This window comes from Pseudomonas sp. MS19 (assembly GCF_013277615.1).
Taxonomy (GTDB): domain Bacteria; phylum Pseudomonadota; class Gammaproteobacteria; order Pseudomonadales; family Pseudomonadaceae; genus Aquipseudomonas; species Aquipseudomonas marincola.
On the sequence record NZ_VBTO01000004.1, the window covers coordinates 112,194 to 167,979 of the forward strand.

General features: G+C 57.5%; 55 protein-coding genes and 1 pseudogene (1 of these 56 running past the window's edge). 31 read left to right on the forward strand and 25 right to left on the reverse strand.

Translation table 11 applies throughout. The annotated features are described in order from the left end of the window. Positions 1–155 precede the first annotated feature (155 nt). Both FEZ62_RS01725 and FEZ62_RS01730 read right to left on the reverse strand, forming a co-directional pair. The gene (locus FEZ62_RS01725) at positions 156–1,880 is read right to left on the reverse strand and encodes a cobalamin biosynthesis protein CobT (protein WP_172926616.1); all 1,725 of its coding nucleotides are present in this window, start codon (positions 1,878–1,880) and stop codon (positions 156–158) included. 8 nt (positions 1,881–1,888) lie between these two features. Next, on the reverse strand, positions 1,889–2,869 hold the full coding sequence (locus FEZ62_RS01730; RefSeq protein WP_172926617.1) for a MoxR family ATPase: 981 nt from the start codon (positions 2,867–2,869) through the stop codon (positions 1,889–1,891). A 217-nt stretch (positions 2,870–3,086) separates the two neighbouring features. On the opposite strand from FEZ62_RS01730, the gene FEZ62_RS01735 reads away from it, so the two are divergent. After that, on the forward strand, positions 3,087–3,326 hold the full coding sequence (locus FEZ62_RS01735) for a hypothetical protein (protein WP_172926618.1): 240 nt from the start codon (positions 3,087–3,089) through the stop codon (positions 3,324–3,326). A 9-nt stretch (positions 3,327–3,335) separates the two neighbouring features. Here FEZ62_RS01735 and FEZ62_RS01740 read toward each other — a convergent pair whose 3' ends face one another. The 3 genes from FEZ62_RS01740 to FEZ62_RS01750 form a co-directional block, all read right to left on the reverse strand. After that, a complete protein-coding gene (locus tag FEZ62_RS01740; protein WP_069901279.1) occupies positions 3,336–3,725 on the reverse strand; it encodes a DUF3461 family protein in 390 nt (129 codons plus the stop codon). 328 nt (positions 3,726–4,053) lie between these two features. Beyond that, positions 4,054–5,376 carry an MFS transporter gene (locus FEZ62_RS01745; protein ID WP_069901095.1) on the reverse strand — a complete coding sequence of 441 codons (1,323 nt, stop codon included), beginning with the start codon at positions 5,374–5,376 and terminating at the stop codon, positions 4,054–4,056. A gap of 84 nt (positions 5,377–5,460) precedes the next feature. Next, positions 5,461–7,125, reverse strand: a complete 1,665-nt coding sequence (locus FEZ62_RS01750; protein WP_172926619.1) for a choline dehydrogenase — start codon at positions 7,123–7,125, stop codon at positions 5,461–5,463. Between the two features lie 190 nt (positions 7,126–7,315). On the opposite strand from FEZ62_RS01750, the gene FEZ62_RS01755 reads away from it, so the two are divergent. Then, positions 7,316–8,122 carry an IclR family transcriptional regulator gene (locus FEZ62_RS01755; protein ID WP_172926620.1) on the forward strand — a complete coding sequence of 269 codons (807 nt, stop codon included), beginning with the start codon at positions 7,316–7,318 and terminating at the stop codon, positions 8,120–8,122. Positions 8,123–8,148: 26 nt separating this feature from the next. Here FEZ62_RS01755 and FEZ62_RS01760 read toward each other — a convergent pair whose 3' ends face one another. Continuing rightward, complete coding sequence (locus FEZ62_RS01760) at positions 8,149–8,946, reverse strand: thiazole synthase (protein WP_172926621.1); 798 nt, start codon at positions 8,944–8,946, stop codon at positions 8,149–8,151. A 56-nt stretch (positions 8,947–9,002) separates the two neighbouring features. Then, entirely contained in the window at positions 9,003–9,203 is a 201-nt protein-coding gene (gene thiS, locus FEZ62_RS01765) for a sulfur carrier protein ThiS (RefSeq protein WP_069901280.1), read from the reverse strand. A gap of 303 nt (positions 9,204–9,506) precedes the next feature. Here thiS and FEZ62_RS01770 point away from each other — a divergent pair, with 303 nt between their 5' ends. From FEZ62_RS01770 to FEZ62_RS01790, 5 genes are all read left to right on the forward strand, one after another. Further along, a complete protein-coding gene (locus FEZ62_RS01770; RefSeq protein WP_172926622.1) occupies positions 9,507–10,895 on the forward strand; it encodes an aminotransferase class III-fold pyridoxal phosphate-dependent enzyme in 1,389 nt (462 codons plus the stop codon). A gap of 231 nt (positions 10,896–11,126) precedes the next feature. Continuing rightward, positions 11,127–12,593, forward strand: a complete 1,467-nt coding sequence (locus FEZ62_RS01775; protein ID WP_172926623.1) for a PLP-dependent aminotransferase family protein — start codon at positions 11,127–11,129, stop codon at positions 12,591–12,593. A 499-nt stretch (positions 12,594–13,092) separates the two neighbouring features. Continuing rightward, on the forward strand, positions 13,093–14,853 hold the full coding sequence (xsc, locus tag FEZ62_RS01780; protein WP_172926624.1) for a sulfoacetaldehyde acetyltransferase: 1,761 nt from the start codon (positions 13,093–13,095) through the stop codon (positions 14,851–14,853). Between the two features lie 84 nt (positions 14,854–14,937). Further along, positions 14,938–15,888 carry a bifunctional enoyl-CoA hydratase/phosphate acetyltransferase gene (locus FEZ62_RS01785; protein WP_172926625.1) on the forward strand — a complete coding sequence of 317 codons (951 nt, stop codon included), beginning with the start codon at positions 14,938–14,940 and terminating at the stop codon, positions 15,886–15,888. 23 nt (positions 15,889–15,911) lie between these two features. After that, positions 15,912–16,211, forward strand: a complete 300-nt coding sequence (locus tag FEZ62_RS01790; RefSeq protein ID WP_069901113.1) for a DUF6506 family protein — start codon at positions 15,912–15,914, stop codon at positions 16,209–16,211. Positions 16,212–16,220: 9 nt separating this feature from the next. Here the strand turns inward: FEZ62_RS01790 and FEZ62_RS01795 are convergent, their stop codons facing one another. Further along, on the reverse strand, positions 16,221–16,874 hold the full coding sequence (locus tag FEZ62_RS01795) for a hypothetical protein (RefSeq protein WP_172926626.1): 654 nt from the start codon (positions 16,872–16,874) through the stop codon (positions 16,221–16,223). Between the two features lie 337 nt (positions 16,875–17,211). Between FEZ62_RS01795 and FEZ62_RS01800 the strand changes: the two genes are divergently transcribed. Together FEZ62_RS01800 and FEZ62_RS01805 are read left to right on the forward strand one after the other, a co-directional pair. Next, positions 17,212–18,168 (forward strand): putative sulfate exporter family transporter, encoded by a 957-nt coding sequence (locus FEZ62_RS01800; RefSeq protein ID WP_069901117.1) that lies wholly within the window; start codon positions 17,212–17,214, stop codon positions 18,166–18,168. 22 nt (positions 18,169–18,190) lie between these two features. Next, complete coding sequence (locus FEZ62_RS01805) at positions 18,191–18,988, forward strand: sulfite exporter TauE/SafE family protein (RefSeq protein WP_172926627.1); 798 nt, start codon at positions 18,191–18,193, stop codon at positions 18,986–18,988. Between the two features lie 32 nt (positions 18,989–19,020). Here the strand turns inward: FEZ62_RS01805 and FEZ62_RS01810 are convergent, their stop codons facing one another. Further along, complete coding sequence (locus tag FEZ62_RS01810; RefSeq protein ID WP_069901121.1) at positions 19,021–19,287, reverse strand: YebG family protein; 267 nt, start codon at positions 19,285–19,287, stop codon at positions 19,021–19,023. A 479-nt stretch (positions 19,288–19,766) separates the two neighbouring features. On the opposite strand from FEZ62_RS01810, the gene FEZ62_RS01815 reads away from it, so the two are divergent. Beyond that, complete coding sequence (locus tag FEZ62_RS01815; RefSeq protein WP_069901123.1) at positions 19,767–20,240, forward strand: phosphate-starvation-inducible PsiE family protein; 474 nt, start codon at positions 19,767–19,769, stop codon at positions 20,238–20,240. Between the two features lie 55 nt (positions 20,241–20,295). Here the strand turns inward: FEZ62_RS01815 and FEZ62_RS01820 are convergent. Beyond that, positions 20,296–22,521, reverse strand: a pseudogene (locus FEZ62_RS01820) (DEAD/DEAH box helicase); the annotation flags it as partial. A 258-nt stretch (positions 22,522–22,779) separates the two neighbouring features. Further along, positions 22,780–23,670, reverse strand: coding sequence for a helix-turn-helix domain-containing protein (locus tag FEZ62_RS01825; protein WP_172926628.1), 891 nt, complete (start codon positions 23,668–23,670; stop codon positions 22,780–22,782). Positions 23,671–23,908: 238 nt separating this feature from the next. Between FEZ62_RS01825 and FEZ62_RS01830 the strand changes: the two genes are divergently transcribed. Next, positions 23,909–24,814, forward strand: a complete 906-nt coding sequence (locus FEZ62_RS01830; protein ID WP_172926629.1) for a DMT family transporter — start codon at positions 23,909–23,911, stop codon at positions 24,812–24,814. Positions 24,815–24,863: 49 nt separating this feature from the next. Here FEZ62_RS01830 and FEZ62_RS01835 read toward each other — a convergent pair whose 3' ends face one another. The 4 genes from FEZ62_RS01835 to yaaA form a co-directional block, all read right to left on the reverse strand. Then, on the reverse strand, positions 24,864–25,277 hold the full coding sequence (locus FEZ62_RS01835) for a hypothetical protein (RefSeq protein WP_069901129.1): 414 nt from the start codon (positions 25,275–25,277) through the stop codon (positions 24,864–24,866). Beyond that, positions 25,274–26,107 (reverse strand): SDR family oxidoreductase, encoded by an 834-nt coding sequence (locus FEZ62_RS01840; RefSeq protein ID WP_172926630.1) that lies wholly within the window; start codon positions 26,105–26,107, stop codon positions 25,274–25,276. The genes FEZ62_RS01835 and FEZ62_RS01840 overlap by 4 nt, the downstream gene beginning before the upstream one ends. 126 nt (positions 26,108–26,233) lie before the next feature. Beyond that, positions 26,234–26,698 carry a multidrug transporter gene (locus FEZ62_RS01845; RefSeq protein WP_172926631.1) on the reverse strand — a complete coding sequence of 155 codons (465 nt, stop codon included), beginning with the start codon at positions 26,696–26,698 and terminating at the stop codon, positions 26,234–26,236. Between the two features lie 93 nt (positions 26,699–26,791). Further along, positions 26,792–27,571 carry a peroxide stress protein YaaA gene (gene yaaA / locus FEZ62_RS01850; protein ID WP_172926632.1) on the reverse strand — a complete coding sequence of 260 codons (780 nt, stop codon included), beginning with the start codon at positions 27,569–27,571 and terminating at the stop codon, positions 26,792–26,794. Positions 27,572–27,709: 138 nt separating this feature from the next. Here yaaA and dmeF point away from each other — a divergent pair, with 138 nt between their 5' ends. From dmeF to moaE, 5 genes are all read left to right on the forward strand, one after another. Continuing rightward, the gene (dmeF, locus tag FEZ62_RS01855; protein ID WP_172926633.1) at positions 27,710–28,663 is read left to right on the forward strand and encodes a CDF family Co(II)/Ni(II) efflux transporter DmeF; all 954 of its coding nucleotides are present in this window, start codon (positions 27,710–27,712) and stop codon (positions 28,661–28,663) included. Between the two features lie 357 nt (positions 28,664–29,020). Next, positions 29,021–30,412, forward strand: a complete 1,392-nt coding sequence (locus FEZ62_RS01860; RefSeq protein ID WP_069901139.1) for a PhoH family protein — start codon at positions 29,021–29,023, stop codon at positions 30,410–30,412. A 131-nt stretch (positions 30,413–30,543) separates the two neighbouring features. Next, entirely contained in the window at positions 30,544–31,029 is a 486-nt protein-coding gene (gene moaC, locus FEZ62_RS01865) for a cyclic pyranopterin monophosphate synthase MoaC (RefSeq protein ID WP_090514109.1), read from the forward strand. Beyond that, complete coding sequence (locus FEZ62_RS01870; protein ID WP_069901143.1) at positions 31,026–31,274, forward strand: MoaD/ThiS family protein; 249 nt, start codon at positions 31,026–31,028, stop codon at positions 31,272–31,274. Before moaC ends, FEZ62_RS01870 begins: the two co-directional genes overlap by 4 nt. A 2-nt stretch (positions 31,275–31,276) precedes the next feature. Continuing rightward, positions 31,277–31,732, forward strand: coding sequence for a molybdopterin synthase catalytic subunit MoaE (gene moaE / locus FEZ62_RS01875; RefSeq protein WP_172926634.1), 456 nt, complete (start codon positions 31,277–31,279; stop codon positions 31,730–31,732). 143 nt (positions 31,733–31,875) lie between these two features. Here moaE and FEZ62_RS01880 read toward each other — a convergent pair whose 3' ends face one another. Together FEZ62_RS01880 and FEZ62_RS01885 are read right to left on the reverse strand one after the other, a co-directional pair. Further along, entirely contained in the window at positions 31,876–32,553 is a 678-nt protein-coding gene (locus FEZ62_RS01880; RefSeq protein WP_069901146.1) for a TrkA family potassium uptake protein, read from the reverse strand. Beyond that, positions 32,543–33,877, reverse strand: a complete 1,335-nt coding sequence (locus FEZ62_RS01885) for a TrkH family potassium uptake protein (RefSeq protein ID WP_090514220.1) — start codon at positions 33,875–33,877, stop codon at positions 32,543–32,545. Before FEZ62_RS01885 ends, FEZ62_RS01880 begins: the two co-directional genes overlap by 11 nt. Before the next feature lie 221 nt (positions 33,878–34,098). Here FEZ62_RS01885 and FEZ62_RS01890 point away from each other — a divergent pair, with 221 nt between their 5' ends. After that, a complete protein-coding gene (locus tag FEZ62_RS01890) occupies positions 34,099–34,332 on the forward strand; it encodes a DUF3079 domain-containing protein (RefSeq protein WP_172926635.1) in 234 nt (77 codons plus the stop codon). Between the two features lie 79 nt (positions 34,333–34,411). On the opposite strand, the gene aspT is transcribed toward FEZ62_RS01890, so the two are convergent. From aspT to FEZ62_RS01910, 4 genes are all read right to left on the reverse strand, one after another. Next, on the reverse strand, positions 34,412–36,103 hold the full coding sequence (gene aspT / locus FEZ62_RS01895) for an aspartate-alanine antiporter (protein ID WP_069901148.1): 1,692 nt from the start codon (positions 36,101–36,103) through the stop codon (positions 34,412–34,414). 297 nt (positions 36,104–36,400) lie between these two features. Beyond that, positions 36,401–37,855, reverse strand: coding sequence for an ATP-dependent RNA helicase RhlB (rhlB, locus tag FEZ62_RS01900; protein WP_069901281.1), 1,455 nt, complete (start codon positions 37,853–37,855; stop codon positions 36,401–36,403). 169 nt (positions 37,856–38,024) lie between these two features. Further along, positions 38,025–38,963, reverse strand: coding sequence for a GGDEF domain-containing protein (locus FEZ62_RS01905; protein WP_172926636.1), 939 nt, complete (start codon positions 38,961–38,963; stop codon positions 38,025–38,027). Between the two features lie 322 nt (positions 38,964–39,285). Beyond that, the gene (locus FEZ62_RS01910; RefSeq protein WP_172926637.1) at positions 39,286–39,945 is read right to left on the reverse strand and encodes an alpha/beta fold hydrolase; all 660 of its coding nucleotides are present in this window, start codon (positions 39,943–39,945) and stop codon (positions 39,286–39,288) included. Between the two features lie 486 nt (positions 39,946–40,431). Between FEZ62_RS01910 and FEZ62_RS01915 the strand changes: the two genes are divergently transcribed. From FEZ62_RS01915 to FEZ62_RS01945, 7 genes are all read left to right on the forward strand, one after another. Beyond that, positions 40,432–41,460 carry an amino acid ABC transporter substrate-binding protein gene (locus FEZ62_RS01915; RefSeq protein WP_069901153.1) on the forward strand — a complete coding sequence of 343 codons (1,029 nt, stop codon included), beginning with the start codon at positions 40,432–40,434 and terminating at the stop codon, positions 41,458–41,460. A gap of 98 nt (positions 41,461–41,558) precedes the next feature. Next, positions 41,559–42,743, forward strand: a complete 1,185-nt coding sequence (locus FEZ62_RS01920) for an amino acid ABC transporter permease (RefSeq protein ID WP_069901155.1) — start codon at positions 41,559–41,561, stop codon at positions 42,741–42,743. A gap of 10 nt (positions 42,744–42,753) precedes the next feature. Further along, positions 42,754–43,851 (forward strand): amino acid ABC transporter permease, encoded by a 1,098-nt coding sequence (locus tag FEZ62_RS01925; RefSeq protein WP_069901157.1) that lies wholly within the window; start codon positions 42,754–42,756, stop codon positions 43,849–43,851. A 10-nt stretch (positions 43,852–43,861) separates the two neighbouring features. Next, positions 43,862–44,626 carry an amino acid ABC transporter ATP-binding protein gene (locus FEZ62_RS01930; RefSeq protein WP_069901159.1) on the forward strand — a complete coding sequence of 255 codons (765 nt, stop codon included), beginning with the start codon at positions 43,862–43,864 and terminating at the stop codon, positions 44,624–44,626. A 162-nt stretch (positions 44,627–44,788) separates the two neighbouring features. After that, positions 44,789–45,265 carry a nuclear transport factor 2 family protein gene (locus FEZ62_RS01935; RefSeq protein WP_172926638.1) on the forward strand — a complete coding sequence of 159 codons (477 nt, stop codon included), beginning with the start codon at positions 44,789–44,791 and terminating at the stop codon, positions 45,263–45,265. Then, positions 45,258–45,593 (forward strand): GIY-YIG nuclease family protein, encoded by a 336-nt coding sequence (locus tag FEZ62_RS01940; protein WP_172926689.1) that lies wholly within the window; start codon positions 45,258–45,260, stop codon positions 45,591–45,593. The genes FEZ62_RS01935 and FEZ62_RS01940 overlap by 8 nt, the downstream gene beginning before the upstream one ends. 66 nt (positions 45,594–45,659) lie before the next feature. Beyond that, positions 45,660–46,595 carry a glutathione S-transferase family protein gene (locus FEZ62_RS01945; RefSeq protein ID WP_172926639.1) on the forward strand — a complete coding sequence of 312 codons (936 nt, stop codon included), beginning with the start codon at positions 45,660–45,662 and terminating at the stop codon, positions 46,593–46,595. 232 nt (positions 46,596–46,827) lie between these two features. Here FEZ62_RS01945 and yejK read toward each other — a convergent pair whose 3' ends face one another. Together yejK and FEZ62_RS01955 are read right to left on the reverse strand one after the other, a co-directional pair. Further along, on the reverse strand, positions 46,828–47,835 hold the full coding sequence (yejK, locus tag FEZ62_RS01950) for a nucleoid-associated protein YejK (RefSeq protein WP_069901167.1): 1,008 nt from the start codon (positions 47,833–47,835) through the stop codon (positions 46,828–46,830). 79 nt (positions 47,836–47,914) lie between these two features. Then, entirely contained in the window at positions 47,915–49,258 is a 1,344-nt protein-coding gene (locus FEZ62_RS01955; protein ID WP_172926640.1) for a TAXI family TRAP transporter solute-binding subunit, read from the reverse strand. A 220-nt stretch (positions 49,259–49,478) separates the two neighbouring features. On the opposite strand from FEZ62_RS01955, the gene FEZ62_RS01960 reads away from it, so the two are divergent. Continuing rightward, positions 49,479–49,763 (forward strand): encapsulin-associated ferritin-like protein, encoded by a 285-nt coding sequence (locus FEZ62_RS01960; RefSeq protein WP_069901171.1) that lies wholly within the window; start codon positions 49,479–49,481, stop codon positions 49,761–49,763. A gap of 75 nt (positions 49,764–49,838) precedes the next feature. Here FEZ62_RS01960 and FEZ62_RS01965 read toward each other — a convergent pair whose 3' ends face one another. Together FEZ62_RS01965 and yjeH are read right to left on the reverse strand one after the other, a co-directional pair. Continuing rightward, positions 49,839–50,318 (reverse strand): GNAT family N-acetyltransferase, encoded by a 480-nt coding sequence (locus tag FEZ62_RS01965; protein WP_172926641.1) that lies wholly within the window; start codon positions 50,316–50,318, stop codon positions 49,839–49,841. After that, the gene (gene yjeH / locus FEZ62_RS01970) at positions 50,315–51,592 is read right to left on the reverse strand and encodes an L-methionine/branched-chain amino acid transporter (protein ID WP_090514083.1); all 1,278 of its coding nucleotides are present in this window, start codon (positions 51,590–51,592) and stop codon (positions 50,315–50,317) included. Before yjeH ends, FEZ62_RS01965 begins: the two co-directional genes overlap by 4 nt. 171 nt (positions 51,593–51,763) lie before the next feature. Here yjeH and FEZ62_RS01975 point away from each other — a divergent pair, with 171 nt between their 5' ends. From FEZ62_RS01975 to FEZ62_RS02000, 6 genes are all read left to right on the forward strand, one after another. After that, positions 51,764–52,180 (forward strand): AsnC family transcriptional regulator, encoded by a 417-nt coding sequence (locus FEZ62_RS01975; RefSeq protein WP_172926642.1) that lies wholly within the window; start codon positions 51,764–51,766, stop codon positions 52,178–52,180. Positions 52,181–52,188: 8 nt separating this feature from the next. Continuing rightward, complete coding sequence (sbcD, locus tag FEZ62_RS01980; RefSeq protein WP_172926690.1) at positions 52,189–53,409, forward strand: exonuclease subunit SbcD; 1,221 nt, start codon at positions 52,189–52,191, stop codon at positions 53,407–53,409. A gap of 92 nt (positions 53,410–53,501) precedes the next feature. Further along, positions 53,502–53,999 carry a DinB family protein gene (locus tag FEZ62_RS01985; protein WP_172926643.1) on the forward strand — a complete coding sequence of 166 codons (498 nt, stop codon included), beginning with the start codon at positions 53,502–53,504 and terminating at the stop codon, positions 53,997–53,999. Between the two features lie 117 nt (positions 54,000–54,116). Further along, positions 54,117–54,371 (forward strand): type II toxin-antitoxin system ParD family antitoxin, encoded by a 255-nt coding sequence (locus tag FEZ62_RS01990; protein WP_172926644.1) that lies wholly within the window; start codon positions 54,117–54,119, stop codon positions 54,369–54,371. Beyond that, on the forward strand, positions 54,371–54,667 hold the full coding sequence (locus FEZ62_RS01995) for a type II toxin-antitoxin system RelE/ParE family toxin (protein ID WP_172926645.1): 297 nt from the start codon (positions 54,371–54,373) through the stop codon (positions 54,665–54,667). Before FEZ62_RS01990 ends, FEZ62_RS01995 begins: the two co-directional genes overlap by 1 nt. Before the next feature lie 90 nt (positions 54,668–54,757). After that, on the forward strand, positions 54,758–55,786 hold the beginning of the coding sequence (locus FEZ62_RS02000; RefSeq protein ID WP_172926646.1) for an AAA family ATPase. Its footprint extends 2,406 nt past the window's final position; 1,029 of the gene's 3,435 nt are visible here — the first part of the coding sequence; its start codon is at positions 54,758–54,760; the stop codon falls past the right edge of the window.

The following is a 55,786-nucleotide window of genomic DNA, read 5'->3' on the forward strand; positions in this document are numbered from 1 at the left end:
TAGGGCCACATCAAGCGCCTGTCTGGGGCCAGTTTTAAGTGCGCGGTTTAGGGGCAATAAATCGCTCTAAATCAGCTGTTTGCACCAAAAAATGACTCATTTTTATGAGTGTAAAAGGGGCGCTGAAGGGGCCAGTTGGCAGCGATGGTGCACGCCTACTGGCGTGTGTGCAAGAGCTGTAAAATCTCGTCGAAAACCCGGTTGTCGAAGCTCTGTGACAAGTCCAGCTCGAGGCTGTTCTGGTAGTAGTTGCTAAGATCCAGGCCCACGCCCAATGCGTATAATTCCACACCCGGCTGCTGCTCGATCTGCCGTGCGACCTGTTTCAGGTGCAGGTCGAGAATGTCCTGATCATTGGTTTGATGGGTGGCGCTGTCCATTGGGCAGCCGTCGCTGATGATGATCAGGATGCGCCGTTTAGCATCACAGCGGCGCAATCGCTGATGCGCCCAGAGCAAGGCTTCACTGTCGACGCTCTCGCGGAACAGATCCGATTTCAGCAGCGCCGAAATGCTTGGCCGGGCTTTGCGCCAAGAGGTGCTGGCGTCTTTGTATACGCGGTGCTCAAGCTCATTTAAACGGCCAGGATTGGCCGGTTGGCCTGCCGCGCGCCAACGTTTAAGCGGTCGTCCGCCATTCCACTGGCCAGTGGTAAAGCCAAGGATCTCACTCTTGGCGCCGGCTAACTCAAGGGCGCGACTCAAGGTGTCGACCAGTAACGCAATCGACTCAATGTGATTACGCATTGAACCTGAGTTGTCGACCAGCAGGGTCACGCAGCAATCGCTGTGCGGCCGCTCGCGTTCATGGCGGAATATCTCGCGCTGCTCGGGGCTTATGATCAGGCGGCTGAGTCTTCCGGCGTCTATTTGACCGTCCGCCTGAGCAAATGCCCAGCCATCACGTTGCGGTTCGGCCAGCAGGTTACGCAGGCGTCTGGCCAGTCTCGGCAGATTCAGGCCTTGTTCGGCAGCGCGCTGGTCGAGGCGTTGGCGAAGCTGCTTTAACAGGTCGCTGCGCACCAGATTCGCAGCGTTCAACTCGCGATCATAGTCGCGGCTGAAAACCGGGTAGGTGAACGCGTTGTGGCCGTTGCGTGTGCTGCCTGCGCCAGCCGTCGTGGCGTGTTCATCGCCCGTTGCATCGCTCTCACTGTCGAGCAGCAAGGCAAAAGCCAGGTGTGATTTTTCAGCAATTTCCGAGACTTTGCGTTCATCGTTATTGAGCAGTTCTGCATCAAGCTGATCCAGCAGTTCGACCACTTTATCGGCAATCCAAAGCGCGTGTTCACCGAAGCGCAGTTGCTCATTACGCGTTCGCCTTAGCAGTCCGAAGTGCGCGCCGAAGTGACCGAGCAGGCTCAGGCGCGGCGCTTCAATGAGCATTTCAGTTTGCTCGCTGGCGCGCCCGCCGCAGAGCAGGAACCAACTCATCTGCGCCACAGTGAAGAGCATCAGGCCGACGTGCCCTTCGGTTTGCCCTGAGTCCAGAAACTGCTGACTCCAGTTGCCGTAGCGCTGCATAAGATTACGTTTCATGCCCGGATGGCAGTCGCTCACCAGTGACTCAACGCGCAGTTGCTCAAGCAGTTCGAATACCAGCCGGGCAATCGGATGCGCAGGTAATTGCGTGTGCAAAAGCGCGCGGTCGCTGTGCTTGAGTTTCAGCGCCAGGCTGTCGGCGACGGCGCGGTAGGCCGCAAAGTTATCCTGTTGTGGATCCGGGTGCAGATGCGGTGCGCGCACCGCAACGCGCTGGCCGTCGACTTCCAGCCGGGCGCCTCGATAGCGCACGCGACGCTCTCCGGAAAACGCCCGTAGAGACGCAGCGCACAGCTCTTCGAGTTGCTGTTGGCGCTTCTCGCGTCGTGGGTGTTGCATGTCACTGCTCACGCCAGCGCCAAGTGCGGCAACGCCGATTCTTGCAGTTCATCATCGAAGCAGCGCTGGTAGTATTCCGCGACAATGCTGCGCTCGGCTTCGTCGCACTTGTTGAGAAATGACAGGCGAAATGCCAGCGCCGGATCACCGAATATCTCAGTGTTTTCGGCCCATGCAATTACACCGCGTGGCGACATCAGTGTTGATAGGTCGCCACAGGCAAAGCCCTCACGGGTCAGGCCGGCCACCGCCACCATCGACTCAAGCAGTTGTGCAGGGTAGAGGGCAAGCAGTTGCGGAACCTGCGCGGCTACAATTGCCTGCTCCTCAGCCGGGGGCAGGTAGTTCAGGCAGGCGACGATATTCCAGCGGTCGAGCTGCGCCTGATTGAGCACTTGTGTGCCGCTGTACAAACCATTGAGGTTGCCCAAACCGACCGTGTTAGACGTGGCGAACAGGCGAAACTGCGGGTGCGGGGTGATCAGCTGATTCTGGTCGAGCAAGTTGAGTTTGCCGTCACGCTCAAGAATGCGCTGAATAACGAACATCACGTCCGGGCGCCCGGCATCGTATTCATCGAATATCAGCGCCACTGGCCGGCGCAGCGCCCACGGCAGAATGCCTTCCTGAAATTCGGTGACCTGTTTGCCGTCCCGCAACACAATGCCGTCCTTGCCGATCAAGTCCAGGCGGCTTATGTGGCCGTCCAGATTAACCCGAACGCAAGGCCAGTTGAGCCGCGCCGCTATCTGCTCGATATGGGTTGATTTGCCCGTGCCGTGCAAGCCCTGAAGCATCACCCGACGGTTGCGGGTAAAACCTGCCAACACCGCTTGCGTGACTTCCGGATTAAACCGGTAGGCGCTGTCGATTTCCGGCACCTGGTGATCGTGCTTGAGCAGGACTGGTACGCGCATGTTGCTGTCGATACCGAACAGTTCACGGGCAGAGACCAGCCGGCTGGCAGATTCAAGGGTCAGATCAGTCATGCGCAGTGCCTCTGAAACGGAATGAGTTCAACCGATTCTATGGGCGCTATTGATCAGGGGCAGGGGCCAGTTGGCATTCAACGATGGGCCAGGAACGGGCTTAAACAGTGGAGCTTTGCTGGGGCTGGAGCCAAAACTGCAGTGCAACTGGCTCTATGGAAGGCGCGCGTGCGCGCTAAGGATGGGGCCAGACAGAAACAATAAAGAGGCTTCCCGCATGTCGAACACGACTCTGACCCTTGCCCTCAACAGCCAGCTGAGTGATTTGTTTCAGCGCTATGAGGCGCATACACAGGTAACACCGGAGCAGTATGTCGAGGCCTTGCTGGCCAAGACCTTGCCTACCTTGCAGGCTGTAGTTGAGGCGCTGGATGAAGCCGGTGGTGACTCCGAGGCGATGGCTCAGCTGTTCGCCAGCAAAATGGCGCAGATGGCTCAACCCGCTGCGCCCGCATAGGCCTGATACTCAGGCCAGGCATTCGATTTTCTGGCGAATCTCGGCAAGTTTGCCTTCCATAACACGTTCCAGATGCTGGAGATCCTGCAATACCTCGGCCTTGGGCGAGAGTTGCGGGACTTCAGCTGTGGTCAGTTGTTTGAGTTCTGCCAGTGCGCTGCATAATACCGGGCTGCTGTTGCTCAACTCTGCGTAAGCCTGGCTGTGCCGACTCTGGCCCGGGATGGCTGTGCGCGGATGAGCGAAGGTGAACTTCTGGCTGTGTGCTCGCAATGAGCTGGCCGGACGCTCAAAGTAGATCTTCAGTACATCGCGGTCACGCTCCTGGCGCAAACTGAAGCGTTTGATTGATTCTACAGCGCTAATGCCCATCTCTTTCAGGGTTGGGTAGTCGGTCATGGCAGTTACCTCAGAAATCAGTGATCGATAATTCGGCTCCATTGCAAGCGCACGGCAATCAACCCGGCTGATGATTCCTCAGCTGAGCAAATTGGGGCGGATTGTTATTGTTTTCAGCGATTCTCGATCTGCATGTTCAGGTGCAAGGCGCAGTTCGGAAGGGGGTGCCGCTCTCCTGCGGAGAGGTGTGCACAGTTTAGTCGGCAAGCTCGATTGGCCAAGAGCCAGCATTGGCCCTGCGATGGTGCCAGCGTTGTTCGGGCAAGCAAAAGCCCCGCAGCGGATTAACGCAGCGGGGCTTGTATCAGCCAACTTTCAGGTGTGTGGCTTAGCTGTTGGTGACCGGCGCCGTAGACATTCGCGGCGCTGCCGTTGTTGATTTCTTGCGATTACCAATCCACCAGGCCGAGTAGGCACTTACCGCGCCGGCGAACAACACATACAGGCACGTCGTCCACGGTTGCCCGTCACTGCTGCGCATCAGCGCGGTGGCAATCATCGGAGTCAGGCCGCTGGCGAATATCCCTGAGAATTGATAGACGAACGAGATGCCGGTGTAGCGCACCTTGGCGTCAAACAACTCGCAAAACAGAGCCGCTTCCGGGCCATAAACGGCGGCATAGAAAATCCCGAAGGGGATTACGATCGCCATCCAGATGAGGAACATATTGCCCTCGCTGGTCATCATCAACCAGAAGGCCGGGAATGCCGCCAGTGCGGTAATCAGCGAACCCCAGAAGTACACGCGGGTGCGGCCGATGCGGTCACTCAATGCGCCAAACATGGGGATCGTAAAGCACATCACCACCGCCGCAACCATGACCCCGATAAGTGCTTCGGAGCGCGGTAAATTGAGGGTCTGGGTCAGGTAACTAAGGGAGAACACGCCGAATACGTTGAAGAACACCCCGTCGATATACCGCGCTCCCATACCGGCGAGAACGTTCTTCGGGTAGCGCTTCATCATGTCGACAAATGGAATGGCGGCTTCGGCGTTGTCGGCTTTGACCTTGGCGAACTCCGGGCTTTCCATGACGTTCAGGCGAATCCAGGTGCCGACAAATACCAGACCGGCGCTGAGCAGGAAGGCGATCCGCCAGCCCCACTCGAGAAACTGTGTCTCGGTGAGGAAGTACGACAGCGCACCGACTACGCCCGAGGCCAGACAAAGGCCGATGGCAAGGCCGATTTGCGGCAGGCTGGCATAGAATCCGCGCTTATGCTTCGGCGCATATTCGAAGGCCATTAGCACCGCGCCTCCCCACTCACCGCCCAGGCCGATGCCCTGGAAAACACGCAGCAGTAACAGAAGCAGAGGCGCCCAGATGCCGATACTGTCATAGCTGGGCACCAGGCCAATCAAGAAGGTCGCCACGCCCATGATCATCATGGTCATGACCAACATACTTTTTCGACCGATCTTGTCGCCAAAGTGGCCGAAGATAACCCCGCCAATCGGCCGGCTCAAAAAGCCGACAGCGAAGGTGCCGTAAGCCAGCATGGTTGAAATCAGTGGGTCATCACTGGGGAAGTAGAGCTGGTTGAAAACGATGCCGGCGACGACGCCGTAAAGGAAAAAATCGTACCACTCGATGGTGGCGCCTATGACACTTGCGATTACGACTTTGCGCACGGGATTTGGCGTGGACATGTCAGTATTCCTTTGTGTTTGGCTCGGCAATCAAGCCGCTTGCGCACAGCTCGCGCGCCACGGCGGCTCTATTGCTGCAGTGACTCAAGAGGCGTGGGCACACAACTCTGAGGTTTTTGTCGGGTTGACGTTGACCGTGGCCAGCGACGGCTTGAGCGCATCTTCGAGAATCATCGTCGAGGCCTTCTCGGCAATCATCACCACCGGCACGTTGGTGTTGCCGGAAACCAGCGTCGGCATGATCGAGCAGTCGACCACGCGCAAGCCCTGGAGGCCGTGAACACGTAAACGTGAATCGACCACCGCCAATGGGTCTGAACCCATTTTGCAGGTGCCGGACGGGTGGAAGATGGTCGCGCCGTATTGCCGGCAGAACTCGAGGATTTGCTCGTCACTCTGCGCTTCAATGCCGGGCAGGTGTTCGCGTTTGATCAAGTCCTTGAGCGGGCCGGTGGCCGCCAGTTTGCGGGTGTAACGAACCCCGGCAATTACCGTCTGGCGATCAAGCTCGGTCGACAGGTAGTTGGGCTGCATCGACGGCGGCTGATTGGGATCGGCCGAGACAATGCGCACGTACCCGCGACTCTCCGGCCGCAACTGGCACACCGACATGGTGAAGCCTGAGAACGGATGCACTTTGCCGCCAGCCGAATCGGCGCTGAGCGTGCCGAAATGGTACTGAATATCCGGCGTCTTGCTTTGCTCAATAACCTTGGTAAACAAGCCACCCTGGTTAATGCCGATTGCCAGCGGACCGCTGCGGGTAAACAGCCACTGCAGGCCCATGCGCAGTTTGCGCCACGGCGAGCGCAGTTCATCGTTGGTGGTAATCGGGCGGGTGCATTCGTACATCATGCGAATTTGCAGATGGTCCTGCAGATTCTCGCCCACGCCAGGGAGGTCTTTTACCAGCGGGATCGAGAACTTCTGTAAAAGCTCGCTCGGGCCAACGCCGGAGAGTTGCAGCAGTTGTGGCGATTGCAGGGCGCCGGCGCTGAGGATCACTTCACGTTTGGCTTTTACCGTGAGTTGCTGGCCGTTTTGCTCATACACCACCGCATTGGCCCGTGTGTCTTCAAACAGCACGCGCTGGGCTTTAGCCTGCGAGATGATGGTCAGGTTGCTGCGTTTCTGTGCAGGTTTCAGGTACGCGACTGCGGTGCTGCAACGCAAGCCATTGCGGGTGGTCAGCTGGTAGTAGCCAACACCTTCCTGATCGCCGCTGTTGAAATCCTTGCTGCGCGGAACGCCCAGCTCAACGGCAGCGTTGATGAAACCTTCTGTGAGTGGATGGCGGGCCTTGATGCTGGAGGCGCTGAGTGGCCCGTCTGTGCCGCGGGTAGGGCCGGGGCCGAGGTCGTTATTTTCGCTGCGACGAAAATACGGCAGTACATCCTTCCAGGCCCAGCCTTCGTTGCCCGCGTCGGCCCAGGCATCGTAGTCGGCCTGTTGACCGCGAATGTAGATGAGCCCGTTAATGGAGCTGCATCCACCCCACACCTTGCCGCGCGGCCAATAGATGCGGCGGTTGTTCATGCCAGGATCGGGGTCGGTGTAGAACCCCCAGTTATAGACAGGGTGGAACATGGTTTTGGCATAGCCGATAGGGATGTGGATCCACGGATACCGATCCGGTGGGCCGGCTTCGAGCAAGCAGACGCTGTAGCGCCCGTTCTCGCTGAGCCGGTTAGCCAGCACACAGCCAGCAGATCCAGCACCCACTACGACGAAGTCATAGATGAGCGACATTCGAAATCCTCTTTGTTTTTATTAGTGCGAAACCGAACTTCGAGATCAAATTAGAACAAAACGGTTCATTGTTGTTGGGCCAGAAATGACTTGTGATTGAGTCCACGGCCTTGTATTTACTGGCCTGTAAGATATTTTGTTTATAATCATGGAGTTATTTTCATGCCACAATTAACAGGCGGTATGACAAATGGAACAAAACGTATCAAAAGCAGATGAAGCGCTGGACACTGCCACGCCAGATCGCAGCTTGCGGGCTTTGTTGCTGCTCGACGCCATCGCTCAGTCCGATTCGCCCTTGTCGCTGGCGCAGCTGAGTCATCGTCTGGATACGCCCAAGGCCACACTGCTAAGGATGGTGCAGGCGATGGAGCGGCTGGGGTTCTTGCTGCGCGAAGAGGACGAAAAGTCCTATTTGCTCGGCCCGCGTTCGGGGCAGCTGGGTTTGCACCTGTTGCGCAATGGCGTGGTTATGCAGCGCCATCGGCTGATTCTTGAATCGCTGGTTCGCAAGCTGGGGGAAACCTGCAATCTGACTGCGCTGGATGGCTCGCAAGTGATCTATATCGATCGGGTCGAGACCACAGAACCGCTGCGCTTGCATGTCGAGCCTGGCACACATGTTCCACTGCACTGTACGGCGAGCGGCAAGCTGTTTCTGGCTGAAATGCCGGTTGTAGATCGTGAGCAACTATTAACCTGCATTCCATTGCTGGCGCAGACCTCGCGCACCATCACCGACACGGGTTTGCTGCAAGCCGAGCTTGAGCGCATACGCAGCCGGGGCGTGGGTATCGACAGTGAGGAATTTGTGGCGGGGATGGTCGCCGTGGCTGTGCCCATTCGCGATGCGCAGGGTCGTTGTGTGGCCGCGTTGGCGTGTCACGCGCCGACTGCGCGCAAGAGCCTGAATGACTTGATTGATGGAATTGAAGACATGCAGGCGGCAGCAGCGCAGCTGGCGTTGATGTTTGTCTCGCAAACAACCGGCGCCTGAAACAGCGGGGCACCGGTGCCCAGGCTTCAGATAAACAAGCCGCTCAACGGGGACGATGCATCAGCGCTCAAACGACGCGGCATGCGTCCGGCCTGATACGCTTCTCGTCCGGCGCTAACGGCCTGACGCATAGCTGATGCCATGCGAATCGGTTCGCGTGCGCGGGCAATTGCGGTATTCATCAGGACGCCATCGCAGCCCAGCTCCATGGCAATTGCCGCGTCAGATGCCGTGCCCACGCCGGCGTCAACGATTACCGGTACGTGAGCATTTTCGACAATCAGGCGAATGTTGTAGGGGTTGCGAATTCCCAGTCCCGAGCCGATTGGCGCACCCAATGGCATCACTGCCACGCAGCCCAGTTCTTCCAAGCGCCGCGCTACCAACGGGTCATCGCTGGTGTAAACCATCACCTTGAAACCCAGTTCAACCAGTTGGCGCGCAGCAATCAGGGTTTCGCCGATATCGGGGTAGAGTGTTTGCGCATCACCGAGAACTTCGAGTTTGACCAAGTCATGGCCATCAAGCAGTTCGCGGGCCAGCAAGCAGGTGCGTACGGCATCCTTGGCGGTGTAGCAGCCTGCGGTGTTGGGCAGGAGCGTGAATTTTTCGGGCGCAATGGCATCGAGCAGATTCGGTTCCTGAGCATTCTGGCCAAGGTTGCTGCGGCGCACAGCAAAGGTGACGATCTGCGCGCCGCTGGCATTCACGGCGGCTTGTGTCTCAGCCAAGTCTGCATAGTGGCCAGTACCAACCAGTAAGCGCGACTGAAAGGCCTGGCCGGCAATTATCAGCGGGTCGGCTATTGCTGCTGCGTGGGTCATAAACACTCCTGATCAACAGAATTAAATCCTTGCTTGCGGCTATCGCAAAGCCCGAATCAGCCGCCGCCGATGGCGTGGACTATTTCGAGGCGATCGCCGCTTTGCAGGCGCCGTGTGGCCAGCTCACTGCGCGCAATAACCTGCAGGTTGTGTTCAACAGCCAGACGTCGTTCAACCAGACCGTTCAACTCCAGCAGTTCGAGCAGGCTCAGGTTTTCCGGCACTTGCTGCGCGGTGCCGTTAAGGATGATTTCAATCATGCGTGTATCGCACCGTGGTGGTTCGCTTTGGCTGCATGGTTGATTGATTCTGTGCGCCTCAGAAGGGCCAATGGTGCCAGTCATATTGGTCCAGTACGGCGCGGTGAAATGCCCCTGTGCGGCGCTGGCACCTCAGTTGGGTAAAAACTGGTTCTATGTGCGCTGGCGCCATGCTCCTAGTTTCATTACCAGAGGCTGAGCCTGCATTTACAGAACGCAGCCTGACGCTGGATAACCGCGGCCGCATGAATCTCCACCCCCGGCCGCCGACAATTACAAAGTCCCACGCTGGAGGTTGGCATGAACACCATGACGAATGAAATTGATGCAGCTGAAGTGCTGGCCAGTGACCGCAGTCACGTATGGCACCACATTACCCAACACAAGCCGCTTGAACAGAATGATCCGATGATCATTGTGGAAGGCAAAGGCATGCGCGTGTGGGACATCAAGGGCAATGAATACCTGGATGCGGTGTCGGGCGGCGTGTGGACTGTCAACGTTGGCTATGGCCGTGAAAAGATTGCCGATGCGGTGCGCGATCAACTGGTTAAGCTCAATTACTTTGCAGGCTCGGCCGGAAACATTCCAGGCGCATTGTTCGCCAAAAAACTGATCGAGAAAATGCCCGGCATGAGCCGCGTGTATTACTCGAACTCAGGCTCTGAGGCCAACGAGAAGGCCTACAAAATTGTTCGCCAGATTGCCCATAAGAAGTACGGCGGCAAGAAGCACAAGATTCTCTTCCGTGAACGTGATTATCACGGCACCACCATCACTGCACTGAGCTCGACCGGTCAGTTTGAGCGCAAGAGCCAGTACGGCCCGTTCACTCCAGGGTTCGTCGAGTTCCCGCATTGCTGCGAATACCGCTCACAGTTCGGTGATGTCTCGGACTACGGCGTACGCGCGGCACTGGAAATGGAAAAAGTGATCCTGGCCGAGGGCCCGGACACCGTTGGCGCGGTGGTGCTTGAGCCCATTACGGCGGGTGGCGGGGTGATCACACCGCCGGCCGGCTACTGGGAAACCATTCAGGCCATTTGCAAGAAATACGACATTCTTCTGCACATTGATGAGGTGGTGTGCGGCCTCGGACGCACCGGTAAGTGGTTCGGTTATCAGCACTACGGCATCAAGCCGGATATCGTCACCATGGCCAAAGGGGTTGCCAGTGGCTATGCAGCGATCTCTTGCACCGTGACCACCGAAGAGGTTTTCGAGTCGTTTAAGGGTGAAGCCGACGACCGCATGGGCTACTTCCGTGATATCAGCACCTTCGGCGGCTGCACTGCAGGCCCGGCAGCGGCGCTGGCCAATATGCAGATTATCGAAGAGGAGGGCTTGCTGGAGAATGTCACGCAAATGGGTGAGTACTTCATGGCCCGTTTGCGTGAGCTGCAAGACAAACACCCGCTGATTGGTGATGTGCGTGGCAAGGGGCTGTTCTGTGGCTTGGAACTGGTCAAGGACCGGCAGACCAAAGAGCCGGTGGCAGAGAGCGTGGCCATTGCCGTCGCCGCAGATTGCATGCGCCAAGGCGTCATTATCGGGCGTACCAATCGCAGCTTTGAGCAGTTCAATAACACCTTGTGCTTCAGCCCGGCGCTGATTGCCACCCAGGCTGAACTGGATCAGATCATCATCGCCGTGGACAACGCCCTGGCCCGAGTGGGCGGCGGCGCTTAACTTCAGTAAAGGCGTTTAATCAGCCGGGATGACCTGTGTGAACGGGTCTCCCGGCTTTGGCGTTTTGTCCATAAATGCGGCTGATGCCGAGGTGGCTGACCAATAGTCTTGAGTGGCGGTTGGTGCTAGTCTGCGGCGCAGTCATCGCACCGTGGTGCATGGGCAAAGTGGAGTTGCTGGGCTGACGATGTGGGTTCCAGCATGTGCAGTTCTTACAGCTGAGGCCGCGATATGTTTCATCTATTTCATTTGTCCGCAGACAAGCCGACCGGCTTGCAGCAGCAGTTACGTGAACAAATTGCCCAGGTCATTCTTAACGGCAATATTCCGCTCGATAGCCCCCTGCCTTCCAGCCGTAAACTCGCCAAGCAGTTGAATATCGCTCGCAATACTGTGGTGCTGGCGTACGAGCACTTGCTTGATGACGGTTATCTGGTCGCCCGTGAGCGCAGCGGTTATTACGTCAACCCGGATATTCTGGCGCGCAAAGTCGAGCCGGCGAGGGTGCCGGTCGAGTCGACATTTGATGGTGCGCCAGACTGGTCCACGCGGCTGGTGGTAAAACCGACCGAACAGCGCAACATGAGCAAGCCGCGTGACTGGCAGAAGTACCAGTATCCATTTATCTACGGGCAGTTTGACCCGGTGCTGTTCCCGACTGCGAACTGGCGGGAGTGCTGTCGCGATGCCGTAAGTATTCCGGCGATTCGTGATTGGGCATCGGACCGTTTTGATGACGATGATCCGCTGCTGATGGAGCAAATTCGCACGCGCTTACTGCCGCGTCGTGGCGTTTGGGCCTCACCCGAACAAATTCTGGTCACTGTCGGCGCGCAGCACGCGTTGTATATGCTGGCGCGTTTATTGTTGCGCCCCGATAGCCTGATGGGCGTCGAAGATCCTGGCTACATGGATATTCGCAATATCGCCATGCTCAACCCGTCGCGGCTGCAGCCACTGGCTGTGGATGCGCAGGGTTTGGTACTCAGTGATCAGCTCAATGATTGCGACCTGGTTTACACCACGCCCAGCCATCAATGCCCGAGCACTGTGACCATGCCGCTGGACCGGCGTTATGAGTTGTTGCGCCGGGCCAACGAGCATGACTTTTTAATCATCGAGGATGATTACGAAAGCGAAACCAACTTCAAGGCCAATCCGATTCCGGCGCTCAAGAGTCTGGATAAGAACGATCGGGTTTTGTATGTCGGCAGCCTTTCAAAGACCCTCGCGCCAGGCTTGCGCGTCGGTTATCTGGTGGGCCCGGAGCCGCTTATTCGTCAGGCGCGTGCGTTGCGCCGGCTGATGGTTCGCCACCCAGCGGCAAACAATCAGCGTTCGGTGGCGTTGTTCCTTGAGCGTGGTTATCACGATGCGTTGATCATGAGCCTGATGCGCGCCTATCAGGATCGTCATCAGCAAATGGGCGATGCATTGCGTGAGTATTTGCCGGATTCGTCGCGCGAGCCGAGCTTTGGTGGCTCCTGCTATTGGGTCAAAGGCCCTGATGGATTGGACGCCCGCGAGTTGCAGAAACAGGCTGCCAAACAGGGTGTGTTAATTGAGCCAGGCGATATTCATTTCTATGGCGAACGCCCGCCGCTGAATTATTTCCGACTTGGCTATTCCTCGATTGCCGCTGAGCGAATCCGACCGGGTATCAAAATCCTCGCCGAGCTGATTGAGCAACTGAGCTAAAGCACTCTTCCGGGCCCATAGGAGTGGGCCATCTTGCCGACACCGCAGGCAAATGCCTGCGGTGCGATTTCCTGCGCGCGTTAAAAAGTCGTACGGCCACTGGCGCAACAACTGGCCCGCAACTGGTTCTATCGGCTGCGTCTCTCAGGCTCCTACTCTAGGTCCAGTCCAGTTGGAACTGCATAGGCTCGACAGCGCAGGTTCTTACTGGGTTGCCGGTGCTCCATCACAAAAACAACGGGAGAGATCGACATGCAGAAAGTCTGTTCGACTGCGTCCAGTCACACCGCCCAAGGTGCCTCCGTGGTGCCAGTTAGTGGTCCAGCTGCCGTTTCGGATTCGGTGTTGGAGCACCTGAATATTCAAGCAGGGCAGCGTGGCTGCCCTGAACCTGCCGAGGCTCTCGGCTATCCCTGTGCGCCGATGCCGCTCTGCGGCTAAGCCCGGATCAACCGGCGGCTTGGCCGTCGTACACCTAAGTTCTGAGAGGAAAGTCGATATGGCACGCATGACACCTAGCGAGGCTTTAGTTGAAACCATGGTCGCCAATGGCGTAACCGATATTTTCGGCATCATGGGTTCGGCCTTCATGGACGCAATGGATATTTTTGCCCCAGCCGGCATCCGTTTTATCCCGGTTGTGCACGAGCAAGGCGCCGGTCACATGGCCGACGGTTATTCGCGAGTGAGTGGTCGCCACGGTGTGTGTATCGCCCAGAACGGCCCGGGTATCACCAACTTTGTCACGGCCATTGCCGCCGCCTACTGGGCGCACAGCCCGGTTGTGGTCATCACTCCGGAAACCGGTTCAATGAGCCAGGGGCTTGGCGGTTTTCAGGAAGCTCAACAGCTGCCGTTCTTTGAAACCATCACCAAGTACCAAGGCCACGTTGCCAACCCGGCGCGCATGGCTGAACTGACAGCGCGCTGCTTTGACCGCGCCATGCAGGAAAACGGCCCGACCCAGCTGAACATTCCGCGCGACTTCTTCTACGGCGACATTAACGTTGATATCCCAACGCCAATTCGCATTGAGCGCAGCGCCGGCGGTGAAAACAGCCTCGCAGAAGCGGCTGCGCTGCTCGCATCGGCGAAAAATCCGGTGATCATTTCCGGTGGCGGTGTGGTCATGGGCGACGCCGTTGAAGAGTGCAAGGCGCTGGCCGAATACCTGGGCGCGCCGGTAGTGAACAGCTACCTGCACAACGACTCATTCCCGGCCAGCCATCAACTGTGGTGCGGCCCGCTGGGCTATCAAGGCTCGAAAGCCGGCATGAAGTTGCTGTCCCGTGCGGACGTGGTACTGGCTCTGGGCACACGCCTTGGACCATTCGGTACGCTGCCGCAGCACGGCATGGATTACTGGCCGAAGCAGGCCAAGGTGATTCAGATCGATTGCGATCCGAAGATGCTCGGTCTGGTCAAGAAGATCTCGGTAGGGATCTGCGGGGATGCCAAGGCTGCTGCGGTAAACCTGCTGGGTCGTCTGCAGAATCTGGAAGTACTGTGCCTTGAGAACAAGGGCGCACGCGCAGAAGAAATCGCCATGGAGAAGGCGAACTGGGAAGCCGAACTGACTGCCTGGGTTCACGAGAAGGATGAATATTCGCTCGACATGATCAACGAGCAGAACGGCGAAGACGGCAACTATCTGCACCCGCGTCAGGTCCTGCGTGAGCTGGAAAAAGCCATGCCGGCGGATGCCATGGTCTCGACCGATATCGGCAACATCAACTCGGTATCCAACAGCTACCTGCGCTTTGAGCAGCCACGTTCGTTCTTTGCTGCCATGAGCTTTGGTAACTGTGGTTACGCGCTGCCAACCATCATCGGCGCCAAGGTTGCCGCACCGCATCGTACCGCTATTTCCTACGCCGGTGACGGCGCGTGGGGCATGTCGATGATGGAAATCATGACCTGTGTTCGCGAGAACATTCCGGTGACTTCTATCGTCTTCCATAACCGCCAGTGGGGCGCCGAGAAGAAGAACCAGGTCGACTTCTACAACCGTCGTTTTGTTGCTGGCGATCTGGAGAACCAGAGCTTTGCCGGCATCGCCCGTTCGATGGGCGCAGAGGGTGTCACTGTTGACCGTCTGGAAGATATCGGGCCGGCGTTGAAGGCTGCTTGTGAGGCACAGAAGGCAGGCAAAACCACGGTTATTGAAATCATGTGTACCCGCGAACTCGGTGACCCGTTCCGCCGTGATGCGTTGTCCAAACCGGTGCGTTTCCTTGAGAAATACAAGGATTACGTATAAGCCCTGGCGGCCTGTACAAGCACCCTGCAGCGGCGCCTTTGGGCGCCGTTGCAGTATCGCCAGCGAGCAAATGGGAGGTGAATGATGTTGAGCACGACAGCACGCGAGTGCCCGGCTTTTTTGCTCAATCGGGCCAAGGCTTTGCCCCAGGTGGTAACAGCGGTGGTCAACCCGGTCAATCTGCTGACGTTGGGCAGCGCCAAGCAAGCCTTTGATGAGGGCTTGATCGATCCGGTTCTGGTGGGCGATATCCAACAGATGCGTGGGTTGGCCGAGCAACTCGATTGGGACCTTAATGGCATACGGCTGATGGCCGCGGCGGATGAGGCCGAGAGTGCCGCGATTAGTTGCGCACTGGCCGGCAAAGGTGAAGCGAGTGCGTTGATGAAAGGTCATCTGCACACCGACACTTTGTTACGCGCGGTGCTTAAACGCGATGCCGGACTGCGCACCGCCAGCCGTCTCAGTCATGTTTTCCACATGACTTTACCGGGCAGTGACAAGGCTCTGTCGATTACCGATGCGGTGATTAACGTGCAGCCTTCGATCATCGACAAGGTGCACATCGCCCGCAATGCAATCCAGCTGATGCATGCGCTGGGGTATGAGTCGCCGCGGATGGCAATCCTCTCCGGAACCGAAGAGGTGAGCAGCAGCATGCCGTCGAGTCAGGATGCCGCCGAGTTGACCAAGTTGGCGGCTATTGGCGCGATCAGCGGCGCGCGGATTGAGGGCCCGTTGGGCTTTGATAATGCAATATCGGCCGAGGCCGCGAAGATCAAGGGCATTGCCGGGCAAGTCTGTGGCAACGCCGATATTCTGCTGGTGCCAAATCTTGAATCAGGTAACTTTCTGTTCAAGCAGATGGTTTATTTCATGAGCGCTACGGCCGCAGGCCTGGTGCTGGGCGCCAAGGTGCCGATTATTCTGACATCGCGCGCTGATCCTCTGGAGGCACGACTTGCCTCGTGTGCGTTGTCATCCATTTTTATTGATTACTGTGCGCAAACGCCTGAGCGGGCGCTGGCGGTTTAGTCACACTTCAACGGAGAGTTGCTATGGCAGTGCAACGTTACGCATTCATTTTCAAGGCCCCGGGTATGGATTTCATGACCCATAACGGCAAGCTTGAGTCGGACGCTTTCTCGGCGACCCTGTGTGGGGTGGCCGATGTTGAGCAGGCTGTGATGGTAGCGCTCGAACTGCTGACGCATCACGTGCAATTGATCGAGTTGTGCGGCGCATTCAGCGAGGCGGAAACCGAGCAGATCCGTCAGGCGTTGGACGGCAGAATTCCGCTGGGCGCAGTTCAGTACAGCGCTGAGGACCGTGCGCGACTGCTGCAGCCCGGCGCTTAATCGCAGAACTCAGGCGGGCATTGGGGCTGTTTGTGCATGCACATGCCAGGCGCTTAATACCCGCCGCGGCCACCAGTCACTGCTTTCTATCAACTGACGAATAAGCACTTGCTGTTGCGTATCACCGGCAAAACATTGTGGGCGTGCGAATATCGGCAGCTCGCGCAATTGGTCGGCCTGTGCCACAGGTTGCGGGTGATTGGGCAGTATCGGCAGTCTCGGGCACAGATAGAAGAGAATCTGGCCGCTCGCACGGCACTCATCGCTGCCATCAAACAAGGCATCACTGGCGCTCACAAGTAGCTGCTGCGCCAGTTCAGGTCCTTTCTCGGCAGCGCTTTGGCTCAGCGTTGCCCAGCGTGGGGCGATTTCCCGGCGAATAAAACCATCGAGCCGAGCGGCAAGTTCATCGGCGCTTAAGCCCTGCATATCCAGTTGCGTGCACTGCGCGAGGATTCGCAAGTAGGTTTTGTCGATGAGGGTGCGTCCGGCATTTTGCCAGCCATAACCTGCTGCTTTATGCAGGCTTCCATAAAGCAGCAACAGCAGCATGTTGTCACTGCTACGCGGATCGTTGCCGGTTGCGAAGCGCGGATTGGCGCGTTGCCAATGGTTGCGCAGGCACTCGCTCATGCGCGTCAACTCAAGGTTGCTCAGGGCCATTTTTCCCTCCTGCTGTGAACCGCTCCGCGTGCTTTAGTGGGGCCAGTGTGAAACTCGCCAACGCACAGGATATGCGGCTTGTACGGAATCACTTAGCGCCAGCTGCGAGGGGCTATGGGGCCAGTCGGGTTGGCCCCTAACAAGGCGGCTCAGTGGCCCTAATGAGTCGGCCCGGGTTTCACTAGCATCGGTGGCACGTGATGAAACAAAGGTGTAGGTGCCAACCATGACAATAAAACAACACCACACGATTCCACCGGTTGCGGTCCCGGCAGAGTCGCAACCCAGCAATACCGATTCGTGGCTGGTACGGCGGGTACAGAAGTGCAAAGTGGTTATGCCCGGCCTGATTATTTCGGCAGTAGTCGGTGTCAGTGCCTCGTTCCTCTCCGAACACTACGGTGCACCTGTGATGCTCATGGCGTTGCTGTTGGGCATGGCGCTGGGGTTTCTTTCGGAGGAGGGCCGCGCTGTTGCCGGAATCCGTTTCACCTCCAGCACGATCTTGCGCATTGGCGTTGCGCTGTTGGGGATGCGCATAACCCTGGAGCAGATCATGTCGCTGGGCGGCACCTTGCTGGCAGTGGTAGTCGGTGGGGTGTTTTTGACCATGACCTTTGGCGTGGTATTGGCCCGTATGCTCGGCCAGTCGCGTGACTTCGGTATTTTGAGTGGCGGCAGCGTGGGCATTTGCGGGGCTTCCGCTGCGCTGGCGATTTCGGCGGTGTTGCCGCAGGACAAAAACAGCGAGCGCAACATCATCTTCACGGTGATCAGCGTGACGGCGCTGAGCACCATCGCCATGATCATTTATCCGCCCATCGCACAATGGCTCGGACTGGATGCACGGCAGGCCGGGGTGTTCCTTGGCGCGACGATTCACGATGTTGCGCAAGTCGTCGGGGCTGGCTACAGCATGTCGGATGAAACGGGCGATACCGCAACGGTGGTCAAGCTGCTGCGTGTGGCCATGCTGGTGCCGATTGTGTTCAGCCTCTCGCTGATGTTGCGCAAACGCAGCGATGGCCCAAGAGCGGCTTTACCGCTGCCGTTATTCATTATCTTTTTCGTGATCTTTGTAGCCATCAACAGCAGTGGCGTGGCTACACCGGCCATCCGTGAGTTCGCTGTGAGTGTTTCAAGCTGGTGCCTGGTCACTGCGATTGCTGCGCTGGGCATGAAAACATCGTTGAAGTCGTTGCTTGAGGTAGGCTGGCGCCCAGCTACGTTGCTGGTCAGTGAAACCGTGTTTCTGGCGACTCTGATACTGTTGGCTGTTCATTGGATGGGGTGAGGTTGAACGTGGGCGTAAAGCCATGAGTGTGCAAGTGCACCTGATGTTTCTGGGCTGTGTGTTACTTGCCACGCTGGCACAGAACCTCACAGGGTTTGCCTTCGGCTTGATCCTGCTGGGGATGGTTGCCACCCTCAATATTATTTCACTCGCCGATGTGGCCGTGGTCATCAGTTTTCTCACCGTTGCCAATGCGCTGGCGACGTTGGGCGGGCCTAAACCTGCACTTGATCGCAGCGTCCTGATGCCGGTCCTGCTGAGCAGTTTGTTGGGTGTGAGTGTGGGGATGTGGGGCTTGGGTGCGCTGGATGAGGCGCAAATGGCCTGGCTGCGGCTCTTGCTGGGCTGCGTAATTATCATCGCCAGTTTGCTGTTGGTGGTGCAGAGCAAGCCCCGTGAACGTCTTTCCGGACAACCCGCTTTCTGGGTTTCGGGCGCTCTATGCGGGCTGCTTAACGGCCTGTTCTCGAGTGGCGGGCCGCCGCTGGTGTATCACCTCTATCGCCAGCCACTGGCTTATGAAGTCATCCGCAACACGCTGATCACCGTGTTTGCGGCCAACTCGGCAACGCGTCTGGGCTTGGTGATTGCCCAAGGGCAGTTGCACATGCAAGTGATCTGGCTGAGCCTTGAGGCGCTACCGCTGGTGCTGCTGGTAAGTGTACTGATGCGGCGCTACCCGCCGCGCCTGTCACTGCGCACGGTTCGCTGGCTGGTGTTTGCTTTGCTGGTGTTGGCGGGTGCCAGCCTTATCGTCGAGTCACTTGGGCAGGTGCTGGCAATGGCCGCAAAACCGATCACGCTACCCCATGGCGCATGACTGCAACCACGAGGTAATCAGCGTGGTGAAGCTTACTCGGCGGCTTGCGGTTCCTTGTCCAGATCGTTGAGGGCATCCGGTTGGTTCTTGAAGGCTTTGGCGAAAATGTCGCGATTCTTGGCCATGAAAATGCCCAGTTCTTCGCCCTGCTGTTCATTCAGGGTCGGAACGGCCTTTTGCAGCACGTCTGTCAGCAGCTCTGCCAGTTCAAGCATTTTGTCATGACGGTCAGCTTCTGCTTTATCCATGAATAAACGCTCCAGATCTCGACTGCTGCGGTACACCACTTCGACGGCCATTCATCACCTCTACCTTCACGCTGATTAATTACATTCAGGAGCTCTGCAAAAGCGCGCGGCTGGCGCGGTGTGTTTTGCAGGCTCTTTAGCTGTTTATATATACAGTATTTGTAGCTTAAAGAATTCCAGCAGTTTTGAACAGCAGCAATCATGCTGTGCTGCACAAAACCGTGAGCGCTGATTACTTATCGGTGCGAATCGGGCCAAACTTGATGTCAGAGCGAAATGTTAAGTGTGGCTGCCGATTACTGGCATTTCAGTGAAGCACGAATTGCCCGGATGGTCTTGCTCAAAGCGGCTAAATATTAAGTCGTCAGGGGCCGCGCTGCGTAGTAAATGTAATGCTTTCACGGCATTATGCGCGCATTAATTCAGTAGTATTTTCGCGCCCCGGGGTCGCCGGTTCGCCCCGAAAATGCGGGTGTGCTGAGCTGTATTTTGGCCTGCGCGCGGGTCGGTTCAACGTTAAGGAAGTGGCTATGAAATGGGTGGATAACACCAGGCAGCAAATGCACAAAGGCGCAAACTCGATCGGTAATCTGCTGGTCGAAGGGTTCCACTACATTGGGCTGTTTGCCATCGGCGGCGTCACGGCGTGGGCGTCGATCATTGCCTTTATGGAGATGCTCGAAAAAGGCCACGCCAGTGTCGATGGCGTGCTGCTGCTGTTTATCTACCTGGAACTGGGGGCGATGGTCGGGATTTACTTCAAGACCAATCACTTGCCAATCCGCTTTCTGCTGTACGTGGCGATCACCGCGCTGACGCGTTATCTGATTGGTGATGTATCGCATCACAAGGCGCCGGACGTGGGTTTGGTTTATGCCTGCGGTGGCATATTCCTGCTGGCCTTGTCAGTGCTTGCTGTGCGCTATGCGTCTTACCGCTACCCGTCAAGCAAGCCGATCGACGCCACTGGTGATGTGGTCAAGGATAAAGCCGAGAGCCATTAATCATCGGCTGTTTAGCAGCACTCAGTTGCCGAGTGCTGCCAGCGGCCAACAGCGCTTATTTGTCGAGTGGGGCGAACAATGCCGCCAGATCCTCTTCGCTGATCTGCCACTGCTCCAGGCTGCCGCCTTCAAGTACGCCACGGGCCAGATTGGCCTTGGTGTGCTGCAACAACTGGATTTTCTCTTCGACGGTGCCGCGGCTGATCATCTTGTAGACGAACACCGGCTTTTCTTGGCCGATCCGGTAGGCGCGGTCGCTGGCTTGTGCTTCGGCTGCCGGATTCCACCACGGATCGAAGTGGATAACGGTATCGGCGGCCGTCAGGTTGAGGCCAACGCCACCGGCCTTGAGGCTGATCAGAAACACCGAGAACTCACCAGCCTGAAAGTCATGCACCGGCGAGCGCCGGTCTTGGGTGGCGCCGGTCAGTTTGCCGTAGCTGATGCCGCGCTCTTTCAGCTCAGAGGCGATCAGGTCGAGCATTGAGGTGAATTGCGAGAACAGCAGCACGCGGCGACCTTCCTGCGTCAGCTCCTCAAGCATGTTCAGCAATGACGTCAGTTTGCCTGAGTCCGAGGCTTTCAACGTGCTGGACTCATCGCCCAGCAAACGCAGATCGCAACAGGCCTGACGCAAGCGCAGCAGCGCTTCGAGAATGACTATCTGGCTGCGCGCCAGACCCAGTCGGGCGATCTCGTCGCGGACCTTTTTATCCATCACCAGACGCAGGGTTTCGTAGCGATCGCGCTGAGTCGGCGTCAGGTCGACCCATTGGGTGATTTCGGTTTTTGCGGGCAACTCGGTGGCGACTTGTTCTTTCTTGCGGCGCAGCACGAACGGTTTGATGCGTCCATGTAAATGCGCCAAACGCTGGCTGTTGGCGTTCTTTTCAATCGGCGTGCGGTAGTCGTGATTGAAGCTTTTGCTGTCGCCCAGCCAGCCTGGCATCAGAAAGTTGAACAGCGACCAAAGCTCGCCAAGGTGATTTTCCAGCGGCGTGCCGGTCAGGCACAGACGGCGTGCGGTTTTCAGTTGGGAGGCGGCTTGAGCGGCTTTGCTGCGCGGGTTCTTGATGTTCTGCGCTTCATCCAGAATCACCAGATGATAACTGTGTGCTCCGAGCATTTTGAGGTCGCGCGGGAGCAGGGCATAGGTGCTCAGAATAATGTCGTACTCGCCGATGTGCTTGAACTGATTGCGCCGCTTGATGCCATGCAAGGCCAGCACTTTCAGTTGCGGAGTGAAGCGTTCGGCTTCGTCCTGCCAGTTGGGAATCAGGCTGGTCGGCATGATGATCAGCGCGGGCTGCTGCAAACGCCCGGCCTGCTTTTCACAGAGGATATGCGCTAGCGTCTGCACGGTCTTGCCCAGACCCATGTCATCGGCCAGTACGCCGCCTACCTCTAATTCGGCAAGCGCCTGCATCCAGGCCAAGCCATGCACTTGATAGGGCCGTAGTTGCGCCTGCAAGCCTTCGGGCGGGCTTACGGTTTTGTCGCTGTAGGCCTGCAAGCGCTGGGCAAAGCCGCGCAGTTGCTCGCCGCCTTGCCAGTGAATTGCCGGGCCTTGTTCGAGTGCAATCAGGCGCGCCGCGTCGGCTCGCGGCAGGCGCAAGGATTGGCTGGTTTCGCCCGGTTCGCGAAAGAACAATTCGCCGAGCGTCGCCAGCAGAGGCTTTAGCCGTGAAAAGGGCAGCGCCACGCGTTGCTTGTTCTGGGGCAGGGTCACCAGCAGCATTTCGTCGTCGCGGCGCAGGGCCAGTGCTTCGCCATTGAGCAAGTTGGGATTCTTGCGAATTGCCTGCAACAGAATTGGCAGCAAGCTGATGCGCTGGCCTTCAACCTCGATGCCCAACTCCAGATCGAACCAGTCATGTTCGGGTGCCTGCTCGATGTCGGCGTACCAATCTTCAATCTCGCTGAGGTTGAAGTAGAAGTCGTCGTCCATTTCGATCAGCCAGCCGGCCTCGCGCAGTTCGGGCAGATGCTGTTTGGTGAATGTCAGCCAGGCGCCTTCATTGCCCAGCTCGAAGTGTTCGCCGGGATGGTCGCCCAGCGCTTCGCTCTGGCGCAGCGATATTTTCAAACCGCAGTCGAGCAGGTGTTGGCGCATTGCGGCTTCCGCTTGCGGGTTGCGGATTATGCGCAGCGGGATTTCACCAGGGCGTTTTACGATCAGGTCTTTAGGGGCTTTGCCGAAGGCCAGATGGCCCTGATAGTCGAATGCCAGCGCAGCACGGTGCTGGGTCTGTTCCTGCATACGGGCCTTGCGCGCATCGAAGTGCACGCGCACGTGGCTGCCAAGCGACAGCACCGCGCGAGGGGAGACGCCTTCAAGGCGCTCCTCCAACAGTCCGGCAGTATCCAGGGACGGCGCATTCTGGCTCATCGTGCTGTTAACCCTAGTCAGCATTCACTGTCGACATGCCAACACTTAAACAAGAGGAAAGCAGACGATTTTGACACAGCTGGGAAGGCTTGCGGCGATCAGCAGACGAAATCGCTGCAATCGGTGCCGATGCCTGTTGTTTGCAGGTAATTAACGCGCCAGCGAGTTGCCGGCGACGCTTTGGCGGTATTGGCTCGGCGTGGCATTGAATGCCTGACGAAAGCGATTGCTGAAATGACTGGCACTGGAAAAACCACACGCGAGGGCTATTTCAGCAAACTCCAGAGCGCTGCTGCGCAGCAGGAATTGCGCATGTTGCAGGCGTTGGTTGAGCACATAACGATGCGGCGGTAAACCAAAGCTCAAGTTGAACATGCGCGCAAAGTGGTACTCGGAAAGCGCGCATAATCCCGCCAGATGGCCCAGTGTCAGCGGTTGATCCAGATTGGCCTGGATATAGTCGCGCAGACGCTTGCGGTGCGCAGGTGCCAGACCGCCGCGAAATTGCAGGCCTTCACGGCGGCCGACTTGTGACAGCAATGCATGGCTGAGCATGCTGTGGGCGAGGCTGCTGGTGAGCAATCGCTCGGCTGGCTCATCCCAGTTGAGTTGGGTCAGTTGGCGAAAGCGTTCGGCCTGATCCGGATCATCGACAAAGGTGGATTCACGCAATTGCAGCTCGCGCGGTTCGCGGTCGAGCGTGCGCACGGCAGCAAGGGCGAATTGCTCCTGGCTGATGTACAGGTGCGCCAGTTGAATCTCGCCGTTGATTACCCAGGACGATTGGTGCTCGGCGGGCATCACGCAAAGCTTGCCCGGCGCGCCTTTTTGGTCCGGCCGCTCGGCGCGGAAAGTGCCAGTGCCACCGGCCAGATAGCACGACAGCGTGTGATGGCTCGGCGCGAGATAGCTGCGGGTGTCGTGATGGTTACTCCAGATCGCAGCCGACAGCCCGTCACCCAGTTCTGCAGTGTGATGCAGGCGGGCATTGGGTGAGCTGTTCATGCTCTGAAATACGTGGAGTTGTTCTATGGGTGGCATACGCTTTCCTGGGAGGCGGCCCGAAACGGCGGCGGCAATGACGTGCTGGCCGCTTATTCGGGGTGCCCAATCGCCACTATGCTACGCCGCCAATGCGCGCCTGCCAGCCCCCAGCGGCTAAAAAGCGCAAGATTGTGCTAGTTGCAAGGCCCGATGATCTGCTCACAAGTGCGCAAGTTTGTGCAAGCGCAGCCACCGCTCTCAGCGCAGAATTGGCGCATTGAATGGGAGCTGGGTAATGAATATTTCGCTGTACCTGATGACTGTGCTGATTTGGGGCACAACCTGGATCGCCCTGAAGCTGCAACTTGGCGTGGTGGCTATCCCTGCCTCCATCGCCTATCGCTTCGGCCTGGCTGCCGCCGTGTTGTTTGCGATTTTGCTGTTAAGCCGCCGCCTGCAAAAAATGCATGGCCGCGCCCATCTGGTGTGCGCTGCACAGGGTTTGTGCTTGTTCTGCATCAATTTCATGTGTTTCTACACCGCCAGCCAATGGATTCCCAGTGGGCTGGTGTCAGTGATTTTCTCCACCGCCACGCTGTGGAATGCGCTGAATGCGCGGGTGTTCTTCAAGCAGAAGATTGCCAGTAACGTGCTGCTCGGAGGTGCGCTGGGTTTGAGCGGGTTGGCGTTGCTGTTCTGGCCCGAACTATCCGGCCACGAAGCCAGCCGCGAAACACTGCTGGGGATTGGCCTGGCTGTGATTGGCACGCTGTGTTTTTCGGCGGGCAACATGCTCTCGAGTTTGCAGCAGAAAGCTGGCTTGCGACCGATGACCACCAATGCGTGGGGCATGTTCTACGGCGCGCTGTTTTTAGTGGCCATTTGCGTGGTGAGCGGTACGCCGTTCGCTTTCGAGTGGAACACCCGCTATATCGGCACACTGCTGTATCTGGCGATTCCCGGTTCGGTGATCGGCTTTACCGCCTACCTGACATTGGTCGGGCGCATGGGCCCTGAACGCGCCGCGTATTGCACGGTGCTGTTCCCCGTGGTCGCGTTGAATATTTCGGTGTTCGTCGAGGGCTATCAATGGACAGTGCCGGCGCTATGCGGGCTGGTGCTGGTCATGCTCGGTAATATTCTGGTGTTCCGCAAACCGCGAGCAGCGCCTGCCTTGCAAGCCGCTGGCGGACAGCAGTAGGGCGCCTAATCAGTTGGGCGATCAGCGAATTGATCGCCCAAGTCGATGGTTATTTAGCCGGTGTGGTCTTCTTGCGGCGAAACAGGCGTGACCAGTGCGGCGAGATGCAGATAATCAGCGCAATTGGGTAAATCAGGTAATGCGCGACAAACAGCACCTGACCGCCAAGGCCCGGTGACTCCTTGAGCATCATCATGGCGAACAGGCCGATATACAGGCCGCCTAAAATCCCCGCGTAGCACAGCACCAAACGCAGGCGCTCTTTCCAGTTCATCGGCCGGCGATGCATCCAGCGAAACGCGATGAGCAGCAGTAAACCGGTCAGGAACGCCGCCACCAGAGTGGCCGGAAAACCGCCGAGCTTGAGCAACAGGCGCGCCATCAGGTTGAAGCCGAATGCCGCGATCACACCGCCCACGGCGTAGTGGATCATCGAGGGTACGCGCTCGATAGAAGTCTTCATGATAATTGCCTATTGAGACCGAAGCGTTTCTTCAAAGCATGCTCCAGCAGGTTCTTGGGTAATAGCGCGGCCAGCAGCGGCAGAGCCCGGCTGCCATTGCCGAGGCGCAGCAGGCGTGGCGGATTGGGGCGTTGGCTGGCAGCCAGAATATCCCGGGCTACGTCTGTGGCCGGTGTCGGATTGTCTTGTGAGGCGTTAGCGCGGGCACGTATCCCCTCGCGCAGCGGCCACCACGGCGAGCCTTCGCTGATCAGTTGTTCAGCCTCGCGGCTGGCATTGGCGCCGAAGCTTGAAGCAATCGCCCCCGGCTGCACTTCCATGACGTTAACCGAGAAGGGCGCAAGCTCAAGGCGCAGGGCGTCGGACAGCGCGTGCACTGCCGCTTTCGAGGCGCAGTAGGTTCCTGCAAACGGGGTTACCAACACGCCAGAAACGCTGCCGATATTGATCACCAAGCCTTTGCTTTGGCGCAACAGCGGGAACAACGCGCGAGTGATTTCGATCAGCGAGAATACGTTGGTTTCAAATTGCCGGCGCATGGCCTCAGCGCCGCCATCGAGCAGCGGGCCCATGGCGCCGTAGCCGGCGTTGTTGATCAATACATCGAGGCCGCCCGCCTGCGTTTCGAGGCGCGCCGCTAATTGGGCGATGGCGCTGGCGTCATTTACATCCAGTTCGACGGCGTTGAATCCGGCTGCGCTGAGAGCCTCCAGATCCGCCGCTTTGCGAGCCGTTGCCCAGACGCTATAGCCGGCGTTGCCATAGGCATCCGCCAAAGCACGACCAATACCACTGGAACATCCGGTTATCAGGGCTACTGGCTGGGTCATGCGGCATCCTTATCATTGTTATGGCAGGTGTTGAATATGCCAGTTCAGCTTCCCTGTGCCCAGCGTACCGTTTGCAAATGGCTGGATAAACCCTGATTGCCTGCTTGTTCGAAGATGTTTGCGGCCTTACTGCACGAAACTGCCTTGAACACGTTGCGCCCTGAACTCGAGGCTGCTGGGCCGATACCCACTGCGCAAGCTCGGCAGTGGCATGCAGTGTTGCCAGCTGGCCCCCGGCTGCAAGTCGCCTGGCCCGCTGTAGCGCGGCGCTTCGTACAGGCCCTGAGCCAGATCGACGCTGTCGCCTGGGCGATAAGCCGCCACCTGCCATTGCAGTTCGGTGAGCACGGCGCTGCTTGAGTTTGTCAGGTCTATAGCCAGCGGGCGATCGGCAGGGCAGCGCTGAGGATCGTAGTTGAGGCGTAATTCGAGATTGGCCAGGTGGCGGTTTTCGCGGCTTTCTTGCCACACCACAACGCCGGCAACGATGCCCAGGCCGATCAGGGCGATCAACGTAATGGGCAACGCTTTGCTGGGGTAGCGGATCAGCAGGATTAACCAGCTGAGCACCAGAATCGAGCCGTAAAGCATGGTCTTTCGCCTTGTGAGAGAGCGTGTATTTATCCTACTACACAAGGCGTGAGACTAACGGCGCTTTTGCGGCGCCGTAACATTGTCTGACGTTTACTCGGGCGCCTGATCGCGCAGGAACACCAAGTTGTCCGGCGTGGAGCGCTCTGACGAATAAGCGTAGCCCTGATAATTGAAATCCTTGAGGCCTTGCGGGTCGCGCAGACGCTCTTTGATTACGTAGCGCGCCATCAGGCCACGGGCTTTCTTGGCGTAGAAGCTGATGATCTTGTACTGATCATTTTTCAAGTCGCGGAATTCGGTATTGATGATGCGGGCATTCAGCGCCTTACGCTTCACCGCGCCGAAGTACTCATTGGAAGCCAGGTTCAGCAACACGTCATCGCCTTGCTCGGCCAGCGCCTGATTCAACCAGCCGCTGATGCGCTCGCCCCAGAATGCGTAGAGATCCTTGCCGCGCGGATTGGCCAGTTTGGTGCCCATTTCCAGGCGATAGGGCTGCATCAAGTCGAGCGGACGCAGCACTCCATACAGGCCGGAAAGCATACGCAGGTGCTGTTGTGCGAAGTCGAAATCGGCTTCGGCAAAATCTTCGGCATTGAGGCCGGTGTAAACATCACCCTTGAACGCGAGCAGGGCTTGCTTGGCGTTTTCAGTAGTGAAATTTGGCGTCCAGCTGCCAAAGCGTGCGGCATTGAGGCCGGCGAGCTTGTCGGAAAGGTGCATCAACTCGGCGATCTGCTGGGGCGAGAAGTCGCGCAGCTGGGTGATCAGGTCTTGAGCATGGTCGAGGTGCTCTGGCAGGGTAAAACGCTCGGTTACCGAAGGCGTCTCGTAATCGAGGGTTTTAGCCGGGGAAATCACCAACAACATAAAATCTGCTCCTAATCTGTCTTGGCCGCGATTTTAGGCCGAGTCGGGGGTTGGGCTCCACCTATAACGCCGATGGTTTAATCTTATCGGTCTCGAAGCACCGACTTTTCGCGGCTTCAACCATCGAAGCGAGCAGCTATGAACGACTGTGATCACGCGCGCTGGGAACCCGACCATAACTACCGCCCGCTGGAAACCCATGCAGAGCAACAGGCGTGGCGTGTTGCTGCGCTTACAGGCATCACCATGCTGGTGGAGATTGTCGCGGGTTACCTGTTCAACTCCATGGCGCTGCTGGCCGACGGATGGCACATGGCGTCGCACATGGTGGCGCTGGGCATGACGGCGCTGGCTTATTTTCTGGCGCGCAAATACGCCCACGACCCGCGCTTCGCCTTCGGCACGTTCAAGGTTGAGGTACTCGCGGGGTTTGCCAGTGCGGTGTTGCTGGTTGTAGTGGTGGCCATGCTGGCATTTGAGTCACTGTTGCGGCTCTGGCACCCGCAGCAGATTGCCTTCGACATGGCCTTGCTGGTGGCGGTGATTGGCCTTTTGGTGAACCTGCTGTCGGCCTGGATGCTGCGCGATCAGGACCATGCGCACGGCCACGGCCATGCTCATCACGATCACGATCACGATCACGATCACGATCACGGCGAGCGTGGGCGTGACCTCAATCGGCATGCCGCATTTATTCACGTGCTGGCCGATGCACTGACCTCCATCGCGGCGATTGCGGCACTGGCTGGCGGCTTGTTGTTTGGCTGGAACTGGCTCGATCCGCTGATGGGCGTTATCGGCTCGGTGATCATCGCCATCTGGGCCAAGGGGCTGCTGATCGAAACCGCCAAAGTGCTGCTCGATCGTGAGATGGACAGCCCTGTTGTGGCGCGAATTCGCACCATTGTGGCGCAGCAACCGGACACCCAGATCAGCGATTTGCACCTTTGGCGGGTCGGCCGTGCGCAATACGCCTGCATCATCAGTGTGGTTACCCATGGCGAGGCTTCAGCCGACGACTACAAGGCTCAGTTGGCGGGGATCAGGGAGTTGGTGCACGTGACGTTGGAGGTCAACCGCTGTGAAGCGTGACGGGAGAAGATCGGCGAAATTGAGAAGCTGTGAACTGGCGCAACGAACAGCGTAAAAATGATGATTTTTGAGCTGTTTTTGCAGAGGGTGGACTATCGACTTTACCCATGCTTTAACGTATCGCCAAGCGCTATTCGTCGAGTCGACAAATAAACTTAAAAAAAGTGAAATGTCGTTTAACTGTCATGTTTTTTGGAGTATCAAGAAAGTGACGCCGAACCCTGCAGACAGGTGGCGACTTTTGGCCCTCACCTTGCTTGCAGTCTTCTCAGCCGCCCCCTGAGAAGTTTGGCGGCCCTGTGCAACGCAGCGCAAACCCAGCGCCGTTGCTTGGCTTCTACCAGAAGGTGAACGAGTATGGATGACCACGGACGCATCAAGCCCACCGCTCCAACCCTCTACGCTCTCGACACCAATGTGCTGATTCACGACCCCAACGCGCTGCTCAATTTTGAAGAGCACCACGTTGCAATTCCCATGACTGTTCTGGAGGAGTTGGACAAGCTTAAAACTGGCAAGCAGGGTGTGGCGGCCGAGTGCCGTCAGGCGATTCGTTTGATCGACAAAATTCTCGGTAGTGCTTCACCTGAACAGATAGAACACGGCGTTCCGATCGAACGCGAAAAGAGTGGCGCCTGCGGTTTCCTGTCGATTCTCATGAGCAAGAGCGCGACGCCGGTTACCTGGCTGCCGGAAGACCTAAACGACAACAAAATCATCAACCAACTGGTCGAGCTGAAAACGCGTCGGCCCGGCTTCAATGTGGTGCTGGTCACCAAAGACATCAACATGCGCCTCAAGGCTCGCGGCTGCGGCCTTGAATCCGAGGACTATCACACCGACCAACTGGTTGATGACATCTCGCTGCTACCCAAGGGTTATCACAGCGTTGAAGGCTCGTTCTGGGATGGCGTGAGCAAGGTTGAGACGCGTCAGGATCATGGTCGCACCTGGCACCGTGTGCAACTCACCGACAGTTTGCCGTTTGTGCATATCAATGAGTTCATTGTTGATGAGCAAGGCTTCGTCGGCTGGATCAAGGGTGTCGAAGACGGCGAGATGCTGATTCTCGACCTGCATCAGGAACCGCTGATGCATCAGGAAGCATGGGGCCTGCGCCCGCGTGATATTCATCAGGCGCTGGCGCTTTACGCACTGCTTGATCCGGATATTCATCTGGTCAACCTGACCGGTGCAGCCGGTTCCGGTAAAACCATCCTGGCGCTGGCGGCGGCAATTGAGCAGACCATGGTCAGCAAGCGTTACCGGCGCATTATCGCCACCCGTAGCGTGCAGGGGCTGGATCAGGAAATCGGCTTCCTGCCCGGCACCGAGGCCGAAAAAATGGAGCCTTGGCTGGGCGCCATCACCGACAACCTCGAAGCCCTGCACATGGACGATGAGAACACCCACGGCAGCGTCGACTACATCCTGCAAAAAGTCCCGCTGCAGTTCAAATCACTCAACTATATTCGCGGGCGCAGCTTCCAGCAAAGCCTGATCCTGATCGACGAATGCCAGAACCTCACCCCGCACCAGATGAAAACCATCATCACCCGTGCCGGTGCAGGTTCCAAGGTGATCTGCCTGGGTAACCTGGCGCAGATTGATACCCCTTATCTGTCCGCCCCGAGTTCGGGCCTGACTTACCTCACGGAGCGCTTCAAAGACTTCTCCCACGGCGTGCACATCACCTTGCAAGGCGTGCCGCGTTCGCTGTTGGCGGAATACGCCGAAGGCAATATGTAACGCTGCACCCCGCTGTTTCATCTGCATTAACCATCAGCCCGACGCAATGTCGGGCTGTTTGCGTGCAGAGGAGGATGCTTAAACCTGACTCGCGGGTTTACAATCGGGCTACACCCGTATGGAGCAAGACCGTGCTAACCCATCTCGACTCCCAAGGCCGCGCCAACATGGTTGATGTCAGCGACAAGTCGCAAACCGTGCGCGAAGCCGTTGCCGAAGCGCGTGTGCGTATGCGCCCGCAAACCCTGCAGATGATCGTTGAAGGCGATCATCCCAAAGGTGATGTATTCGCTGTCGCCCGGATTGCGGGTATTCAGGCGGCCAAGAAAACCTCTGATCTGATTCCGCTGTGCCACCCGTTGATGCTCACCAGCGTAAAGGTGGAGCTGACGGCGGAAGGCGCCGACACCGTGCGCATTCAGGCGCGCTGCAAGCTCACTGGGCAGACCGGCGTCGAGATGGAAGCACTGACCGCAGCCAGCGTTGCCGCGCTGACCATCTACGACATGTGCAAGGCAGTTGATCGTGGCATGACCATCGAGAATGTGCGGTTGCTGGAGAAACTTGGCGGCAAGAGCGGCCATTTCAAGGCAGACGAAGAAGGAGCTTCGGCATGATTCGGGTGCAGTATTTTGCTCGCTACCGTGAGGCCCTCGGTTTGGATGGTGAGCAGTTGCGTGACAGCGGCGAGTTCACCACGGTTGATCAATTGCGTCTGTTCTTGCTGGCCCGTGGCGGCGTTTGGGACGTGCTTGGCGAGCAGAATCTGATGTGCGCACGCAATCAGGAATTGTGCAGCCTGGACGAGCCACTGGAGGAGGGCGACGAAGTTGCGTTCTTCCCGACCGTAACCGGAGGTTAAGCATGGCGATTCGAGTTCAGCAGGCGACATTTGATCCGGGCGTGGAACTCAATGCCCTGCACGCCAGCAACGTCGGCATCGGTGGGGTGGTGAGCTTTGTTGGTTACGTGCGTGACTTCAATGAAGGCCGTGAAGTGGTGGGGATGTTCCTTGAACATTTCCCCGGCATGACTGAAAAGTCGCTGGGCAAAATAGCCGATGAAGCCAGTCAGCGCTGGCCGCTGATCAACATCGAAATTATCCACCGCATTGGTCGTCTGGAACCGGGCGAGCCCATTGTGTTTGTCGGCACCACCAGCGCCCACCGTCAGGCCGCTTTTGATGCCTGCGCGTTCATCATGGATTACCTGAAAACCCGCGCGCCGTTCTGGAAGAAAGAAGACACCAGCGAAGGCCCGCGCTGGGTCGAAGGCCGTTGCAGCGACCAGGATGCCGCTGAGCGCTGGAAGCAAAGCTGAACGCCGAATCGCCTGAGCGCTGAGCCTGCGCTCTACTGCAACCCTGTAAGTGCCTGTGTGATGCCGCGCGATTCATAAAGTCAGCGCGGCGGCTCTAACCATTAGCTCTTTCCTGCAAACTGCTCCTGGCGCTCAAACCTGATTCAGGTCAGGCCGGCAAAGTGCTCAAGCAGCGGCGTTGCGCCAGCTATCACCAGTTGATCGCCCTGATTGACCACGGTTTCAGGCACGGCGTAGACGAAATCACTGCGCGGGCGCTTGATGCCGATGACCGTCACGTCGTACTTGGCGCGAATGTCGGACTCGGCCAGCGTCTTGCCAATCGTCTCCGGCGGCGCGCCAGTGGTGGCCAAGGCAAAACCATCGTCGAACTCGATGAACTCGAACATCTTGCCAGTCACCAAATGCGCCACGCGTGAGCCCATGGCCGCCTCCGGGTAGACCACATGATCGGCGCCAGTACGCTCGAGAATGTGGCCGTGGCGATTGCTCATGGCCTTGGCCCAGATGTCTTTGACGCCAAGCTCATGCAACGCCAGAACCGTCAGCACGCTGGCTTCAAGATCGCTGCCAATCCCGACAACCACATGCTGGAAGTCACCCAGCCCGAGTTGGCGCAGAGCGTCGATATTGGTGCTGTCGGTTTGCACCACATGCGTCAGCCGGTCGGACCAACGCTGCACGTGCTCTTCATCCTGATCGATACCCAGCACATCATGGCCGAGGGCAATCAGGGATTCAGCCACGGCGGAACCAAAACGGCCGAGGCCGATGACGGCAAAGCTGTCGCTGTGTTTGGTCGAGAACAGTTTATCCAACAAGGGGACGTTCCTCCGGGTAGCGGTAAGGTGTGGTGCTTGAGCGCAACGCCAGCGCTGCCGCCACGGTGATGGTGCCAACGCGGCCGATGAACATCAGCACGATAATCACCAACTGGCCAGAGGGCGGCAAGTCTGGGGTGATGCCGGTGGTCATGCCGACCGTGGCGAAGGCCGAAATGGTTTCAAACAACACGTCCTGCAATTGGAAAGACGTGACGCTGAGCAAAATGATCGTCGCAACTGACACCACTGCGGCGCTCAGCAGCACAATCGCCAGCGCCTGACGCTGGGTTTCATAAGCAATGCGGCGATTGAATGCAGTGGTGTCGGCGTTGCCGCGAATCTCGGCCCAGACCACGAACAGCAGCAAGAAGAAGGTGGTGACCTTGATCCCGCCCGCCGTGCCTGCGCTGCCGCCGCCGATGAACATCAGCACATAATTGACCACCAGCGTCACGGCGTGCATTTCGCCAATGTCCAGAGTGTTGAAGCCTGCGGTGCGCGCGGTTGCCGAGTGAAAGAACGCGCCGAGAAATTTGTCCCACCAACTCAGCGGGCCGAGAGTGTTCGGGTTGCTCCATTCATAGGCCAGAATCGCCACGGTGCCGCCGATCAAAAGAATAGCGGTGCCGATCAGGGTGATGCGCGTATGGATCGACCATGTTTTGGTCTGGCTGCCCTGACGGAATATTTCCAGCAATACCGGAAAACCCAGGCCGCCAATCAGCAGCGAGGAGGTAATGCTCAGCACCACAACGGGGCTGGACTCGAAGCGCATGAGGCTGTCTGAGTAGGTCGAGAAACCTGCGTTGTTGAACGCCGAAACGGAGTGGAAAACCCCGTTCCACAGCGCGGTAAGCCAGGGTTCGTTGTAGCTGAAGTGCAGGTCTATGGTGAGTATCACGGCGACCACCAACTCGACGCTGACGGTGACGATCAGGATCATCTTCAGCACATCGACCACATCGCCAAGACCGAGTGAGCGGATTTCACTTTGCGCGATCAGGCGTTGGCTGAGTTGCATGCGGTTGCTCACCAGCATGCCCAGCAATGTAGCGCCGGTCATGATGCCCAAGCCGCCAATCTGGAACAGAATCAGGATCACGGCCTGACCAAAGCCAGACCAGTACACAGCTGTATCCACCACGCTCAGCCCGGTCACGCACACCGCTGAAACGGCAGTGAACAAGGCCGTGAGCAGCGGCACGCTGAGGTTGTCGGTATGCGAGACCGGCAGCATCAATACCAGTGTGCCCAGCGCGATTGCGGCGAGAAAAGTCAGCGGTACCAGCCGTGTCGGGTGCTGCAGTGTATTGCGCCGCAAAGTCTTCAATCCTTTAAAAATGTGGCCTGAACGGCTCAGCATCACCAAGCCTGGCCCGCAACAATGTGGCAATCCTGCGCATCAATATAGCCTATGTATCCAGGGCATCGGCAGGGCAATTTCGGTCTGTGTAGGCGATTAACTGCGGTTGATCTGCATCAAGGGTCAAGTGCCAGGATCGGATTAAACTGAATTTCAATGACCCTTTCAGGTATTGGCACATGGCCAAGTCTTTCCCCTTGCATCCCAAGCATCCTGAACGCATCTGCTGGGGATGTGACCGCTATTGCTCAAGTCAGTCACTCGATTGTGGCAACGGCTCTGATCGCACCATGCACCCGGCGGAGATGCTCGGGGATGACTGGTATGAGCATGGCGACTGGGGCATCTCAGTATCGGAGCCGCCCACGCCTGCCGTGCGCAAGATAGTCGTGGTCGAATTGCCAGCCGTTTAGCCGGTATGACGCTCATGCAATGAAAAACGCCCGATGCTTGGCTGCATCGGGCGTTTTTGTTTTTAGCGGTTAGGGCGATTCAGCCTGCCGCGATAAAGATGATGATTGGCCCGCACACGGCCAGCAGCACGTTGGAAATGGCGTAACACACGGTGAAACCGATTACCGGCGTATTGCTGCCGGACGCGTCGATGATCTTGTTCATCGACGCCGCTTCGGTTTGCGCGCCAGCCAGTGCGCCAAACAGAATCATAGGATGCAGGCGCAATATGTAACGGCCGAAGTACAGGGCCACAATCGGCGGAACCAGCGTTACCACAACACCGGACAACAACAGCGAAACGCCATGTTCCTGCATAGCGGTAATGGCTTGCGGGCCAGCCAGCAGACCAACTACAGCGCCGAAAGCAGTGAGGCCGAACTCAGAGAAGGCCCACTGCGCAGCGGGCGGTAGCGCGCCGATTTCAGGGTGGCGTGAGTTATACCAGCCAATAGCCAATGCTGTGACCAGCACGCCGCCGCCGACGCCCAGCTCGACCGGAATCATACCGACGTGCGCAGACAGCATGCCCAGCAGCGAGCCGATCACCATGCCCAGTGCGTGCACGGCGATGTCACTCTTGTAATTGCTCTCGCGGATGCGCCCCAAGCGTTTGGCCAGCGCCTCTACGCTGCTGGTGCGGCCGGTAATCGAGATCACATCACCGCGACGAATCTGCGTGTTGGGCAGTTGTGGCAGGGGATAACCCTGACGCGTGATGTCATTTAGAAAGCAGCCCAGACGATCCGCCGCCGTCAGCTTCGAGCGAATTTCATGCAGGGTTTTACCGGCGAATTCGGCGGAGGTCAGAATGATATCGACCGAGCGTGTCGGGAACGACATCGACTCTTCATGATCGACCTCGGGTCCGACCCATTCGGTGAGCGAACTCACCGCTTCACGCAGGCTGTAAACGCCGACAATATCGCCGCCTTTGAGCACGAAGCGGCTGTCACGTTCGATGATCTTGCCATCGCGAACCACCCGCTCGACGCTGAGCGCAGTGTGCAGTTTTTCGATATCTGCAATGCTCTTGCCGTCCGCATTGCCGCCTGCCAACACCTGATGCGCACGCACCACAATGCGCGTGTAGGGAATGGTGATGGCGTCTTCATCCTTGGCGATGCCCAGCTCCAGTTCCAGTTCGCGAGCAGAGGCCTTGAGGTCTACCCCGAGTAGTTTGGGCGCCACACTGCCGACAAACACAATCAGGCCGATGGTGCCGAACAGGTAGGTAATCGCGTAGGCAACGGCCATGTGGCTGTTGAGTTTGGCCACCTCGGCCGGATCAAGCCCGAGCTGGTTAATCGCGCTGCTCGCCGTACCCATGATCGCTGTGTCCGTCAGGGCGCCAGCGCCCAGACCTGCGGTAAAGCCTGCATCGAATTTGTACACGTAGAACATCAGCAAAATCATCGCCAATGCGGTTGCGCAGAGCACTACCGAGAGAATCACCAGCTTCAGGGTGCCGCTGTTCAAGCTGCCAAAGAATTCCGGGCCGCTCTTAAAACCCACGGCGTAGATGAACATCACGAAAAACACTGACTTCAGGACATGCGGAACTTCGAGGCCTATCTGGCCCACCAGCAAACCCACCAGCAGGGCGCCGGCGACCGAGCCGAGGTGGAAGCTGCCGATATGAATCCGGCCCAACAACACCCCCAGAGCAATCGTCAGGAAAACCGCCGTCTCGGGAGCAGAACGCAATGCGTTGAGGAGAAAGTCGAGCATTCAATAAGTCTCACAGGAAAGGAATCGATGCAGTTACGTTCCCCAAGCATAGATGCGCTTGGTTGCAGCGGCAGGGCAATTTATAGCTTTATTGCGTAACGGAGAGGTTGCCAGTGTTTATTGCTTAGCGCCTGAGCATCCTTGGCGAATAGCAATGGCAAGCTGGGTATTGAGGGTTCGCAGGCATCTTTAACCCGCCAATTTTGTATATTCGCTGGGCCTAGTTTCCGCTGTGCGCAATTAACAGGCATAAAAAAGGCGAAACCTTGAGGTTTCGCCTTGGTTGTTACTGCGCAATCAGTGCTTGCGCGGTACCGGCTTGAGCAGTTCTTCAGGCGGCATTTCGCAGGCGATTTTGCGGCCCAGCAACTCCTCGATTGGCGGCAGGGCGTAGGCGTCGTCCTCACCAGCAAAGCTGATCGAAGTACCATTGGTTCCTGCGCGGCCCGTACGGCCAATGCGGTGTACGTAGTCGTCCGGATCTTCCGGCAGGGTGAAGTTGATCACGTGGCTGATGGCATCGACGTGGATACCGCGACCGGCTACGTCGGTTGCAACCAGTACGCGAATTCTGCCTTCGCGAAAGCCTTCGAGAACCTTGATGCGTTTGTGCTGCGGCACGTCGCCGGACATTTGCGCGGCGCTGATGCCGTCGCGGGTCAGGCGTTCCTCGATACGGCGTACTTCGTCTTTGCGGTTGGCAAAGACCATCACGCGAATCCAGTCGTTCTGGGCGATCAGGTTGTACAGCAGCTTGTACTTGTCGCTGCCGGCGACGGCGTAAACGTGTTGCTCCACGGTGTCGCTGGCGACGTTTTCCGGCTCGATTTCAACGATGGCCGGGTTGGTCGTCCATTGTTTGGCGAGGTTCATTACGTCGTCGGTGAACGTCGCAGAGAACAACAGTGTCTGGCGCTCGGACTTCATCGGGGTCTGGCGGATAATCTGGCGGACCTGCGGAATGAAGCCCATGTCGAGCATGCGGTCGGCTTCATCGAGCACCATCACCTCAACCATGTCGAGGTGCACTTCGCCGCGCTGGTTGAAGTCGAGCAAGCGGCCTGGGGTCGCGACCAGAATGTCGCAGAAACGCGATTCCAGCAGCTTCAGTTGTTTGTCGAAGTCCATACCGCCCACAAAACTCATGACATTGAGGTTGGCGTATTTGGTCAGGTCGGCGGCATCCTTGGCGATCTGCACCACCAGCTCACGCGTCGGCGCGATGATCAGTGCGCGTGGCTCACCCATGTAGCGGTCTTTCGGCGGCGGCGTTTGCAGCAACTGGGTGATGATCGAAATCAGGAAGGCGGCGGTTTTACCGGTACCGGTTTGCGCGCGACCGATTGCATCCTGCCCATTGAGGGTAAAACCCAGCACTTCAGCCTGAATCGGTGTGCAATACGGGAAGCCAAGGTCATGGATCGCGTGCATCAGCTCGGGAGCAAGTTTGAAGTCATGAAAGCGGGTCTTGCCTTCGGCAGGCTCGACCACGAAGTCTTCAAGCTTCCAGTTATCAACCGGCTTGGGTGCGCGCTGGCGGCGAGGTTTTGCGGATTTGGCTGGGTCTTTGCGTGCAGCAGTTTTGGCCTGGGCAGCAGGTGCAGGCGCATTGGCAGCAGCAGAGGATGAGTCGAACGTGCTGCGCTGGGATTTTTCTTCAGTCTGGGGCGCTACAGATTGTGCAGGCTGACTGGCTGGGCTGTTGGACTGGCCCTCGGCTTTGCCGAACATCTTTTTAAGTGCTTTGAGCACGGTCATCTCGTCAATTGGTTAAGTAATGAACCGTACCAGTGTAAAGCAAGAAGCTTGCGCGGCGAAGTGTTCCAGCTTGCAAGTTTGCTTTTCGGGTGTTATGCGCTGGCTTAGCGGGTGCCGTCGGGCGATAAACCGGCGCTCTTCATGGCCTGCAGAGGCTGCGGTTTCAGGCACTGATGCAATTACGGCCCGCTTGTTTGGCGCGGTAGAGCGCACTGTCCGCCCGCGCCAGCATGCTTTGCACTGTGTCGTCCGCAGCGCCGAGCGTCATCCCGATTGAGACTGTAATGCCAGGCAGCATGCCAACCGGCGAGTAAAAGGCTGGAATTCGTTCAAGGCTTTCGCGCAAGCGCTCACCAATCACGCTGGCATCCTGCAGTTCCAACTCGGGAAGCAGGATCACAAATTCTTCGCCGCCATAACGCACGAGGCAATCACGCGTGCGTAATTGGTTGCGCAACGTATGTGAGAGCAAACACAGGGCATAGTCGCCGGCCAGATGACCGTGCTGATCGTTGTATTCCTTGAAATAGTCGACATCCAGCATCAGCAAACTAAGCGGTTTTTTGTCGAAGGCGCAGCGGGTGATTTCGCGCTGGAAATTGCGGTTTAGCCAGCGTCGGTTAAAGGCGCCCGTGAGGCTGTCGATATTGGCGTGCAGTTCACTGTCGACAAGGCGGCGGTTGCCATCGCGCAGGCGTTTGGCGAGTTGCTGGAGCAGGTTCTGCATCAGCGCCGGCGATTGTTGGCAAAGTATCAGCACCGCGTCTCGATGCAGGCGCAGCACGCGGCTGGTTTTTTTACTGACCACATAAGCGCTCGGGCAGGCGCTATCAATAAAGCTGACCTCGCCCGCACAGTCGCCGACATTCAGCGTGCACACCGGCAGGTTGTCCACCGAGTCGATATGCACATCAAGCTTGCCCTCCAGCACCACGTATAAATAGGGATTGCTCTTGGCGGGCGACAGCAATACTTCACCTTTGTTGAGGTCGTAGGCGTGAAACTCATCCAACACTGCCGAAAGGCTGTGGCTGGCGATACTGCTGAACAACTGCAACTGCTGGAGGGTTTGCAGGCTTGCCTGCCAGTTCGCCGTTTTCATGGTTTCAAATACGATTGGGTGGGATCGCCAGCATCGACCTGTAACCTCGACCGCCAGATGTTTGCCTTGAATGGCTTTGAGCAATGCTAGCCGAGCGAATTGATCTGACAACCACGGCAAACCTGCGGCTCGCTGAGCGGTATTTGGGCGAATGTGCGCTGCTTCACAGGTCATCGCAGAGCAATTAACGCCAGCGTCGAAAGTGGCGGGGGAGAAAGCGTCTAGCGCGGTGGTGGGGGAATTTTCAACGCACTCCGGGTGGTAAGAGCGCGTTGAAATCCTTTAGTGGCTATTTGGTATCACTTTTACGACGAGCGGTTACTTAAGCACTCAATTGGTTGCTCAACCAACGGCCGATATCGGCTATCTCCGCCGGGATCACTTCGTGGCTCATCGGGTATTCCTGCCAGGTCGCTTGCACCCCGCGCTCGGTCAGCCAGTCGTAAGCTGCGCGGCCCATGGCGGGCAGCACGACGTCGTCCTGTGCGCCATGCAGGCAGCAGGTGGCGAGGTTTTTCTTGTCCGGCGTAATGTTCAGATCGCCTGCCAGTGTTGGGCCGTATGTGGACAACGCCAACACGCCACCCAAGGGGCCGGCCCAGCGTAAAAATGCGGTGTGCAGTACCACTGCGCCGCCCTGGGAAAAGCCCGCCAGAAAGATCCGCGCCGGATTGATTCCGCTGTCACGCTGGGCCTCAATCAGGCCGATGAGCATCTGTGCAGACGCTTCGAGTTGCTCGTGATTGATCGCCCGCGAAGGGCTCATTGCCAGAATGTCGTACCAACTGGGCATGGCCCAACCGCCATTCACGGTCACCGCCTGAGTCGGCGCTTGCGGCAAGACAAACCGGGTGCTGGGCAGTTGGCCTTGCAGTGCTTCAGCAACGGGCAAGAAGTCGTACTTGTCTGCCCCCAAACCGTGCAGCCAAATAACGCAGGCGTCAGCGTCGTTGGCTGGGTGAAGTATCAATGGGTCGTGCATATGTGGCTCCAATTTGGTGCGGTGGTGCTTTAATGGTGCATATTGTTTTGCGAGGCATGTCAAATCTATAAAAAATATGTCGCACGCATGCAAGTATTACGCTTGACCTACCCGTATTGTGCAACAGGCACAGCGCTGGTACGGGCCTTGCTATAACTATCTGGACTGGTAACGCATCCCGGTAGTGCCAAGGCTGTAATGCTACTGGGATCGGAACAGACGGGAAGCTGATTGATGGGGTTTCCAACGGTTCGCCGAGCACAAGCGATAAATCGTTTGATGTTGGGCAAAAGGCTATCCGTCTCTCGTCCATTCGACCAATGGACGGAGCTTGAAGTTTTGGCTGATGAGGGCATCGGCAACTAAACTCAGGCTGAGGTCCGACTCCCGGTTGATCACGTTGCTGCCTGCGTGATTTTCCTGCCCCATAAGGGTACGGTGATAGGGCCGAGACTCCAAACACAACAAAAGCAACTGGAGGTTTTAATGAAGATGGTGAAATCCACCCTGGCAATTCTGACAACTGCAGCCGTTTTGGGCGTAAGCAGCTTCGCACATGCGGGCGCTACCCTTGATGCAGTACAGAAGAAAGGCTTCGTTCAGTGCGGTATCAGCGACGGGTTGCCTGGCTTCTCCTACGCCGATGCCAAGGGTAACTACCTGGGCCTGGACGTTGATGTGTGCCGTGCTGTGGCAGCCGCTGTATTTGGCGATGCCAGCAAAGTTAAGTACAGCCCATTGACCGCCAAAGAGCGCTTCACCGCGCTGCAGTCTGGCGAAGTTGACATGCTTTCGCGTAACACCACCTGGACCAGCTCGCGTGATTCGGGTCTGGGCCTGAACTTCGCCGGCGTTAACTACTACGACGGTCAGGGTTTCCTGGTTAACAAGAAACTCGGTGTTTCCAGCGCCAAAGAACTCGACGGTGCAACCGTTTGTATTCAGGCGGGTACAACCACTGAGCTGAACCTTTCGGACTACTTCCGTGCCAATGGCCTGAAGTACACCCCAATCACTTACGATACTTCTGATGAAAGCGCCAAGTCGGTTGAAGCCGGCCGCTGCGACGTTCTGACCTCCGACCAATCGCAACTCTACGCACAGCGCATCAAGCTGGCCGCTCCTGAAGAGTACGTAGTTCTGCCTGAAGTCATCTCCAAGGAGCCTCTGGGCCCTGTAGTTCGTCAAGGTGACGAGGAGTGGTTTGACATCGTACGTTGGTCGCTGTTCGCCATGGTCAACGCTGAAGAGCTGGGCATCACTTCGAAGAACGTCGAAGAAATGGCCAAGTCGACCAAGAACCCTGACATCGCTCGCTTGCTGGGCGCTGAAGGTGAGTTCGGTAAAGACCTCAAGTTGCCTAAAGACTGGGCGGTTAAAATCGTCAAGCAAGTGGGTAACTACGGTGAAAGCTTTGAGCGTAACGTCGGTTCAGGCAGCGAGCTGAAAATCGAACGTGGCCTCAATGCCCTTTGGAACAAAGGTGGTCTCCAATACGCACCGCCGGTGCGCTGATCATCCAGGCTGGCACCTCGTCCTGAGGTGCCACCGTTGTTCTGATCTACTGGATTCTGCGTCGGTGTGAGTCGGCGCAGGATTCACTGAGGGCTCATATGCAAACAAATGCAAATGCCTCTCGTACCCGTGGCTCGGTCTGGACCGATCCCAAGGTACGCGCGTGGCTATTTCAAATTCTGGCGGTTATCGCGGTCGTCGCGCTGGGCTGGTATCTGTTCGACAATACCCAGACCAACCTGGACAAACGCGGTATTACTTCCGGTTTCGGCTTTCTCAATAACAGTGCCGGCTTTGGTATTGCTCAACACCTGATTGAGTACACCGAACGAGATTCCTACGGAAGGGTATTTGTCATCGGCTTGCTCAACACCTTACTGGTCTCCGGGATCGGTATTGTGCTGGCAACCATTCTCGGTTTTATTCTCGGTGTTGCCCGGTTGTCACCCAACTGGCTGGTGCAGAAACTCGCCACGATCTACATCGAGACGTTTCGTAATATTCCCCCGCTGTTGCAGATTTTCTTCTGGTATTTCGCGGTCATGCTGGCCATGCCAAGCCCGCGTCAGAGCCTTGAAGTCGGTGGAACATTCTTCCTCAACAATCGCGGGCTGTATCTGCCTTCACCTTCGGCAACAGATGGCTTCGTGCCGTTTTTGGCGGCGTTGGTGATTACCATCATCGGCGTGATCCTGATGGCGCGCTGGGGACGTAAGCGTTTTGAGGCGACAGGGCAGCCGTTTCCGACATTCATCACCTCGGTGGTGTTGTTGGTGGCGATCCCCGGGCTGACCATTCTGCTGGCCGGTAACCCATTCACCTGGGAAATCCCGGAGCTCAAGGGCTTCAACTTCCGTGGCGGCTGGGTGATGATCCCGGAGCTGATCTCGCTGACGCTGGCGCTGAGTATCTACACAGCAGCGTTCATCGCCGAGATCGTGCGTTCGGGTATTCAGGCCGTCAGCCATGGCCAGACAGAAGCCGCGCGCTCGCTGGGCCTCACGCCCGGCAAGACCTTGCGTCTGGTGGTTATTCCGCAGTCGTTGCGGGTGATCATTCCGCCACTCACCAGTCAGTACCTCAACCTCGCCAAAAACTCCTCGCTGGCAGCCGGTATCGGTTATCCCGATATGGTTTCGCTGTTTGCCGGCACGGTGCTTAACCAGACCGGACAGGCGATTGAAGTTATTGCCATCACCATGAGCGTGTATCTGGCGATCAGCCTGAGCATCTCGTTGTTGATGAACTGGTACAACAAGCGCATTGCGCTGATCGAGCGGTAAGGAGCAGCCTATGCAAACCCATACGTTTAAACCGGATCTGCCACCACCGCGCATGAGCGTGGGTGTAATCGGCTGGATGCGTAGCAATCTGTTCTCGGGCGTGTTCAACACCCTGTTGACCCTGTTGGCTATTTATCTGGTCTGGCTGATCGTTCCGCCGCTGCTCAATTGGGCATTCTTCGATGCCGACTGGGTCGGCACTACCCGCGCAGACTGCACGGGGCAGGGCGCCTGCTGGGTGTTTATTCAGCAGCGTTTTGGCCAGTTCATGTATGGCTTCTACCCGAGTGAATTGCGCTGGCGTGTCGACCTGACGCTCTGGGCGGCAATCATCGGTGCAGCGCCATTGTTCGTGCCGCAAATGCCACGCAAAGCCTTGTACGGCATCGCTTTCCTGATCATCTATCCGCTGCTGGCCTACTGGCTGCTGCACGGTGGTGCGCTGGGCCTGAGCGTGGTGCCGACAACCCGTTGGGGCGGCCTGATGCTGACGCTGGTAATTGCAGCGGTCGGTATTGCCGGTGCCTTGCCGCTGGGCATCATGCTGGCGCTCGGACGGCGTTCTGAAATGCCCGCCATCCGGGTTATCTGCGTGACGTTCATCGAGTTCTGGCGTGGCGTTCCGTTGATCACCGTGTTGTTCATGTCATCGGTCATGTTGCCGCTGTTCCTGCCGGAAGGCATGAGCTTCGACAAACTGATGCGTGCGCTGATCGGCGTCATCATGTTCCAGTCGGCCTATATCGCCGAAGTGGTGCGTGGCGGCCTGCAAGCCATTCCCAAAGGTCAGTACGAAGCCGCTGCAGCAATGGGCCTTGGCTACTGGCGCTCAATGGGTCTGGTGATTCTGCCGCAAGCACTGAAAATGGTGATTCCGGGCATCGTCAACACCTTCATCGCGCTGTTCAAAGACACCAGTCTGGTGATCATCATCGGCCTGTTCGATCTGCTTAACAGCATCAAGCAAGCAACCACCGACCCCGCCTGGCTAGGTATGTCCACCGAGGGTTACGTGTTTGCTGCATTGGTCTACTGGATTTTCTGTTTTGGTATGTCCCGCTACTCCATGCATCTGGAGCGCAAGCTGGACACTGGCCATAAGCGTTAGGAGCTAACCCATGAGTGAAGCAATTAAAAAGCCTGAGGCTGCAGAAGGCATGATCCTGATGCAGGGCGTACACAAATGGTACGGCCAGTTCCACGTGCTCAAAGACATCAATCTGGACGTCAAGGCCGGTGAGCGTATCGTTTTGTGCGGCCCTTCCGGCTCAGGTAAATCGACGACTATTCGTTGCATCAACCGACTGGAAGAACACCAGCAGGGCCGCATCGTGGTGGACGGCACCGAGCTGACTCACGACCTCAAGCAGATCGAAGCAGTACGCCGTGAAGTCGGCATGGTGTTCCAGCACTTCAACCTGTTCCCGCACCTCACCGTGCTGCAGAACTGCATGCTGGCGCCGATGTGGGTGCGCAAGATGCCCAAGCGTGAAGCGCAGGAAGTGGCCATGCATTATCTGGAGCGCGTGCGAATTCCGGAGCAGGCCGACAAGTTTCCCGGCCAGCTTTCCGGTGGTCAGCAGCAGCGTGTGGCGATTGCCCGTGCGCTGTGCATGAAGCCGAAAATCATGCTGTTCGATGAGCCGACTTCGGCACTCGATCCGGAAATGGTCAAGGAAGTACTCGACACCATGATCGGCCTGGCAGAAGACGGCATGACCATGCTCTGCGTAACGCACGAGATGGGTTTTGCGCGCACCGTTGCCAACCGGGTGATCTTCATGGACCGTGGCGAGATTGTCGAAGAAGCCGAGCCGGACACCTTCTTCACCAATCCGAAAAACGAGCGCACGCAACTGTTCCTCAGCCAGATCCTGCATTGATCCACTGGCAGTTGTAACTACAAGGGAGTCGCAAGACTCCCTTTTTTGTGGCCGCAAATCGGCGGGGTTCGCGTAAACTCGTGCCATATCGGACGCTACCCGCGTCGACTCTTTTTGCGAGCGCTCCACACTATGACACCGACTTGCGCGCCTGGCAGCGACATGCATCCCAACGCCGAATTGATCACGCGCTTTTATCGGGCGTTTGCAGCGCTGGATGCTGAGACGATGGCCAGCTGTTACAGCGCCGATGTGCAGTTCAGCGACCCGGTATTTACCGATCTGCGCGGTGAAAATGCGGCCGATATGTGGCGCATGCTGACGTCGCGCGCGCAGAACTTCAGCGTGACCTTCGCCGATGTTCAGGCAGATGATCAGCAAGGCCGCGCCACCTGGACCGCCCGTTATCTGTTCAGCCAAACCGGCAACACCGTGGTCAATCACGTTGAGGCGCGCTTTGTGTTCAAGCAGGGCAAGATCGCTGAGCATCACGATCACTTCAATCTCTGGGGCTGGGCGCGTCAGGCGCTGGGTTTCAAAGGTCTGCTGATCGGCTGGCTGCCGCCGGTGCAGAAGGCCATCCGCGCTCAGGCGGCCAAAGGCCTTGGGCAATTTCAGGCTGCGCGTAAGGCTGAGTGATTTGGCAGAAGTGACCGACATCCAACAACCCGCCGCAGCGGTCATCAAAGACTGGTTCGTGTACTTGGTGCGCGCCGCCAATGGTGCGCTCTACTGCGGCATCAGCGATGACCCGCAGCGGCGTTTCATCAAGCACCAGAGCGGCAAGGGCGCGCGTTTCTTTTGCTCAAGCCCGGCCGTTGCCTTGGTGTATACCGAGCTTTGCCTGAGCAAAGGCGATGCGTTACGCCGCGAGCGGGCAATCAAGCGTTTGAGCAAGGCCGCCAAGGAGGCGTTGGTTGAGGACGCTTTGGCCATAGTCACGACTGATGAGGCGCCATCAGCCTAAACGACTAGGCCGATGGCAGCGTGCCGCGTAAGCTCAAGGTTTGGATACAGCCTTGCGGAGTTGGTCATGCACGAATTGATTTTGCACCACTACCCGAACTCACCGTTCGCCGAAAAAACCCGTTTGATGCTCGGCTTCAAACAGCTTTCATGGCGTTCGGTAATGATCCCGCCAATCATGCCTAAAGACGACCTGTTGGCCCTGACCGGCGGCTACCGCAAAACTCCGGTGCTGCAAGTCGGCGCCGACATCTATTGCGATACCGCGCTGATCGCCCGTCGTCTGGATGCAGAAAAAGCCACACCGACGCTGCACCCGGCTGAAGCGGAATTTGCGGTCGCAAGTTTCGCCCAATGGGTAGACACCGTGGTGTTTCAGCATGCCGTGAGCCTGGTGTTTCAGCCCGAGTCGATTGCCGTGCGGTTTGCCCAGGTGCCGCCCGAGTTCTTGCAGGCATTTGTCAAAGACCGCACCGCGCTGTTCACCGGCGGCTCGGCGCAACGCCTGAGTGTTGAGCAAGCCAAGCACCAATGGCCGACCATCATGCAGCGCCTGCAAGCACAGTTGGCCGCCCAGTCGGGTGATTACCTGTTTGGCGAGCCGAGTGTTGCTGATTTCTCGATGGCGCATGCGCTGTGGTTCCTGCGCGCCACGCCCGTTACCTCGCCACTGGTTGATGCCTATCCGGACGTGGTGGCGTGGCTTGATCGGGTACTCGGTTTCGGCCACGGCGCAATGAGCGAAATGAGCGGCGAAGAAGCCATCGGCGTTGCCCGTGAAGCCAGCGCAGCGGCCTTGCCTGAAGAGTCTTTCAGCGACCCGAACGGCTTCAAGGCTGGTCAGCAGGTCACTATTGCCGCCACTGATTACGGCGTCGATCCTGTGGCCGGCGAATTGCTGTTCAGCGGCAGCGAAGAGCTGATCCTGCGCCGCGAAGACCCACGCGCCGGTTCGGTAAACGTGCACTTCCCGCGCTTTGGTTTTCAGATCAAACCGGCGTGATACGTTGTTAGTTACGTGGCAATAGCGGGCTTTTTGTCTGCATTCCCAAGAACCCGATTTCAGTCAGCTGAAATCGGGTTTTGCATTTTATCGCGGGCGTTTTGGGGCGGCTCTTTGCCGCTGAGTTGGGTTGCCGGCGTTTAGGCGACAATAGCCAATCTCTGAAACATAAAACCCCGAGGCCAGCCAACCGGACTCGGGGTTTTATGTGTGTGTAGTTATTGCCGTCTGATCAGTCTTTGCGGCGCTTCAACTGATCGGTGAGCTGGGTCGGCAGGTTGCGGATGGTCAGGATGTCCTGTGCCTCGTCGTATTCGACCTTGGAACCCAGCAGGTGCGCTTCAAAGCTGATCGACAAGCCTTCGGCGCGACCAGTGAAGCGGCGGAACTGATTGAGGGTGCGCTTATCTGCCGGAATCTCTGGCGAGAGGCCGTAATCCTTGTTGCGGATGTGGTCGTAAAACGCTTTGGGACGTTCCTCGTCGATCAGTCCAGACAGCGCCTCAAGCGTCATCGGCTCGCCAATTTTGGCCTGGCTGGTGGCGTAATCGACCAGCGTGTCGGTCTTGCTGCGGGCCTGCTCTTCGGGCAGGTCTTCGCTTTCGACGAAGTCGCTGAATGCCTTGAGCAGGGTACGGGTTTCGCTCGGCGAGTCGACGCCTTCCTGGCAACCGATAAAGTCGCGGAAGTATTCCGATACCTTCTTGCCGTTCTTGCCCTTGATGAACGAGATGTACTGCTTGGAGCTGGAGTTGTTGCGCCACTCCGAGATATTGACCCGTGCGGCAAGGTGCAATTGGCCGAGGTCCAGATGCTTGGCTGGCGTCACATCGAGGCTGTCGCTGACGGCTACGCCTTCGCTGTGATGGAGCAGAGCGATGGCCAGATAATCGGTCATGCCTTGCTGGTAGTGGGCAAACAACACGTGGCCACCGACCGACAAGTTGGATTCTTCCATCAACTTTTGCAGGTGTTCAACCGCCTGGCGACTGAACGCGGTGAAGTCGCTGCCGCCGTCCATATAGAGTTTCAGCCAGCCACTGAAAGGGTAAGCGCCGGACTCATCATGAAAGAAACCCCACGCCTTGCCTTGCTTGGCGTTGTAGCTCTCGTTGAGGTCGGCGAGCATGTTTTCGATGGCTTGCGAGGCTTCCAGTTCGGTATCGCGGGCGTGCAATACGGCTGGACTGCCGTCTGGCTTCTTGTCGATCAAGTGGACGATACAGTGACGGATCGGCATGAGAACTCTCGTGAAAATCTACAACAGGGAACAGCGGCGCGATGAGCGCGCCGCTGAGAATGGTCGCTAGTTTACCTGATTAAACGCTGGCTTCGCTGTTCTTGGCGCGGCGCTTTTGCAGGGTTTTCAGGCGTTCGATCACGTAGCGCAGGTGCACGTGCAGGTCGTACAGTTCGTTGGAATAGGACAGCGGCACTTCCACTCGCGCCAACTCGTCCTGCAACGCGTCCAGACGTTTGATCTCGGCGTCGAGATGCTCTGGCAGGCTGCCTTCGTGCAGTTGGCGGTCGATCTCGCGCAGGTATTTGTACCAGCGATAAATACGTGCCCGAATCCGCCAGCGGTACAGCGGGCCGACAGCTTTGAACAACGGAAACAGCACCACCAGCAACGGAATCAGCAGAATGATGTAACGGTCCGCGAGCGAGGCAATGCGAAACGGCAAGTAGCGTTGCAGCAGCGGCAGGCCGTTTTTGTAGAAGTGCTCGGCGTCGCTGGAGAGCTTGAACGTGTGTGGGTCGGCGCTGGGAAGTTCACCGGCTTTGTCGAGCAGGGTGCCGTTCTTCATCACCGTGGTGGCCGCTTGCAGAAACAACGCGGCGAGGCCCGGATTGAAGTCTTCGTTGATCACCAGCGTGGCCATTGGCGACAAGGTCATGGTGTTCTGCGCCGGAGCATTCTGCGCCAGATTGAGCAGGCCTTCACCGACTTTGATCCCGCTCAGAAATGGCAGGCGCGCCTCGTAGGCATCCACACGGCGGAAGTTGGCCAGAGTGATATCGGGGTTGGAGGCGATTTGTTGAATTCTCGGGCTTTCGGCCGGGCCGACAAAGAAGGCGGCGTCGACCTCGCCGGTCAGCAGCGCATTGGCCGCCTTGCTGCCGCCGATGGTTTGCCATTCGCTTGGGTAGCTGTCAGGCAGAATATCGTTGGCGCTCAAGATTGCTGCCGCCACGGCCATTGTGCCGCTGTTGGCGCTGCCCAAGGCCACACGCATATGTTGCAGGTCGGTGATTTTATCGAGGCTGACTTCATTGCGGTAAAACAGCCAGAGTGGCTCGTGATACACCGCGCCAAGGCTGAGCAACTTGTTCTGCTGCTGCGGCTTGAGCAACTGCTCCATGCCGCTCTGCACCAGACCGATTTGCACCTGCGGATCATCCTCCAGCAGTTTTTCGAGGTTTTCGCGCGAGCCGGTGGTGGGCTGAAGTTTCAGGTCGAAACCTTCTTTGGCCAACTCGACCTTGAGCTTTTCGCCAAACACGCGGTACGCACCGCCTTCGGCGCCTGTGGCTATGGTGGCGTGCATCGACGGCGGTGGGGCAACAAAATAAAACACGGCGCCAATCAATGCTGCGAGTACCGGCACGATCCAGAGGTTGGCCAGCAGCATGATTTTAAGATCGGTTAGTACACGGCGCATGGGGCATCCTTTTCTCGGGTCCGTCTTTAAGAATAGAGTCTAGTGGCGGCGAGCGGTATGGCTAATTTGCCATTTGCCGGCAGCGCACAGAACTTGGCACTGTGCCGGAGCTCTAACTTTGCGGGCTAGATAAGCATTCAAGCTTGGCTACACTCAAATTCGCCTAGTATTTGTAATGGAATCCGCAGGTGTGCGGGTCAACGACTCCGGAGGTCACTGTATGTCGAATGAAGGCTATCACGAGCCAATTGAAGAGCTGAGTGATGAAACCCGTGATATGCACCGGGCGATTGTTTCGCTGATGGAAGAACTGGAAGCGGTCGACTGGTACAACCAACGGGTCGATGCCTGCAAGGATGAGGAGTTGAAGGCGATACTTATCCACAACCGCGACGAAGAAAAAGAGCATGCCGCCATGGTGCTTGAGTGGATTCGCCGGCGCGATAAAGTGCTCAATAAAGAGCTCAAGGATTACATGTTTACTGATAAGCGCATCGCTCACTGACAGGGCCATGCGCAAACATTGAGGGCGAGGCTGCTGCTGCGATATGTCCGCGCAGCGGCAGCCTTCACGTCTTGCCTAAATAGCTTTCTGCCAGCTCATTGCCTTGCCGGTTTCCGGGCTCAGCTCATACCCGCTGAAACCGAATGCCGTGTACGCGGCTTGGGCAATGTGATTGCCTTGCAGTACTTCCAGCGTCAACTTGCAGCAGCCCTGCTCAACCGCAATTTTCTCGGCTTCGGCCAACAGCTGTTTCGACAGACCGCGACCGCGAAACTGCTGCAGCACAACCACATCATGAATGTTCAGCAGTGGCTTGCAGGCAAAGGTCGAGAAGCCTTCGAAGCTGATCAACAGCGCCGCAGGCGCATCCTCGACAAACGCCATGACCACATGAGTGCCCGGCCGCTTGGCCAGTGTACTGGCAAGATTTTGCTTAACCGCCTCATCCAGTTCCTGCTTGCCGCCCATATCATCCTTGGCATATTCATTGAGCAGGAATATCAAGGCGTCTGCATGGGCGGGCAGGCTTAAATCGGCACGAACGATGCGGCTCATGAAGTCTTCTCTTTCAGGGTGGGATTGTTTTTCTTCAGGCGCCAGCTGTTGGCAATGTCGATAAGCATCAACACGCCCAGCAGTGCCAGCGCGTAGATCGCGTCCTGGCCGAGAAACACCAGCACGCAGGCGCACAGCAAGGTACTGAATCCTGCCAGCCAGCGCCATACGCCTTTAAGCAGTATCCAGCCGGCGGCCATGCTCAGCAGATAAATCAGAATGAAGTTGCCATTGGCGTAGCGGATCAGCTGATCGATAGACAGCGACCAACTCCACGCCAGCGTTGCACAGATGGCGCAGCAAACCACCACCAGCAACAGCGCCCGCGCCGGCATGCCCTGAGCGTTACGTTCGGCCAGCGCTCTCGGCAGCTTGTTTTCTTCGGCCAGGCTCCAGATCAGACGGGCAAAGCCTTGCACGTAAATATTGATCGAGGCGAAGCAGGCCAGATAGCCGATCATCGCGCTCAACCACGCCGCCTTCGGCCCCAGCACAATATGCAGCATGCGCGGCAGCGAAGTGGCGTCGCTGTTTACATCGCCATAGGTGCCGAAACTCAGCACGGCCACCGAGCAGGCCCAATACACGAAGCCGGCGAGCAACACACCGAGGAGCAGGGCAATCGGGAAGTCGCGCTGCGGGTTCTTGAATTCCTCGCCCATGTGGGTGAATGCCTCGATGCCGACGAAACACCAGAACATCACCCCGAGCGCTGCCGGTAGCAACTGCCATTGAGTTTGGGTCGGCAATAGCGGCTGGCTGTCGTGCGGCAAGTCGCCCAGCCACCAGATAAGTGCGACCGTTGCAATAATCGCGATGGCAATTGCGCCCTGAATCATTCCCGAAGCTTTGGCTGGCCGCTGACCGAGTATCAACATGGCCGCCAGCGTGGCGATTTGCACCATCAGCAGTTGATAACTGTTGAGGTCGAACAATGCCATCCAGAAACCGCTGGCAATATTCAGGGCCGCCGGCAAACCGACGGGCAGAACCGCCAGAAACAGCAAGGCGCTCACCCGCTCCATGCGCGGACCAAAACCCCGGCCAATCAGGTGCGGCGCACCTCCGGCATGCGGATAGTGCCGGCCAAGTTGGGCAAAGGTGAACGCCACTGGCAACACCAGAACAATCAAGATCATCCACGCCCACAACGAAGCCGGGCCGGCAGCCGTGGCGGCCAGTGCGGGCACCACAAAAACGCCGGTGCCGAGCAATGAGGTGCTTAACAGGCCGATGCCTTGCAGCAGGCTGAGTTCTTGGTTGAGGCGGCTCATGATGTATGCTCTGAGTAATGGCAACTTATTGAAAATAAACAGCCTGTAACGGCTTTAACTAATAGCCATATTAATTCGCCAGCCGTTGCAGCAGCTCCGGCAAAGTGGCGGCACTTTACGGCAAAATGACGTATTTGCCCGCCACTCTGATTTTTTTGCGTGAGAACACCTGTGGATAAATTCGATCAACAGATCATTGCCCTGTTGCGTGCCGATGCCCGCATAAGCGTGAGCCAGATCGCCCGTGAAATAAGCCTGTCGCGTTCGGCGGTCGGCGAGCGTATTCGGCAGCTGGAACAGACCGGCACGATACTCGGCTATCACGCACGCATGGCCGAACCGTCAGCGGCAGTCAAAGCCTATCTCGAGCTGTTCTACAGCGGTGCGCGCTGCGAAGAATACGTCGAGCGCATGCGCGTGTATCCAGAGATCCGCCGCTGCAGCGGCATCAGCGGCGAGACCGACATGCTGGTGTATATCGAAGCGCCCAGCATGCATCGACTCGGTGAAATTCGCGGTGATATCGAGCAGTTTCCCGGCATCCGCAAAGTCAAAACCCATGTAATGGTCAAGGATTGGTTGATGTGAGCAAGCCCCTGCGGATTCTGCATACCTCGGACTGGCACCTCGGCCAGCACTTCATGGGCAAGACCCGGCACGCCGAGCATCAGCAGTTTTGCGCCTGGCTGATCGAGCAAGTGCAAGCGCATCAAGTTGATGCTGTGCTGATCGCCGGCGATATATTCGACACCGGCGCACCGCCGAGTTACGCCCGCGAACAATACAGCGACTTCATCGTCGAGTTGCGCCAAACCGGCTGCGCGCTGGTTGTGCTCGGCGGCAACCATGACTCAGTGGCCATGCTCGGTGAAAACAAGCGACTGCTCGCGCAACTCGGCGCGCGGGTGATCCCAGCTGTGAGCGATGATCTGGCCGAGCAAGTGCTGGTGCTTGATCACCGCGATGGCACGCCCGGTGCGGTGCTTTGCGCCATTCCGTTTATTCGCCCGCGTGATGTTCTGCTTAGCCAGGCAGGGCAGAGTGGCGCCGATAAACAGTTACAGCTGCAGCAGGCCATCGCCGGGCATTACCAGCAGCTGTTCGAGTTGGCCGAGGCCAAGCGCGCTGAGCTGGGTTTGCCCCTGCCAATAGTCGCCACCGGCCATCTCACCACAGTTGGCGCCAGTGCAAGTGAGTCTGTGCGTGAGATCTACGTTGGCACCCTGGAATCATTCCCGACCAATGCCTTCCCCGCAGTCGATTACATCGCCCTGGGCCACATTCACCGGCCGCAGAAAGTTGCAGGTCTTGAACGCATTCGCTATTGCGGCTCACCGATTGCGCTGAGCTTCGATGAAGCCCGCCAGCAAAAAGAAGTCTTGCTGGTTGATCTCGACTCAAGTGGTCTGCAGCAGGTCAGCGCACTCGCAGTGCCGCGCACGCAAGTGCTGTTGTCACTCAAGGGAACCCTGAAAGAGCTGCAAGCATTGATCACAGATGCCGCCCAACAAGGCACGGACCAGCGGCCCGTTTGGCTGGAGATTCAAGTCAGCGCGGATGATTACCTGAGTGACCTGCAAGTGCGCATCGCCGCATTGTGCGAAGGGCTGCCGGTCGAAGTGCTGCGCATCCGCCGCGAGCGTGGCGCAGCGACAACAAATTTGTTCAGCGACGCCAAAGAAACCCTCGACGAACTCAGCCCAGAACAAGTCTTCGCGCAGCGGTTGAGTACCGAGTCGCTGGATAAAGTGGACCAGGTGAGGCTGCAAGAGCTTTATCGTGAAATGCTTGAACGATTGCAGAATGAGCGGGGATGAGGCTCTAGGTTGGAGGACTCTGTGCTGCTAACTCAGCTTTAGCTACTGTAGCTAGAAGCTATTGCCCTCTTCGGGTCATGAGGATTTCTGAATTGTTATTCGAGAACGCATTTAAGTACAAAAAATGGGCAAATGCAGAGTTGCTTGCTTTCGGAGAGCGCCAACTTCATTTGCTCCCTGAGAACGATGCCGAGTACTTCATTAGAATCCTCAATCACACGACAGTCGTTGACAGCTTATTCATCAGCCGGATGACAGGATTTCCTGAACTCTACTCAGCGGACAATACGCTCGAAACACCAACGCTCTCAGAGCTGAAAGAAAGAATTGAGAAAAATGATTCATGGCTGGTGCATTTTGCTACCACAGCAGTCCCTGAAACCATGAGCCAAGTCATCTCTTTCAAGTTCACTGACGGGGATTCAGGAAGACTATCAGTTGAAGAAGTACTGATTCACCTCTTAACTCACGGCAGCAATCACAGGGGTATGGCATCGCGAACATTGGCAGCAAATGGACTTGAGCGTCCGAAAGATACATTCACGCGATATCTTCACGACGCAGAGCCAAATAGGCGAGTCAATACCTGAAAGATTGAAGTCGGCTCCTTAATTTAGCCTCTATCCTATCCATTCTTTGGTCAGGTTGACGCTTTTGTGTATGGGGGTATGATTATTTCATACTCGTATATTGGAGGTTTACCAACAATGGCTATGCATCGAAAGACAATCACCTTGACCGAGCAACAGGATCATTGGATCAAGGAACAGATTGAGAGCGGGAATTTCGGCAACGACAGCGAGTATATTCGTGACCTCATTCGGCGCGACCAGCAATCTCACGAGCGTGTCCTTACGCTCCGTCAGGCACTCATTGCTGGGGAGTCGAGCGCAAATGCTAAGCCTCTTGATATGCGCAGCATCAAGCAAGCTGCACGCTCCCGATTGAAGTCGGCTGGCTGATGCACTCACTAAAGGTCACTGCGAAGGCTGACTCGGATTTCGTTGATGCTTGGCTCTACACGGCGGCAACGTGGGGCGTGGACCAGGCTGACAAATACTTAGATCAGCTTGAAATGGGTCTAAGTCATCTGCTGGATAACCCCTTATTGGGAGTCGATTACAGTCATATCTTGGCGGGATATCGAAAGCTGCGCATCAAACATCACGATATATTTTATCGCGTTGATGCAGCAGGCATCTTAGTGGTCCGCGTACTCCATGAAGACATGGATGCTCCTCAAAGGCTTATGGACTGAACTCCAGGTTGTTACTGCTCCGATAACTATCCCCTGCACGCCGCGGCCGACAATGCCAGAATAGCGGCTCTACTGGCCTGCGACCTTTACATGAAAATCCTCAGCCTGCGCCTCAAGAACCTCAACTCGCTGAAGGGCGAGTGGAAGATCGACTTCACTGCCGAGCCATTCAAAGACAACGGTTTATTCGCGATTACCGGCCCGACCGGTGCGGGTAAAACCACATTGCTCGATGCCATCTGCCTGGCGTTGTACCACCGTACGCCGCGCATGAGTACGGTGTCGGCGGGCAGTAATGAGTTGATGACGCGCCACACCGCCGAATGTCTGGCCGAGGTTGAGTTCGAGGTTAAGGGCGTGGGCTACCGGGCTTTCTGGAGCCAGCGCCGTGCCCGCGACAAAGCCGATGGGGCGTTGCAGGCACCGAAGGTGGAGCTGGCGCAGATGGCGGACGGCGGCATCGTCACCGACAAGATCAACGAAAAACTGCGTGAAACCGAGCGTCTCACGGGTCTCGATTTTGAGCGCTTCACCAAGTCGATGTTGCTTGCTCAGGGCGGTTTTGCCGCCTTTCTTGAGGCCAATGCCAACCAGCGTGCCGAGTTGCTCGAGGAGCTGACCGGTACTGATATTTACGGGCAGATTTCGCAGCGGGTATTCGAGCAAACCCGTGAAGTTAAAGCCGCCCTCGATCAGTTGCGGGCCAAGGCTGAAGGCTTTGAATTGCTCAGTGACGAGCAGCGTCAGCAACTCAATGCCGAGGTTGCCCAGGTTACCTTGGATGAGCAACGCATTGGCGCAGAGCAGGCTGGCCTCAACACGCAAGCGCAGTGGCGTGAGGCCAAATCCAAGGCGCAAGCGCAGTTGCAGCAAGCGCAGCAGCAAGCAGGCGCGGCCCAGTCAGCGTTGAGTCAGGCGCAGCCGCAGTTGCAGCAGTTGGCGGCGAGCGAGCCGGCGAGCCAGTTACAGCCGTTGTTCCGTGAGCAGCAACGCATCAGCCGTCAGTTGCAGGGCAGCCAGACGCAGGCGCAGCAGTTGCATAATCAGCATGCCAATGTGCTGCAGCAAATTTGCCAGCAGGCGTGGCAAGGCCAGCAGATCAGCGAGCAAGCCTTGCAG

What these genes read in the sequence shown, in the direction of transcription:
- FEZ62_RS01725 (WP_172926616.1), bottom strand. Translation starts at nt 1,880, where the DNA reads ATGCAACACCCACGACGCGAGAAGCGCCAACAGCAACTCGAAGAGCTG.
- FEZ62_RS01730 (WP_172926617.1), bottom strand. Translation starts at nt 2,869, where the DNA reads ATGACTGATCTGACCCTTGAATCTGCCAGCCGGCTGGTCTCTGCCCGT.
- FEZ62_RS01735 (WP_172926618.1), top strand. Translation starts at nt 3,087, where the DNA reads ATGTCGAACACGACTCTGACCCTTGCCCTCAACAGCCAGCTGAGTGAT.
- FEZ62_RS01740 (WP_069901279.1), bottom strand. Translation starts at nt 3,725, where the DNA reads ATGACCGACTACCCAACCCTGAAAGAGATGGGCATTAGCGCTGTAGAA.
- FEZ62_RS01745 (WP_069901095.1), bottom strand. Translation starts at nt 5,376, where the DNA reads ATGTCCACGCCAAATCCCGTGCGCAAAGTCGTAATCGCAAGTGTCATA.
- FEZ62_RS01750 (WP_172926619.1), bottom strand. Translation starts at nt 7,125, where the DNA reads ATGTCGCTCATCTATGACTTCGTCGTAGTGGGTGCTGGATCTGCTGGC.
- FEZ62_RS01755 (WP_172926620.1), top strand. Translation starts at nt 7,316, where the DNA reads ATGGAACAAAACGTATCAAAAGCAGATGAAGCGCTGGACACTGCCACG.
- FEZ62_RS01760 (WP_172926621.1), bottom strand. Translation starts at nt 8,946, where the DNA reads ATGACCCACGCAGCAGCAATAGCCGACCCGCTGATAATTGCCGGCCAG.
- FEZ62_RS01770 (WP_172926622.1), top strand. Translation starts at nt 9,507, where the DNA reads ATGAACACCATGACGAATGAAATTGATGCAGCTGAAGTGCTGGCCAGT.
- FEZ62_RS01775 (WP_172926623.1), top strand. Translation starts at nt 11,127, where the DNA reads ATGTTTCATCTATTTCATTTGTCCGCAGACAAGCCGACCGGCTTGCAG.
- xsc (WP_172926624.1), top strand. Translation starts at nt 13,093, where the DNA reads ATGGCACGCATGACACCTAGCGAGGCTTTAGTTGAAACCATGGTCGCC.
- FEZ62_RS01785 (WP_172926625.1), top strand. Translation starts at nt 14,938, where the DNA reads ATGTTGAGCACGACAGCACGCGAGTGCCCGGCTTTTTTGCTCAATCGG.
- FEZ62_RS01790 (WP_069901113.1), top strand. Translation starts at nt 15,912, where the DNA reads ATGGCAGTGCAACGTTACGCATTCATTTTCAAGGCCCCGGGTATGGAT.
- FEZ62_RS01795 (WP_172926626.1), bottom strand. Translation starts at nt 16,874, where the DNA reads ATGGCCCTGAGCAACCTTGAGTTGACGCGCATGAGCGAGTGCCTGCGC.
- FEZ62_RS01800 (WP_069901117.1), top strand. Translation starts at nt 17,212, where the DNA reads ATGCCCGGCCTGATTATTTCGGCAGTAGTCGGTGTCAGTGCCTCGTTC.
- FEZ62_RS01805 (WP_172926627.1), top strand. Translation starts at nt 18,191, where the DNA reads ATGAGTGTGCAAGTGCACCTGATGTTTCTGGGCTGTGTGTTACTTGCC.
- FEZ62_RS01810 (WP_069901121.1), bottom strand. Translation starts at nt 19,287, where the DNA reads ATGGCCGTCGAAGTGGTGTACCGCAGCAGTCGAGATCTGGAGCGTTTA.
- FEZ62_RS01815 (WP_069901123.1), top strand. Translation starts at nt 19,767, where the DNA reads ATGAAATGGGTGGATAACACCAGGCAGCAAATGCACAAAGGCGCAAAC.
- FEZ62_RS01825 (WP_172926628.1), bottom strand. Translation starts at nt 23,670, where the DNA reads ATGCCACCCATAGAACAACTCCACGTATTTCAGAGCATGAACAGCTCA.
- FEZ62_RS01830 (WP_172926629.1), top strand. Translation starts at nt 23,909, where the DNA reads ATGAATATTTCGCTGTACCTGATGACTGTGCTGATTTGGGGCACAACC.
- FEZ62_RS01835 (WP_069901129.1), bottom strand. Translation starts at nt 25,277, where the DNA reads ATGAAGACTTCTATCGAGCGCGTACCCTCGATGATCCACTACGCCGTG.
- FEZ62_RS01840 (WP_172926630.1), bottom strand. Translation starts at nt 26,107, where the DNA reads ATGACCCAGCCAGTAGCCCTGATAACCGGATGTTCCAGTGGTATTGGT.
- FEZ62_RS01845 (WP_172926631.1), bottom strand. Translation starts at nt 26,698, where the DNA reads ATGCTTTACGGCTCGATTCTGGTGCTCAGCTGGTTAATCCTGCTGATC.
- yaaA (WP_172926632.1), bottom strand. Translation starts at nt 27,571, where the DNA reads ATGTTGTTGGTGATTTCCCCGGCTAAAACCCTCGATTACGAGACGCCT.
- dmeF (WP_172926633.1), top strand. Translation starts at nt 27,710, where the DNA reads ATGAACGACTGTGATCACGCGCGCTGGGAACCCGACCATAACTACCGC.
- FEZ62_RS01860 (WP_069901139.1), top strand. Translation starts at nt 29,021, where the DNA reads ATGGATGACCACGGACGCATCAAGCCCACCGCTCCAACCCTCTACGCT.
- FEZ62_RS01870 (WP_069901143.1), top strand. Translation starts at nt 31,026, where the DNA reads ATGATTCGGGTGCAGTATTTTGCTCGCTACCGTGAGGCCCTCGGTTTG.
- moaE (WP_172926634.1), top strand. Translation starts at nt 31,277, where the DNA reads ATGGCGATTCGAGTTCAGCAGGCGACATTTGATCCGGGCGTGGAACTC.
- FEZ62_RS01890 (WP_172926635.1), top strand. Translation starts at nt 34,099, where the DNA reads ATGGCCAAGTCTTTCCCCTTGCATCCCAAGCATCCTGAACGCATCTGC.
- aspT (WP_069901148.1), bottom strand. Translation starts at nt 36,103, where the DNA reads ATGCTCGACTTTCTCCTCAACGCATTGCGTTCTGCTCCCGAGACGGCG.
- FEZ62_RS01905 (WP_172926636.1), bottom strand. Translation starts at nt 38,963, where the DNA reads ATGAAAACGGCGAACTGGCAGGCAAGCCTGCAAACCCTCCAGCAGTTG.
- FEZ62_RS01910 (WP_172926637.1), bottom strand. Translation starts at nt 39,945, where the DNA reads ATGCACGACCCATTGATACTTCACCCAGCCAACGACGCTGACGCCTGC.
- FEZ62_RS01915 (WP_069901153.1), top strand. Translation starts at nt 40,432, where the DNA reads ATGAAGATGGTGAAATCCACCCTGGCAATTCTGACAACTGCAGCCGTT.
- FEZ62_RS01920 (WP_069901155.1), top strand. Translation starts at nt 41,559, where the DNA reads ATGCAAACAAATGCAAATGCCTCTCGTACCCGTGGCTCGGTCTGGACC.
- FEZ62_RS01925 (WP_069901157.1), top strand. Translation starts at nt 42,754, where the DNA reads ATGCAAACCCATACGTTTAAACCGGATCTGCCACCACCGCGCATGAGC.
- FEZ62_RS01930 (WP_069901159.1), top strand. Translation starts at nt 43,862, where the DNA reads ATGAGTGAAGCAATTAAAAAGCCTGAGGCTGCAGAAGGCATGATCCTG.
- FEZ62_RS01935 (WP_172926638.1), top strand. Translation starts at nt 44,789, where the DNA reads ATGCATCCCAACGCCGAATTGATCACGCGCTTTTATCGGGCGTTTGCA.
- FEZ62_RS01945 (WP_172926639.1), top strand. Translation starts at nt 45,660, where the DNA reads ATGCACGAATTGATTTTGCACCACTACCCGAACTCACCGTTCGCCGAA.
- yejK (WP_069901167.1), bottom strand. Translation starts at nt 47,835, where the DNA reads ATGCCGATCCGTCACTGTATCGTCCACTTGATCGACAAGAAGCCAGAC.
- FEZ62_RS01955 (WP_172926640.1), bottom strand. Translation starts at nt 49,258, where the DNA reads ATGCGCCGTGTACTAACCGATCTTAAAATCATGCTGCTGGCCAACCTC.
- FEZ62_RS01960 (WP_069901171.1), top strand. Translation starts at nt 49,479, where the DNA reads ATGTCGAATGAAGGCTATCACGAGCCAATTGAAGAGCTGAGTGATGAA.
- FEZ62_RS01965 (WP_172926641.1), bottom strand. Translation starts at nt 50,318, where the DNA reads ATGAGCCGCATCGTTCGTGCCGATTTAAGCCTGCCCGCCCATGCAGAC.
- yjeH (WP_090514083.1), bottom strand. Translation starts at nt 51,592, where the DNA reads ATGAGCCGCCTCAACCAAGAACTCAGCCTGCTGCAAGGCATCGGCCTG.
- FEZ62_RS01990 (WP_172926644.1), top strand. Translation starts at nt 54,117, where the DNA reads ATGGCTATGCATCGAAAGACAATCACCTTGACCGAGCAACAGGATCAT.
- FEZ62_RS01995 (WP_172926645.1), top strand. Translation starts at nt 54,371, where the DNA reads ATGCACTCACTAAAGGTCACTGCGAAGGCTGACTCGGATTTCGTTGAT.